Origin of the sequence: Arthrobacter sp. 4R501, from assembly GCF_002929755.1 — a bacterium.
Classification (GTDB): domain Bacteria; phylum Actinomycetota; class Actinomycetes; order Actinomycetales; family Micrococcaceae; genus Arthrobacter.
Genome location: NZ_PJIW01000019.1, coordinates 1 through 56,895, shown reverse-complemented (window position 1 = coordinate 56,895; position 56,895 = coordinate 1). Strand labels below are relative to the sequence as shown.

Sequence of the window (56,895 nt, the reverse complement as noted above, 5' to 3'; positions counted from 1 at the left end):
ACGCCGGACTGGATGTAGCCCTCGATCCGTTCCTTGGCACTGGCTGCCACCACGGGCCCGAAGTCCGAGTCCTTGTCCAGGCTGTGGCCCACCCGCAGGTGCTTCACGCGCTCCGTCAGCTTGGATACCAGTGCGTCCGCGGTTTTCTCCCCCACCGGGACGGCCACGGAAATGGCCATGCAGCGCTCGCCCGCGGAACCGAATCCGGCGCCGATCAGGGCATCGGCGGCCATGTCCAGATCCGCGTCCGGCATGATCACCATGTGGTTCTTGGCCCCGCCAAAGCACTGGGCGCGCTTTCCGTGGGCGGCCGCGGTGGCGTAGATGTACTGGGCGATGGGCGTTGAACCCACAAAGCCGATCGCCTTCACGCGGGGATCTTCCAGCAGCGCGTCAACGGCTTCCTTGTCCCCGTTGACCACGTTGAAAACGCCGTCCGGCAGCCCGGCCTCGGTGAACAGTTCGGCCAGGCGCAGCGGAACCGAGGGGTCCCGTTCGGAGGGCTTGAGGATGAAAGCGTTGCCGGCGGCGAGGGCCGGACCGGACTTCCACAAGGGGATCATGGCCGGGAAGTTGAACGGGGTGATGCCCGCGACCACCCCGAGTGGCTGGCGCAGCGAGTGGACGTCGATGCCTGCACCGGCGTCGTCGGAGAACTCGCCTTTGAGCAGGTGCGGGGCGCCCGCCGCGAACTCCACCACTTCAATGCCGCGCTGGATATCGCCCTTGGAATCGGCGAACGTCTTCCCGTGCTCGGAGGACAACAGCGTGGCAAGTTCGTCCATGTTCTCGTTGACGAGGTCAACAAACTTAAGCAGGATCCGGCCGCGGCGCTGCGGGTTCATGGCGCCCCACTGGACCTGCGCTTTCTCCGCGGCAGCCACCACGTTCCGGACCTCCTCCCCGCTGGCGAGGGGCAGGCGCGCCTGGACCTGGCCGGTGCAGGGGTCAAAAACGTCACTGAAGCGGCCGGAGGTCCCCGTCACCCGCTGGCCGTCTACGTAATGGGATAGTTCGCGCACCATGATGCAATGCTCCTTCGCATGTGATCCAGGTCATCTCTGCAAGCGAATATACTCGGACTTCCTACTAAATTCCAGACTGCCCCAAAACCCTCGTGGCACACGCTGCCGCCGTCGTCGGCATTTGTAGCGGCACACCGTCCGGGGGCACTTTGACGTGGATCTGGGCCCTCAAGACGCGATTCGACGGCGTGTCCGCGCCATAGTGCCCCGTTTCTGCGGGCGCGGGCCAACAGGCTGACCGGAACCGGCCCAGCCGCGGCAACGCCTCCGGGCAACAAGTTCGGTAAGTTAGGGACTGTGAAGATTGCTACCTGGAATGTGAACTCCCTCCGTGCCCGCGCCGACCGTGTGGAGGCTTGGCTGCAGCGCAGCGATTGCGACGTCCTGGCCATCCAGGAGACCAAATGCAAGGACGAAAACTTCCCCTGGGAACTTTTCGAGCGCATGGGCTACGAGGTGGCCCACTTCGGTGTGAACCAGTGGAACGGCGTGGCCATCGCGTCCCGGGTAGGCCTGGAAGACGTTGAGCGCACCTTCCTGGACCAGCCTCCGTTCGGGAAAGAAGGCAAGGACCCCGTCCAGGAAGCCCGCGCCATGGCGGCCACGTGCGGCAGCGTCCGGGTCTGGAGCCTCTACGTGCCCAACGGCCGCTCCCTGGACGACGAACACATGCCGTACAAGATCAAGTGGCTTGAATCCCTGAAGACCCACGCCCAGGGCCTGGTGACCGCCGACCCGACAGCTCAGGTAGCCCTCATGGGCGACTGGAACATTGCGCCGTTCGACGACGACGTCTGGGACATCGACCTTTTCGTCAATAACAAGTACACCCATGTCAGCCCGCCGGAACGCGCTGCGTTCCACGCGTTTGAAGAGGCCGGATTCAAGGACGTGGCACGCGAGTACACCCCCGGTCCCGGCGTGTACACGTACTGGGATTACACCCAGCTGCGCTTCCCCAAAAAGGAGGGGATGCGCATTGACTTTGTCCTTGGCTCCCCCGCGTTGGCGGCCCGCGTCACGGGCGCGTCGATCGACCGCGAGGAACGCAAGGGCAAGGGCGCCTCGGACCACGCCCCCGTTCTGGTGGAACTGGCGGACTGATGGCTGCGGCCGGGGCCCAGGAAGGGAGACTGTAATGACGGGAAACCTCTACCGGGGCCAGGCCGGGCTGCCGTTCTCCTCCACCCTGCGCGTCTACGAACCGCTGGAAGCCTTCCCGGAAGGACAGCGGGAGGCCATCCGCTCCGCCGGTGCCCGCACAGCCTCCCGGGCCGCCGTCGAAAACGCCGAACTGCTCGCCTCGCTGGGCCGGATCACCCGCTCCGGCGGGGACCCCTTCCCCACCGGGCGGACGGACCTGGTCCGCGTCACCAGCATTCCCGGAGTACCGCCCGGGCGGACCCCGCAGCCAGGAACGTCCGACGCCGGTGCTGCCGCCGGCCCGGGTACCGAGGCTGGCTTGGGTACCGAGGCTGGATTGGGTACCGAGACTGGATTGGGTACCGGGAAAGGCGCCGGTTCCGGCCTTGGGCCTGACGCTGGGGGCGACGCTGGGCGGGACACTGGGTCCGGGCGCGTCCTGCTGTACTGCCCCAGCCAGCTGGTCCTGCGCGCCGGCCTCGCCGCCAATGCCCTCATGGAAGGCATCCACGGCCCGCTGGCCGAAATGCTGATTCCGGAAGAGCAGCGAGACAAGCACCAGGAACGCATTGACCAGGTCAAAGCCCGTGACGGCGCCATCCGTGTGCATACCCGCGCCTCCACGTGGGGCATCCCCTTCAGCTGGTTCTCGCTGTTTATGGAAGGCGACCATAAGGACGTGGTGGAATCGGGCGGGCGCATCCTCACCGTCAGGGTGTGGGCTCCCATCACCGAAGCCATAGAGCGGGCACGGTACGCCGTGGCCCACCTGGCGCTGGCGGCCCCGGACCTGGACATGCTGGACGACCTCGCGCAGCTGACCGAATGGCTGGAGCTGTTCCACGTCAATTCCATGGTGGAACTCGACTACGGCGCCGTGGCGGACAAGGTGTACCCGGACGAGTCGCCCATGGACATCCGGCTGGGCATCGAATGCCTGGCAGAGGGCGACATGACGGGCGCCGCGGCGGCCTACCGCAGGCTGGCTTCCCGCTGGATTCCCATCCGGCAGCTCGCCCGCGCGTCCTGACCGCTGTTTCCTAAACACGGCTTCTTCCTAGACACGGCTTCGCGACTGCGGCTTCCTGAACCCGGCGTCCTGGCCGCGGCATCCTGGCCGCATGCCACGCCGCGCCTCCTCAGGAAGGAGGCGGCGCCGTCGTACGCCTGATGATGAGCTGGTGGGGCGCGACGGCGGATCGGACCGCCCCGACCGTGCCGTCCAGTTCGTCGAGGAGCATCTTGGTAGCCAGCTCGGCCTGTTCGTCGGGCCGTTGTCCCACGGTGGTCAGGCCCATTGCGTCGGCGAAATCGTGGTCATCGATCCCCACCACCGAGAGGTCCTCAGGGACCCGTACGCCTACGCGTGCTGCTTCGAAGATGACGCCCATGGCCATTTCGTCTGAGGCGCAAAAGATGGCGGTCGGCTTCGGGCCTGACCGGGCCCAGAGGCGCCGGAATGCCTCTTGGCCGCTGCGGACCGTGAAGTCGCCCCATTCGTCCCACTCGGGGCGGGTGGGCAGCCCCGCTCCTGCCATAACGTCCTTGAAAGCCAGGATCCGCACGCGGGGAACGTCGAAGTTAAGGTCCGTTTCGTCGTCGCCGTGAAGGAGGGCAATGTCCCGGTGGCCGAGGTCGATCAGGTGCCGTACGGCGGTGGACGCTGCGGCGTAGTCGTCGATGCCGATGTACGCGCACTCTTCCACATGGCCGCCCACCACGATCAGCGGGATATCAATCTTTTGGAGATGGTCCAGTTCCTCGTGGTTGAGCGCCATGCAAAGGACAAGCAGGGCGTCAATCTGTTTGTAAACCATGGTCTTGCTGAACAGGCGTTCCCGGTTGCTGCCGTGACCGCCCAGGTTGAAGAGGGAAAGATTGTAGTGGCGGGCGTGAAGTTCGCGGTCCGCGCCCTCGATGGCCTTGGAGAAGAACCAGCGGCTCACGAACGGTGCCAGGACGCCGATGGTCTTGGTGCGGCCGGTGGCCAGTCCTGACGCCGACGACGACGCCACATAACCCAAGGCACCCGCCACCTCGAGGATCTTCTCCCTGGTGGCGGGCGAAACCCTGGGAAGCCCGCGTACGGCCCGGGAAACGGTGGCGGTGGAGACGCCTGCGGCTGCTGCCACGTCCTCAATGCTGACGCCGCTGTGGCCACCCCGTTGAGACCTCTCAGCCATGCGTGCCACCGTTTCCCCTCATGGGCTCAAACCCAATATCCGCTATGCAGTTGCCCCAAGCCATGCTAGGTTGCGGGCCGCCCGACGTCACAGTGTTACCTGCCTGCCTCCCCTTGAGTCCGATCAGCCCTTATGCGGATCAGCCCTGAGCCCGGTCAGCCCTTGAGGCCGCCCGCAAGCAGGCCCCGGACAAAGAAGCGCTGCAGGCCAAGGAACACCGCCAGCGGGACGATGATCGAGACGAACGCAGCGGCAGGGTTCAGGAAGTCCCTATTGCCGCGGGTACCGGAGATCTCAGCGAGCCGTTGGGTGATGGGCGCTACGTCTGCCGTTCCACCCGAGAACACCAATGCCACGAGCAAGTCATTCCAGACCCACAGGAACTGGAAGATGGCCAGGGATGCCAGAGCCGGCACGGACAACGGCAGGATGATCCGCCAGAAAATGGTGGTGTGTCCTGCCCCGTCCACCTTCGCGGCCTCGATAACTTCGCCCGGGATCTCCGAGATGAAGTTGTGCAGCAGGAAGATGCCCAACGGGAGTCCAAACATGGTGTGGGCGATCCACAGCTGCGCATAGGACCCGGGCGGGAGCTTCAGGATCTGGGTGAACAATGACAGCAGCGGGATGAGTGCCATCTGCAGGGGAATGATCTGCAACGCAAAAACGAAGATGAACGAAGCCTCGCGGCCCCTGAAGTTGCCCCAGGCGAAGATGTAGGCCGCCATGGAGGCGAGCACCAGGACAAAGACGGTCACCGGGATGACAATCGCCAGGGAGTTGACGAAGTACTGCGAAAGATTCGCAGACTGCGATCCGGCTGCTGCCGTGACGTCGACGTAGTGCTTGAAAGTAAAATCCCAGTCGGCAAAGAAGTTCCACCAGCCATCCGAGCGCGGGCCCACCTGCTTGGCCGCGGGACGGATGGAGGATACCAGGAGACCGAAGGTGGGCACGGTCCAGATCGTCGCAATGATCACGGCGGCCGCAGTGGCCCACCGTGACGTGAGCTTGGTCTTGACACGCCGCATGATCGGTGCGGAATCCTCCGGCGTCGCGGGACGGCCCCTGTCTTTGCGTGACTGGGTCCGGGAAGTGTTGGCTGCCTCATCCGGCGCTGGCATGACGGTCATCGGATTTCCCTTTGCTGACGAAGTACGCGGGCGTTGTAGACCACTATGGGCAGTACGAGAAGGAACAGGACTAGGGCCAACGCCGCACCCCTGCCCGGTTCGCCGGCGCGGAATGCCTGTGTGTACATCTCGTTGGCGATCACAGACGTGTCATAGTTGCCCGCCGTCATGGTGCGGACAATGTCGAAGACTTTCAGGGTGGCGATAGTGATGGTTGTCAGCACCACCACCAAAGCGCCGCGAATGCCGGGAACCGTCACATTGCGGAACTGCTGCCAGGGGTTGGCACCGTCCAGGCGCGCCGCCTCAACCAGTTCCACCGGCACGCCCTTGATGGCAGCAGAGAGGATCACCATGGCAAAGCCTGTTTGGATCCAAACCATCACGATGATGAGGAAGATGGTGTTTTCCGGGGCATCAAGGAGGAATTGCTTGGGGTCCATGCCCAGGGCAACCCGCACAGCGTTAACCACGCCAGTCTGTTCAATGCCGGGGCCGCGGTAGTCGTACACCAGCTTCCAGATGATGCCGGCGCCCACCATCGAGATGCCCACCGGCATAAAGACCAAAGCTTTGAGGGCGTTTTCGCCGCGCGCCTTGTCAATGAACACTGCATAAGCGAGACCGAAGACCGTGGACAGCAACGGCACCAGAACGGTCCAGATCACCGTGTTGCGGAGGGTGGCCAGCGCCTCGGGCTGCGTAAACATCCAGACGAAGTTGTCGACTCCGTTGGGTTGTCCGGCGGCATTCGTGAATGCCAGGAACGATGTCTGCACGGCTGGATAAACCAGGCCGACCAGCATCAGGATGGCCGCCGGCGCCAGAAAGCCAACGATCGTCAGTTTGTCTTTGACTGATTTGGGAGCCCTGTCCACAATCAGCATGATCAGCCCAATTAGCGCGGCAAAAACCGCTAAGGCGATAAAAACTTGAAGAAACTTTCCTCCAAGAAACTCCATTGCCCAACCTCCGTGGTGTGCGTGGAAAAGTTCGTTCGGGATCGACATCGCGCCCTTGGGACTAGTTGTCCCAAGGGCGCGATGCGAGGGAGGTCAGCTCTTGGGCCAGCTGCCTTCGACGCTGTCAGCAACCTGCTGGGCGGGAGTGCCGTTGATCCATGCAACGATGCCCTTCCAGAAGGAGTTGGAGCCTACGGCGCCGGGCATCAGGTCAGAGCCGTCGAAGCGGAAGACTGTGTCCGGGTCCTGGAGCAGGGCGATGGACTGCTTGTCGAGTTCCGTCTGGGCACTCGCCGGGTCCAGTCCCTTGTTGGCGCTGATAACGCCGCCCAGCTTGACGCGGTTGTTGGCGAACTCGGCGCTGGCCAAGTAAGCCAGGAAGGCCTGCGCCTCCGGGGTGTCCTTGTATGCGCCCACCATCTCGCCGCCGCCGGTGATTGCCTGGCCCTTGCTGGGGTCGATCGGAGGCGTCATGAAGGCCCAGACGTCGCCATCGGGAGCCACGGCTGTCCCTTCCGGCCAGTTGGCTGCCTGGAAGTTGGCCTGGTGGTGCATGGCGCACTGGCCATCGAGGACGGGCTGACCTGCCTGCGCGAAGCCGGTGGTCAGGATTGAACGAACGTCGCCGAATCCGCCGTTGACATAGTCGGAGTTCAGGAGGATCTCGCCGGTCTGGTTCAGCGCATCCACAATCTTGGGGTCGTTGAAGGGAATCCCGTGCGTGACCCACTGGTCGTAGACCTCGGGGCCCTGGGCACGAAGGACGACATCCTCGACCCAGTCGGTGCCCGGCCAGCCGGTCGCTTCGCCGGATTCGAAGCCGGCACACCATGGCTTCATGGCGCCGTCATCGGCGATCTTAGAAGACAGCGTCATCATTTCGTCCCAGGTCTTGGGAACTTCCCAGCCCTTGTCCTTGAACGTCTTCGGGGCGTACCAGACGTAACCCTTGACGTTCGCAAGCATCGGTGCCGCATAGAAGGTCCCGTCCACCGTGCCGTACTTCTTCCAGTCAGCGGACCAGTTCTTGTCCACAAGATCCGAGACTGCCTTCGGAGCCGGCTTCAGGCCGCCTGCCTTGGCCTGATCGGCCAGGAGGCCTGGCTGCGGGAAGATGGCGACGTCCGGGGCGTTTCCAGCCTTGGCCCGGACACCGATCTGGGTCTCGAATTCCTTGCTGCCCTCGTACTTGATGGTTGCGCCGGTGCATTCCTCAAACGTTGCCCAGGCGGTTTCCAGGTTGGTAGCTTCGATGTCCACGATGGTGGAGTAGACGGAGACGGTCTTGCCGTCGTGCTTGCCGTAACTCTCGTACGGAGAGCAGTCACTGCCGGTGGTGCCGCCACCGCCCCCGCCGGGACTACAGGCCGTCAGGGACAGTGCCAGAATTCCGGTGGCAGCAACCGGAAGCAGGTATTTGCGGTTTTTCATGCTGAGGACTCCTCGGTGAGTTACAGAACTTCAACAGGTGCGATTGAGGTCACGAGCGTTATTGACGTGGTGTGAATCACACACTAATCGAGTCCAAGCCAGAAATGCAAGCGCTTACACACGTCGTGTCCGAAAGGAGATCTAGGACGGAGAACTGCGGAAGGGGGGCACCTCAAGTTGTCCCCAGCGCAGAGATATGCCCCTCCAGGAAGGACTTCCTGAGGGGCATATCGGTACGACAATCGGTAACGCTCGCGGAACATGAAGCCCGCGGTTCTACTCTGGGCCTATTTGCCGCCCTTGAACAGACCGGCGATCTTCGCGCCAAAGCCCTTCACGTTCTCGGTTACGCTGCCGGCCAGTTCCTTCACGTTCTCAGTCACATTGCCGGCCAGTTCCTTGGCGTTTTCGGCCACGTCACCGTCGAAGAACTCCTTGACGTTTTCTGCAGCTTCGCCCGCGAACTCCTTCACGTTCTCTGCAGCCTCGCCCGCGAACTCCTTGGCCTTTTCTGCCCCGCCTTCGACGCCTTCGCTTGCCGCTCCGCTGCCAGTTACTTGCTCGCTCATGGTGTTCTCCTTGATTCCCCGGTTATTCCATCCGGACAGTGGTGGTGGCCCGTTGCTGGCGATGTTCGCCGGCATCGGCACGAACCGATGTCCCCCGGATCACACTAACGGACGCGCTCAGCGCGGCTGAACCGTGTCCTGGCCCCGGCACCAATGTGAATCAGGACGGGTGTCTGTTTTCCCACCACTTGGTCCAAGGCGTCCACCAAGGCAGAGACCTCGGCCGCAAGGAGATGCGGCGCCACACCTTGGCGCGGCTGGAGCCGGATTTTCAAGGCAGGGCTGCCCTGGACATCGTATGTTGCCACCGTGGCACCCGCCAGATCGGGTCGTTCAGCCAAGGCGTGCTTCAACGCCTGCTCCGCTACTCCACCGCTGATCCGGACATCCCCGGCTACTGTCCCGGGATCGTACTCGGCCACCAGCAGGTTGCTCCTGCCTTTGCCCTGCTGCGCGATCCAGGCAACCATCAGCCCGATCAGCACGAGCAGTGCCAGGGCCATCACAATCCAGAGCCAGCTTTCCGGCCGTCCCGGAAAGCGGGTGTCGTCGAAGGCCTGGTTGACGCTGCGCCAGGCCGATCCGGACCAGGCATGCCACCAGGTTGCCACAGGTGGAACGGTGGCCAGCAGGACGAGCAGGATGCCCACGGCGAGCAGCTTGAGTCCGAGGATGCCCAGCAGGATCCTGTTGAGGAGCGTGGGTGTGGCGGTCATGCCCCAATCACTCCTACGGTGGAAATGTTCACGCGGACGTCAGGTACCGGGACCAGTGACATCCCGCTGAGTTCGTCCTGGACTGCGGCCAGCACCGCCGCTTCCGCTACTGGAACCCCTGAGGTGGGGCGCACGTTGACGATAATCTGCCGCCGGGACACCACCACCATGACCTGCTCCGGGGTGACATTGGCAGCGAGCCGTGCGCTGCGTGCCAGGGCGGAGGCGATGACCTCGTCATCGACCACCACGGCGGACGAATTTCCGGTGCCGTTCAGCGTGGTGCCGTTCAGCGTGGTGCCGTTCAGCACGTGCCGGGCTCGTCTTCCCGGCAGGACTGCGTTGAGCAGGAAAAACAGCCCCACCATGGCTACTACGGCGCCGCTGGCACCGAGCAGCAACGGCGGGATCCCCGCCGGAAGTGCAACGATGCGCTCCGCCGCCAGCTGCGGTTCGATCAGCCAGGCCGGCTGACCAATGGCGTGAACGGCGGATTCGAGCAGACCGTAGCCTGCCAGCCCCATTACCAGGACCGCGGCCACTGTTGCCACCGCCGCCCGCGAGGAATGGGTCTCCCGGTAGACGACCCTGCGCATATCAGGTTGCCGCTGGGCTCGGGCGCGGTTTGGTTGCCTCGAATCCAGGTCCCCGTCCACTGATCCTCCCCTCACTGGACCCGGCCTCCCTCGATCGGCTTAACGCCGCTGATGCGGATATCCACCCTGCTCAGACTGGCGCCGCTGAGGGCCGTGACCGTCGAAAGAATCCTGGATTTGGCATCGACCGTCCGGTCCCAAATGGATCCGCCGAATGCGGCCACCCGGCCTGCGTCCCTGAGCACGGTGGCCAGGGGTGGGATCCTGATAGGCGACACCAGCGACAACGCCAGCAGGCCGTCGTCGTCCGTCCAGTCCGCCCGGACATCATGGGGATCCACACCGAGGGCTTCCGCGGCCGCTGTCCTGGCCAGGCTGGTCAGGGCCTGCGTGCTGATGCGGTTGTGTCCGCTCAGGACCCGGCCGGGGACGGAACGTGCCACTGACGTCATGACGAGGAGCGCCGGCCGATGATGGCATCCAGGACGCCGCGCAGGTCCAGTTTCCCTTCCGCTGCGCGGCCCAGGAGGGCGCCGACGGCCATAAAGAGGAGCGAGACCAGGAAGCCCCACAGCCCGAACTGGAAGGACATAAACGCTACGAAGGCGCCCATGGCGATCCCCACAACGGTCAGACTCACAGCAGTGCCTCCCTCTCGGCGACGGCGACGGCAGGGGCTCCGGCCTTCACCGGCGGCGCCACATAGACATCGGTTATTTCGACGTTCACTTCAATGACCTGCAGGCCGACGAGTTCCTCGACCGCGCGGTAAACGGCTGCCCTGACCTGATCGGCCAGGGAATGCAGGGGCGATCCGTAGGAGGCCACCAGGCTGATATCCACCGCCACTTGCGTCTCACCGACCTCGGCACGGACGCCTGCAGCGTGGTCCGAACTGCCGACGGCGTCCCGGATGGCTCCCAGCGCACGCGACGGAGCCGAGCCCAAAGAATAGACGCCGGGCACGGCACGGGCAGCGATGCCGGCAACTTTTGCCACGGCGGTCTCAGCGATCACGGTGCGGCCATGACCGGGCACGGGCGCCTGGCTGGCGGCGTGGTGGCTGGTAGCAGGCTGGCTGGTAGCATGCTGGCGCTCGACGCCCGCATCGGGTTGTGGGTTCTGGTATTCCATCAGACACTTCCCCTTCTGTTGTTCCCAACCCTATCCCCTGCGTGTGGGAACGTCCGGGAATCCGTGGCGAGTCAGGCCAGCTTCCGGCCGGTCAGCGTAAATCCGGTCTTTCCGCCTTCGCTGAACACCGACGTGTCAGTGTTGGACCAGTCGGGCAGGAAGAGATCTGTGACAACAGTGCCGCTTCCGGGGGCGAACACTTCCACCGAGGAGGTATCGAGCAGGATCCGCAGCTTCAGTTTTCCGTCCACCAGCGGGACGCTCACCTGGTGGTAGGGGCTGAACTTGTCCGAAAAGTTTGAGGTCCCTGCCGCGGACCGGTCAACCGTCAGCGTGCCTGACTGCGCCTGGTAACGGATCTTGAGCCCGCGCAGTTCGATTCCGGCCTCCGCAGCACCGTCCGGCGTCAGTTCAACATCCAGGAGTTGGGACCTGGAGGAGAAGTCCTCCCCCAGCGGCTTGCTTTCATTGGCAACTGTCAGTTGCCGCTCGGAGGCAGCTCCGCTGGACAAAACTCCAGCGGGGGCAGCGGCGATGGACGAGCGCAAGGCGGGCCTGCCGCCGTCGTCGTTACCGTTGCCGCTGCCACCGGAGAGCGTCAGCTCACGGGGAATTGCCATGGCGCCGCGCCACGGGGTGGTGGGCATCTTCTGGGCGTAGTCCCAGTTCCCCATCCAGCCGAAGAGGACGGGCTTGCCGCCGGGGGCTCCGGAAATGGTGGTGGCCGCGTAGAAATCCGCGCCGTAATCCACCCACTGGTGGTCCTCCAGCGGAGCGTCCGGACTTGCGGCGCCCTCGGCGCGGAACGTCACGCCGTCGAACTCTCCCGTGAAGTACTGCATACCTGAACCGCCGGCTATGCCGCCCGGGTTGATACTGAGGAGCATGACCCAGCGCCGCTCGTCCGTCCCTTCCACGGGAACCTCCAGGAGTTCAGGCATTTCCCACAGTCCGCCCTGTGCGCCGACCCCGGAGAAGTCGCTGAGGAAGTCCCAGTGCAGCAGGTCCTTGGATTTATAGATCTTCACCACGTGGTCGTCGGCCACGACGGTGGTCATGACCCAATATTGTCCCGGCTCGTACCAGGTGACCTTGGGATCGCGGAAGTTCTGCGAAGAGGGCTGCAGATCCACGACGGGATTGTCCTGGTACTTCTTCCAGGTGTGGCCGTGGTCGAGGCTGTACGCGACGGACTGGGCCTGGGAGCCTTTGGGCAGCGGGGCATTGTCCTTATAGGCACTCGTATATAGGGCCACCATGGCCGGCTGGTCCTTGCTGCCCAGCCCCGAGGTGTTGTCGGTGTCCACCACGATGGAGCCGGAGAAGATTTCCTCGGTCTCCGTGGCCTCCATGGCCACCGGCTCTTCCACCCAGTGCACCAGATCTGTGCTGGTGGAATGGCCCCAGGACATGTTGCCCCAGTCGTTGCCCTTCGGGTTGTACTGGTAGAACGCGTGGTAGGTGCCGTCTTCGTACACCAGGCCGTTGGGATCATTCATCCAGTTCTTGGACGGCGTCAGGTGCGCCTCAGGACGCCAGGGATCGCCGGCCGACGGCGTTGCGGCACCTTGGGAGGAACCCTCAGGAGGGTGGCTCCCGGCGTCGGGATTCACGTTCCGCGAATCAGGGGTGCAGCCGGCGGCTGTCACCGCCAGGAGCAGGGCGACGACGGCGGAAAGGGCCGGTCTGCTGGACCTGCGTCTGTCCAGGCTGCTCAGGTGCGGCCGGGAAGCGGTGAAGAAGAACATGGGGATCCTAAAATTTGAGGCGGGGACGCCCGTGGATGTCACGGACGTCCCCGTTTACTGACTTTGCCCCGATCAGGGGCTGGCTAGCGATGGTGCCGACTAGCGATGGTGCCGGTCACTTGTAGTGGCCGGCACCGCCGACGTTGAGGTTGGTGGGCAGGTAGCCGAACGGGCCAAGGCCGTTCTGGCCGAATGTGCGGTCAACCTGTGAAATTCCGTCGCGGAAGTTAATCTTCACGGTGGGTGACAGGGATCCGCCGCGGACACCGTTCACGTTGTCGATGAAGGACTGCACCAGGCCGCCCGGCTGCACATAGTGCGAATAGGCCTGGAACTGGCGGCCATTCTGGCTGGGGGTTGGCCGCTCCGGGGATTCGGAGGGCAGGTTCAGGTCCGTCGGTGAGGCCAGGGCCAGGCCGCTGTTGTTCATCGGCTGGTAGTCGGAGCGCACACCGTCGCCCACGAAGCCGTAGACGCCGTCGGGGCCGCGCATTCCAGCCGCGTAGGTGAACTGGTGGCTGATGGTGAACAGGTAGTACTTGTTCTTGCCACCTTCGTTCTGGATGAAGATCTGCGGGCGTTCCGTCTGGTCGTTCACGCAGTTGGCCGAAAGGATCGGCGGCAGGAAGGACCACTTGGTGAGGTCCTTGTTGTCCGCCACTGCCAGGCCAACATTGGCCGTCTGGTAGTAGGCCCCGATGCTGTTGACCTCGTTGAGGTTCTCGGCGTTGGGGTCTCCCGGCTGGTAGCCGAGGTCCTCGGCCTTGCACTCGTATTCTCCACGGGTGCCGCCGGTGTTGCCTTCGAAGACCATGTAGGTCTTGCCGGGGTGTGCCGGGTCCTCAAACGTGTACGGATCACGGAAGGCGAAGCCGGGGTTCTGGGCCTTGTTCTGGTACATCTCGCCGTCGGGCTCAAGGAGCTTGGTGTGCGTGAAGCCATCGAAGGTGACGCCGTTTTGGTCGGCGTGGATGTTGCCGAGCGCCTTGGCGATGGCAGCGTCAGGGGCGATGCCGCCGCCGCCGGCGTTCCGCTCGGCAACGTCGTAGAACGTGGTGGCCGTGTAGAACACGTTGACGTGGTTGCCCTGCATCAGGCGGGTAGAACCGGACCATTCGGTGTTGCCGATGGATGCGCCGTCAGCGAAGACGTGTCCGCCGTAGTTCCACTTGTCCGTGGCTGGGTCAGCGTTAGTCTTGCGGAAGAAATAGCCGATCCGGGCGTTCCAGTGCCGCTGGTCGAAGCCGTAGCCAGCGTCGCGGTCGGCGACGAGGGAGAAGATGACGTCCCAGCCCTTGTAGCTGATCTGGTTCGCGTTTTCGTCCGTGAGGGACCAGGTATCCCAAACCCAGACGTCGTCATTCATGGCGGGGAAGTCTTCGGGGATCTCCGGCATGGTGACGTCCGGGCTCATGGAGTTCACGCCGGGAGCCACTGTGGAGTCGCTTTGGGCCATGATCTGCTTAGCGTCCGCGCGGGTCCACTTCGAGGTGAAATCCGACGCCGGGTCATAGGCCTGCTGGCTGTGCGTGCTGGGCAGGGGGAAGCCCGGGGTGGGGGCCGGCATCTGCTGCGCGGCCGGCGGATCCGCCGGCTCGTTGGCCTGGGCTGAGGGAACGGCCAGGAAGACCGATGCCACTACAGCTGCAGCCAGCGCCGCGGCGGCCTGGCGCCACCGCGGCATCCGGACAGGTTGGGGGTGCTTGTGCATGTTTGCTCTTCTCGCGGAGTTGTAACTATTCGTGGAAGACGGGCTGGTGCCCTGTTCCCCGAAACTCCGGCAGCCCCGACGACACAAACAGGCGTCATCGACAACGCCGTTGTATCGAGGGGATACGGGGCTTGGGTAGGGCCCCGTGCGTGGCCAGGAACGATATCTCTTCCCTGGCCCGCCTCTACGGTAGGCAGCTGGCGGGGGCCTGCCAAACCGTGTTTCACGACCGAAATGCCACATGTCAGACATTTGATGCAAGCGCTTACATTTCTGATTGCGCGCGCGTGACACATCGGTTTGGCAGCGTCAAATGTTTCAATTCGAATCTCTTTTAGTGAGAAGATTCACCTGCCGTTTGCCTGCTTTTACTCATCCATTGCTCCGTAACGGCCGTTCTGAAGCCTCAAAAGAGCCGGGGGGCCGCGGGCCGGGTTCCCTGGCGGAACTTGTGAGGCGAGGGAACCTGTGGGGAGCAAGCGATGGGGTGCCGGGCGGCAGTGGGTGGCTAGGGGAACAGCGGGCGCGGCCCCCGAAAAACGTCGTCCATCCGCCAGGCGTCGAGCCGCCGCAGGCGCACGGTCCCGTCGGCGGACAGCCGCACGGCCGTCCCGCCAAGGGTGGGATAGACCCGGGCGGTCAGGGGCTTGCCGTTGGCGAATATCTCGACGGCGGAGCGGTCCACGAGGACCCGAAGGTGGAGTTTGCCGCCGGGAAGCTTTACCGGTCCTGACCGCTCCTCCGCATCCACAGAATGGTCCAGGCTGCTGCCCGAGCGGTCCAGCCGCAGCCAGGACTCCCCGGTGCTTCCGGCGGCGCGGCCCACCTCGATGACCGTCTCCTCGGCGGGGCTTTGGGTTCCGGCCGGAGTAGCGCCGGAAGCCAGGATCCCGAGCCGGAAGACGCTCCCGGGCTCCAGTTCAACGTCCAGTTCGAGGTCCAACTGGTTGCCGGACACGCCGGCAAGAACGCTGCTGCCGGCCAGTTCCCGCGGCCCGATCCTGACGTGGTCCCGGCGGAGCGACTCGACCTCCGGCACGGGCGCAAAGGCCAGTTCCCCGCCTGCATCCAGCGTCGACACGCGCGGCAGGCTCATCACTCCGGACCAGCCGGCCTCCACCATGGCCTCGTCCGTCCGGCCCTCCTGCAGCCACCCGAACATCACACGGCGGCCGGCGTCGTCGGAGAACGATTGGGGCGCGTAGAAATACCGTCCACCGTAGTCGAGGCGGCGCAGGGCGGCGGGCTCGAAGGAGTCTCCGGAATACCGGCCGGTCCAGTACAGCGGATGCCGGGTGTCGCCGTCGTCCCACGCGGAGAAGACCAGGACATCGTCAGCCTGTACGGCGCCGCCCAGTGGCTCCGCAGCATCCCCCAGCACCCCGGAGCCGGCGCGGAACAGGTCCACGCACTCCCACATGGTGCCTTCCCAGTCCGTCGCCGCGGGATCGCCGGCGGATGCGTCGCCGATGAACAGCGGCCCGATGTAGTCCCAGGTCCGGAGGTCGGCCGACTCATAGAGGTACGCCGTGCCGCCGCGGCCCCGGATGCCCGAGCCCACCAGCTGGCGCCACCGGGAGCCCTCGCGCCACACGCAGTGGTCCCGGTAGGCGGTGACGTCCACTCCTGCCGGCGGGGCCGCGATCACCGGGTTTTCCGGGACCTTGGTCCAGGTGAGCAGGTCCGGCGAGCCGACGGCCACACACGGAAGTTCGTGTTCGCCGTTCCGGCCTGAATACACCAGGGTGGGCGTGCCGCCGTCGTTCACCAGCACCCCGGACCAGCAGCCGTCGGCGTCCGGAGAGTCCGGCCCCTCCGTGGGTTCCAGCGCGACCGGCTGATCCGTCCAGGTGACCAGGTCCGTGCTGGTGGCGTGGCCCCACAGGATGCGGTGGTGGAAGGCGCCCTCCGGGTTGAACTGGTAGAAGAGGTGGTAGGTGCCGTTCCACTGGCTGACTCCGTTGGGATCGTTGAGCCAGCCCGCGGGCGAGACGAAGTGGAAGCGCGGCCGGTGCGGATCCGCCTCGGCGCGGATCACGAGTTCGTCCTGCGGCACCGTGGCCAGCGGGTGGGTCAAGCCGGTCATGCGGAAACCACTTTTTCCAGGGGGTCGGTGGCCAACGCGTGGCTGGATGCAGCAGCGGGCGGCCGGTACAGATGGCAGCGGACCCAGTGCCGATGGGCGGGATCGCCCACCTGGTGCCGCACGGGTTCGGCGGCGGAGCACCGCTGCTGCGGGTCGCCGTCGTAAGCGCACGACGTCGGTTCCATCACCGCCGCCCGCAGCTCGGCCCGCTCGGCGGGATCGTAGGATCCGGTGCGGGCGGGGTCCGGAACGGCCGATACCAACAGCCGTGTGTAGGGGTGGGCCGGATTCGCCAGGAGGTCCAGGGATTCACCCTCCTCCACGAGTTCGCCGGCGAACATCACGGCGATGCGGTCCGCGAGGTAGCGCGCCGAGGCGAGGTCGTGGGTGATGTAGAGCATGGAGATGCCCTTCCCGTCCCGGAGCCCGCGCAGCAGGTTGAGGATGCCGATCCGGACCGAGACATCCAGCATGGAGGTGGGCTCATCGGCCAGGATCACCTCGGGTTCCACGGCCAGGGCCCGGGCGATGGCCACGCGCTGGCGCTGGCCGCCGGAGAGCTCATGCGGGTAGGAATTGAGCATGTCCGGGGTGAGTCCCACGGTGGCCATCAATTCATCCAGCCGGGTCCGCAGCTGGTCCTGGGTCCCGGCTTTTCCATGCAGGGTGAGGGAACGCGTCAGGAAGTGTTCGATCCGGCGAACCGGGTTCAGGGAGCCGAAGGGGTCCTGGAACACCATCTGCACCTGTGCCCGGTATTCCTTGGATGCCTGGAACCGGTCCCGTTTCAGGACGTCGGTTCCGTCCAGCAGGATCTGGCCGGCGGTGGGCCGTTCCAGCCGCGCAATGCAGCGGGCGAGGGTGCTCTTGCCGGAGCCCGACTCGCCGACGAGGGCCACGATTTCACCCCGGCCGATGCTCAGGTCCACCCCGCCAAGGGCTCGCACTGCCGCACGGGAGAACAGGCCGCCGCTGTGGAAATCCTTGACCAGGCCCCGTACTTCAAGGGCGGGGGCTTCAAGGGCCGCTGTTTCGCTGTGCTTGCTCATGAGTGAGCTCCTTCCAGGGCAGGCTGGTTCTCGGCAATCTGATCCGGGGCAACCGGTGCCACGAAATGGCCCGGCGCCGCTTCCCGGAGGTCTGCGATGTTGGTGAACTTCACGCCGTCAGCCAGGCCGGTGAGCGGCACCCGCGGCCCAGTCAGGGGCGGGAACGCTCCCATCAGCGCCTGCGTGTACGGGTGGCGCGGGGCGGTATGGATGTCCCGGGACTTGGCCGTCTCCACGACCCGGCCGCCGTACATCACCGCCATCCGGTGCGAGAGTTCCACCATGAGGGACATGTCGTGCGTGATGAAGAGGACCGAGAAGCCCAGCTGGTGCTGCAGGTCCTTGATCTGGGCCATGATCTCCTGCTGCACCACCACGTCCAGGGCGGTGGTGGGCTCGTCGAGGATCAGCAGCGAGGGCTTCAGCGCCACAGCCATGGCAATGACGGCCCGCTGGCGCATGCCGCCGGACAGTTGGTGCGGGTATGACTTCAACCGGGCGGGGTCGATCCGGACCAGTTCCAGGAGCTCGGCGGCCCTCCGCAGGGACTCCTTGCGGGAGTAGCCGGCATGCGTGGTGAAGATGTCGACGATCTGGTCGCCGATGGTCATCACCGGGTTGAGTGAGTTCATGGCCGACTGGAAAACCATGGCCACGTCCTGCCAGCGGAAGCGTCGGAGCTCCTCCTTGCCCAGCGCCAGGACGTCCCTGCCGCCGAAGCGGATGCTGCCGCCGGCGATCTCCGCGGGGTCGCGCAGCAGCCGCATGATGGCGTTCGCGATGGTTGATTTGCCGCAGCCGGATTCGCCGGCCAGGCCGAAGATCTCGCCGGCGCCGATGCTGAAGGAGACGCGGTCGACGGCGGTGGTGGACCGGGTGTCGCCGCGGTACTTCACGGTGAGGTCCTTGATCTCCAGGACGGGCTGGTGCGAGCCGAGGGAAGTCTGGGAGACGGTCATGCCGCTGCTCGCTTTCCGGTGGGGACGGGCTTGGGTTGGTCGGCCTGGGTGGGCTGGGGTTTGTCGGACTTGGGCTTGCGGATTTTCCGCAGGCGGGGATTGGTGACCTCGTCCACGGCGTAATTGATCAGCGCCAGCGAGAACGCCACCAGCGCGATGCACACGCCGGACGGGACAAAGACCCACCAGCTGCCGGTCAGCAGCGCACCTTCGTTGCCGGCCCAGTAGAGGTTGTTGCCCCACGAGACCGTGCTGACATCCCCCAGGCCCAGGAACTCCAGGCCGGCCTGGGCGCCGATGCCGTAGATGATGCAGGCCAGCAGCGTGCCCATCACGATGGAGGCCATGTTGGGCAGGATCTCGCCGAACATGATCCGCAGCGGCCGTTCGCCGGTGACCACGGCGGCGGCCACAAAGTCCTTGGACCGGATGGACAGCGCCTGTGAGCGCAGCACCCGGGCGGAGCCGGCCCAGCCGGTGACCACCAGGACCAGGATGACGGTGCCAAGGCCGGGCGGCAGGAATGCGGCCAGGATCACCAGGAGCGGCAGGCCCGGCAGCAGCAGGAACACGTTGGTGGTGAGGGACAGGGCCTCGTCGATGAACTTGCCGAAGTACGCCGAGGCGAGGCCCACCAGGATGCCGATGAACGTGGAGGCGAACCCCACGGTCAGGCCCACAAACAGGGAACTGCGGGAACCGTGGATGGTCAGGGCCAGGACGTCCTGGCCCTTGGCCGTGGTGCCCAGCCAGTATTCGGCGTCGGGCTCCTGTGATGCCATGCCGGTGATCTTGGACGGGTTGTCCGGGAACAGCACCGGGGCCAGAAGCGCCAGCGCGATGAAAACGAACAGGATGGCCGCGCCGGTCATGGCCTTCTTGTTGGTCAGCAGCCCGTGCAGGAGGCTCCGGTTGGATTGCCGGACGGAAACCGCGGGCGGAAGCCCGGTACCGCCGTCGGGCGTTTTGCCGGTGAGCGGATCTGCGAGGGTCTCGCCGGGCAGGCTGGAAGCGGTGTTTGCGATGGAAGTGGTCATGATCAGTCCTAGTTGCTGCGCACGCGCGGGTCGAGGCGGACGTAGAGGATGTCCACCAGGAAGTTGGCCAGCAGCACGGCGGCCGTGATGGTCAGGAACAGGCCCTGCATGAGCGGATAATCGAGTCCTTGCACGGCGGCCAGCAGCTGGTAGCCCACGCCCGGGTAGGCGAACACCACCTCGGTCAGGAGGGCACCGCCCACCACAAAGCCCAGGCTCATGCCGAAGGCGGTCACGGACGGCAGCATCGCGTTGCGGGCGGCGTAGCGGAACATGATCCGTCCGGGGCGCAGGCCCTTCGCCTCGGCCATGGTGATGTAGTCCTCGGCGTTGGTGGCGATCATCGTGTTGCGCATTCCCAGCATCCAGCCGCCGATCGAGACCAGCACGATGGTGAGGGCCGGCAGCACCAGGTGCATGCCGACGTCGGACACGAACTCCCAGCTGAAGCCGGGCTCGATGGTGTCGCTGAAGGCGTGCCGGATGGGGAACCAGCCCAGCGTGACGCCGAACAGGTAGAGGGCGCCCATGGCAAGCCAGAAGTAGGGAAAGGAACCGATGAAGATCAGCAGCGGCGGGAGCGCCGAGTCAACGGCTCCCCCGCGCCGCCACGCGGCCAGGATCCCCAGCAGGTTACCCACGACGGCGGCGATCACCAGCGCGGTCCCGCCGAGCAGGAGCGTCCAGCCCACCTGTGAGCCGATCACTTCCGTGACGGGAGCGGGGAAACGGGACATGGAAACGCCCATCTGGCCGGTCAGCATGTTGTGGAGGTAGCCGAAGTACTGCTCCCAGAGCGGCCGGTCGTCCACGCCGAGCAGTTTGCGCAGCTGCTCGATCTGCTCGGGCTGCATCCGGTCCTGGTTCCGGGCGAACATCCGGGAAACGGGGTCGCCGGGCATAAAGCGCGGGAGCAGGAAATTCAGGGTGATGGACACCCAGAAGGCAATCAGGTAGAAACCCAGGCGGCGCAGGATAAAGCGCACGGTTTCCCTCCATTCGGGAATTGCGGAAAGTTTTGGGAGCACACCCGGCGCCGGAAACAGCGCCGGGTGTGCGGGTCAGGGTGGCGGTGGGTGGGCCCACGCCGCCAGGGTTCCCTGGCCGAAGCGAAGCGAGGTCAGGGTGGCGGTGGGACTACTTGCGTGGTTCCAGCGACGTCAGGACCAGGACGGTGGTCGGCGACTTCACCGAGAGCGTCGCGTAGGGATTGTCCTCCGTGGGCCAGCCGGTGAACCGGGTGTCGTTGAAGGCGCCCCATTCCGGGCCGGAGAACAGCGGCACCACGGGCGCGACGTCGTTGTATTCTTCCTGGAGTTTGTCGGCGATGTCCTGCTGCTTGGACTCGTCGGCCTCCGCGGCGAACTCGGCGAGCAGCGCGTCTGCCTTGGCGTCCCCGAAGCGGTGGTAGTTGTCGAAGGTCTTGGTGCCTACCGGCTTGACCGTTGCGGTGCCCATGGAGGTGTTGAAGTACTTGTACGGGCTGGGGTCGTTGGCGCTCCAGACGATGCCCGAATCGAAGTCGCCCGTCTCGTAGCCGGCTACAACCGCGGCCCAGTCCGGGGAGTCGACCTTGGCAGTCACGCCGACCTCGGCGAGGTTCTGGGAAATCACGTTGGCCACGGAAAGCCAGTCGGATGAAGAAGCGCCGACGGAGATTTTGAACTCAAAAGGCGTGCCGTCCTTCAGCGTGCGCTTGCCGTCGGCTCCCTTGGCGTAACCGGCCTTGTCCAGCAGCTGGTTCGCAGCGTCCAGATCCAGTTTGGTCCACGTGCAGTTGTCCTTGACGCTGGCGTTCTTCCACTTTTCATAGTTGCCGGACAGGCCCGTGCAGTCAGCCGGCTTCGCGTAGCCGCTCATGCCGATCTTGGTCACCTGGTCGCGGTCCACGGCCATGCTGAGTGCCTTGCGGACGTCAACGTCGTTGAAGGGTGCCTTGGCGGTGTTGAGTTGCCAGTTGATCGTCGCGCCCGTGGCCGGGAACCAGTACTGGCGGTGTTCCTTGTCCTTGGAGACGAAGGTCTTTTCAATGTTGGGAATGTACTGCGGCGCCCAGTCGACGTCGCCGTTCGCGGCGGCGAGGTTGGCGCCGTCGTTCCCGGCGAAGGCAAGCATCTTGATGCCGGCGATCTTCTGCTTTTCCGGCTGCCAGTAGTTGGGGTTCTTCTTCAGCACGAAGGACTGGGCCTGGAAGCTGTCCACCTCGGTGTACGGGCCGGTGCCCACCGGCTGGGCGTTGGCATCCTTGCCAGGGTCGGCAAGCGCGGACCAGATGTGCTTGGGCAGGATGGTGAGCTGGCCCAGGTCGTAAAGGGCGGGCGACCAGGGCTTGCTGAAGTTGAAGGTGACCTTGTTGGTGCCCTCGGGGGTCACCGTTTCGAGGTACTCAAAGCCTCCCTTGATCTTCTTCTGCAGTTCGAAAGTGTAAGCGACGTCTTCTGCGACGAACGGCTTTCCGTCCGACCACTTCACTCCATCGCGGAGGGTGAAGGTGATGGACTTGCCGTCGGCAGCCGCCTGCCACTCAGTGGCGAGCCACGGCGTTGTGTCCCCCTTTGCCGGGTTGAAGATCAGAAGGGACTCGTAGATCGACTGCTGCACCATGGGGTTCACCGTGGGTGCGAAGGGGTTGAAGTTCTGGACAAACGTGCCCATGTCCTCGCGGGGAATGGTCAGGAATGCGCTCTCGGCTGAGGCGCCGGTGGCACCTGTTGTGCCCTGGTTGGCCGAGCAGCCCGTGAGCAGGAGGGCACCTATTGCCAGGCTGGCCGCCGTGATTCGGGCAGACCGGAGGAATCGCTGTTGTGTCATGATGGAGTTCTCTTTCCTCACTTCATCGCTGAAGGTGAAGGTGTGGTTGGGGTTTGCTTTTCAGGTAATGATTTGCCGTCAGACTGAAAAGCGTTCTAGCAGCGGACAGTCGACCATTTGCTGATGGGCGGTGATCGGCTGTCCTGCTGTAAGGCTTGCGAGTGTCTGGACACCCAGCGCACCCATCTCCTCGAAGGGCAACGCAACCGTGGTCAGTTTTGGCCTGAGGTAGGCCGCAATGAGTTCCTGGTTGTCGAAGCCGATCACGGCGATGTCTTGGGGGATGGCGAGCCCGCGCTCCTTGATGGCGTCGTAGGCGCCCATGGCCATCCGGTCGTTGAGGCAGAACAAGGCAGTTGGCCTGCCTTCCCCAGCGGGATATCTATCAAGAATTCGGCAGGCTGCCTCGTAGCCGCCGTCCGCCGTCGCGTATCCCGAGACTAGAAGATCAGGGTCCAGTTCCAGCCCTGCTTCGGCGAGTGCTTCACGGCACCCCTCCAGCCGTCCGACGGCGGCGGGGATGTTCGGATCCAGGTTGATGACACCGATTCTGGAGTGGCCTGCCTGGAGCAAACGCTCGACGGCGACGCGCCCACCTGCGCGTTCGTCCGGGACGATCGAGGGCAGCTTCCCGTCCGCGTCGAAGCAGTTGATCAGGACAGTGGGCACCTCATTGGCGCTTTTCGGAACGTGCACGGCCCGGTGGAAGGTGGCCGCGTACAGAAGTCCTTCCACCCTCTGCTCCAGCAGCTTTTCAAAGGCTGCATCCTCCATGCCCTGGTTGGGTCCTACGGCATCGGCCTGGTCGGAGGGCGCGATGAGCAGGAACCGGCGGGACAGCCAGGCCTGGTCCTGCGCGCCCTTGATGATGTCCACGGCAAACGGTGCCGTGACAATCTCCGTGACGATGCCGTACCAGTCGCTTCGCTGGGACGCCAGTGCCCGGGCACCGGCGTTGGGACGGTAGCCGAGTGTTTGGACGGCCTCAAGGATGCGGTGCTTGGTGTCCTGCGAGACGTTGGCATGCTCCCGGTTGCTGAGTACGAAGGACACGGCGGTGCGGGACACTCCGGCGTACTTGGCCACATCCGCCATGGTGACGCCACGCTGCGCGGGGGCCGCCGTCGTACCTGCGCGTGTCTTCGCTACAGGTGCGGGTGGGGTGCTGTTCGCCATTGAATGCTCCAGGACTTCTGCGTGGGGCCCGTCTGGTGACCGGCCGGATTCTTATAGTTACGCGCGTTACATACGACGTGTGATTTAGGTTACGCGCGTTACATGGAGACTGTCAACGGCTGGCGTGAAGAACTTTCAGAACACCGCGTGCTCGGCCTCGTCGGGTCCGGCGCCCGGTGCGGGCTTCCTTTACGACGCGCAAATTCGCCACGGACACGGAAAAGACCTGGCGGCGCCCGAATACGCGCGTCGAAGGAGCATTTGCGCGTCGAAGGGGCGGGGGCGCGTCGAAGGGGAGAGTAAACGGGCCACCAAGGAGCAATCGATGATGCGGTTAAAGAAGAAAAGCACCAGTTCCGAAGAACTGATGCTTCCCAGTGGTGGCTCCGACCGGCGTCGATCCGGTGACCTTTCGATTTTCAGTCGAACGCTCTACCAACTGAGCTACAGAGCCTAGGTGACATGTCACCTTGACCGCTGGAATTTCTTCCGGCAATCAGAGCGACCCTGACGGGACTTGAACCCGCGACCTCCGCCGTGACAGGGCGGCGCGCTAACCAACTGCGCTACAGGGCCTTGATTTTCTTGCTTCGCGGCATCGCTACCGCTTTTTTCAAGGCTTCCAGCTTACCAGACGTTTTCAGCCTGCCAGACCAGTTCCTTGCGTACCCCCAACGGGATTCGAACCCGTGCCGCCGCCGTGAAAGGGCGGTGTCCTAGGCCGCTAGACGATGGGGGCCAGAACCCGTTCGGCACAAAATAAAAGGCTTCGAGCCGAGGCTCTCAGTCTTGTCTTTTGCAGTTGCTCCGAACTGGACTCTAAAACTATAGGGCCTCGGCGGGAATAACTCAAAATCGGCCCGCAGGCACCTGACTGACGCGGCCGGAACAGGCGAAGATGGACAGATGGATGCCGTCGCCGCACTCAATGAAATTGCTTTCTGGTTGGAACGGGAACGCGCTGCCACGTTCAAGGTCCAGGCCTTCCGGAAGGCGGCGGGGATCATCGCCGGGCTTGATCCTTCCGAGGTGGCTGCCCGGGCCCGGGACGGCAGGCTCAAGAGCATGAAGGGCATCGGCGACAGGACCTACCAGGTGGTCCGGCAGGCAGTGGACGGCGACGTGCCCGAGTACCTTGAGGACCTGCGCCAGCGCAGCAGGGCGCCTCTGGCGGACGGCGGGGCCGAGCTCCACGCAGCACTCCGCGGCGACCTCCACAGCCACAGCGACTGGTCCGACGGCGGCTCCCCCATCGAGCTCATGGCAGACGCCGCGCGCCTGCTGGGCCGCGAGTACCTGGCCCTGACGGACCACTCCCCCAACCTGACCATCGCCAACGGGCTCACCGCGGAGCGCCTGACCGAACAGCTCGACGTTGTGGCTACCATCAACGCTGCCGCAGTTGACGGCAAAAAGGACGGATTCCGGCTCCTGACCGGCATCGAAGTGGACATCCTGGAATCCGGCGAACTGGACCAGTCACCGGACATGCTGGCGCGGTTGGATATTGTGGTGGCCAGTGTCCATTCCAAACTTCGGGCAGACCGCGACACCATGACGCTGCGGATGCTCCAGGGCATCCAGAACCCCCGGACCAACGTGCTGGGCCACTGCACCGGACGCCTGGTGGAAGGCTCCCGCGGCACGCGTCCGCAATCGGACTTCGACGCCCGGGAGGTCTTCGCGGCGTGCGCGGAATACAACGTGGCGGTAGAGATCAACTCCCGCCCCGAGCGGCAGGACCCGCCGGATAACCTGATCCAGCTTGCCCTCGACGCCGGCTGCCTGTTCTCGATCGACAGCGACGCCCACGCTCCGGGCCAGCTCGACTTCCTCCAGTACGGGGCTGCCCGCGCCGCGCACAACAACATTCCCGCGGAGCGCATTGTGACCACCTGGCCCTTGGGACGGCTGCTGGAGTGGTCGGCCCGGGATTGGCAGAAACTCGACTAGACGTGACCGATTCCCGCCAGCTGCCGGCGTCGCCGCGGGGATAGATTGGCAGCATGGCTTCAAGCACCCCTCCCAGCGCCGCAACAACAACGCCGCTTCGCCCACCACCTGGCCGCACTAACGCGCTCGGCGTCGCCGCCGTGGTGGTCACCGTGGTGCTCTGGGCTTCGGCGTTCGTGGGGATCCGGGCTATCGGCCCCACCTTCTCCCCGGGATCCCTGACCCTGGGCAGGCTGGCGGTTGCCGCCGTCGTGCTCGGTGCACTGGTGCTGCCGCAGCTGGCCAAGAGCAGAGTGCTGCCGCAAGGCCGCGAATGGTGGCCCATCCTGGGGTACGGCGTGATGTGGTTCGGCGGCTACAACGTGGCCCTGAACGCGGCGGAACACCTGCTGGACGCCGGGACCGCCGCGCTGTTGATCAACGTCAACCCCATCCTCGTTGCCATCATGGCCGGTTTCTTCCTGAAGGAGGGCTTCCCGCGCTGGCTGATAATCGGCAGCCTGGTGGCATTCGGCGGGGTGGCGCTGATCGCGCTCGGATCCGGCTCAGGTTCCGGGGAACGTTCGACGGCGGATGTGGCGGGCGTGCTGCTCTGCCTCCTTGCCGCCGTGCTCGCAGCCGTCAGCGTCATCATCCAGAAGCCGGTGTTGCGGAAGTTCCCGGCGGGCCAGGCCACCTGGTTCGGCATCATGGTGGGGGCCGTCTGCTGCCTGCCCTTCAGCGGCCAGCTGGTGTCCGAACTGCAGTCGGCCCCGCTGCCGGCAACACTGGGCCTGGTGTATCTGGGCATCTTCCCCACCGCCATAGCCTTTACCACCTGGGCGTACGCGCTGTCCCTGATTGACGCCGGAAAACTGGCGGCCACCACCTATCTGGTGCCGGGCACCACCATCCTGATCTCCTGGCTGATCCTCAGCGAAGTCCCCGCCGTGCTGGGCCTCGTGGGCGGCGTGGTCTGCCTGGTAGGCGTGGGCCTGACGCGCCGCAGGTCCCGGTAGGGGCTGCATTCACCGTGGCACTGCCGTGCCCGCGATGATGGGTGTGGCCAGGGCAATCGCCGGGGCCTCCAACCTGCTGACTTCCGTGAATTCGAACCCGGCCTCGCCAATGGATGCCACCGTGTTCCGGTTGAGGTGGCACCCGGGCGCCACGCAACGGCCCCAAAGACCGTCCAGCCTGTCCTGCCAGCGGGCCGCACGGCCCTGTCCGCGGACATGCTCCAGCACCGCGAGGGTCCCGCCGGGTTTGAGGACCCTGCGGGCCTCCAACAAGGCAAGCCGCTGATCCGGTACCGAGCACAGCACCAGGGTGAAAACGACGGCGTCAGCTGTGCCGTCCGGCAGCGGCAGGTGCTCCGCATCGGCGTCGGAAACCTCCACCGGAACGGGCGACTCCCCCAGACGTGCCCGCAATCTGGCCCGCATGTAGGGGTCCGGTTCCACGAGGATTACCCGGTCAGCGTGGCGGAAGTGCCGCAGGTTGGCCCCGGTGCCTGCGCCGACGTCCACCACGGTTCCCGCCAGCGGGGAGAGCAGCCGCGCCCGGCGCGGAGACAGCTCCCTGCGCTCTACAGAGGCCGACAACGTGTCGTACATGGCGGCAAAAAGGCGATGGCGGACGGACATCCGGCTCCTCACAGGCGGTCAGGGATGGGATTCAGTATGCGCGCCAACCCGGCTGCAGACTAGAGTCTGCATATGCCCGTCAACCTGCCGCCCGGCCTGCCCATCATCCCGGATGGCCCGCAAGAGTCCGGTCCGTTTGAGATGTCCGCTGACGATTTCGAAGCCGCCGTCACGGATGCCCTGGGCCTGATTCCCGCCAAGCTTGCGGCCGCCATGGACAATGTAGCGGTGTTTGTCGAGGACGACTACGTGCCCGGCCCGGGCGAGGACCCGGACACCGTTCTGCTGGGCCTCTATGAGGGTGTTCCCTTGACGGAGCGGGATTCATGGTGGGACGCCGGTTCACTGCCGGACCGGATCACCATCTTCCGCCAACCCATCCTGGACATCTGCGGGTCACGCGACGAGGTGATCCAGGAAGTGGCCGTGACGGTGGTCCACGAGATCGCCCACCACTTCGGCATCGATGACCGGCGGCTGCACGAGCTCGGCTGGGACTAGCCTTGTAGGCATGGGACACGACCACAGCCACACACACGGGATCACGGCAACAGGCCGGCACCGCAAACGGCTCATCGCCGTCCTGGCCATCACCCTGGCGGTGGTGGTGGTCCAGGTGATCGGCGCGGCACTGTCCGGATCATTGGCCCTGCTGGCTGATGCCGGCCACATGCTCTCCGACGCGGCAGGCGTGACCATCGCGCTCCTGGCTGCCTGGATCGCCGGACGCCCGGCGAGTGACCAGCGGACCTACGGCTACCAGCGTGCCGAGGTCCTGGCCGCCCTGGCCAACGCCCTGATCCTGGTTGTCATCTCGGTTGTCATCTTCACCGAGGCCATCCGGCGGATCGGCTCCGCGCCCGAGGTCCACACCGACATCATGCTGTTCGCCGCCATCCTGGGCGCGGTGGCCAACCTGGTCTCGCTGCTGATCCTGCGCGGCGCGCACCAGGACAGCCTGAACGTCCGGGGCGCCTACCTTGAGGTGCTGGGCGACCTGCTGGGCTCAGTCGCCGTCATCGTTGCTGCCCTGGTCATCATGTTCACCGGCTACCAGGCCGCCGACACGATCGCCTCCGTGCTCATCGCCATCATGATCCTGCCGCGGGCCTGGAGCCTGCTGCGGGATGTGGTGGACGTCCTCCTGGAGGCAACCCCCAAAGGCGTGGAAGTGCAGATGATCCGCGAACACATCCTCAGCGTTGACGGAGTGGTTGACGTCCATGACATCCACATCTGGACCATCACGTCCGGCGTGCCGGTGTTTTCGGCCCACGTGGTGGTGGAGGACGGGGTCCTGAATGCCCGCGGCGCCGACCAGCTCCTGGACAAGCTCACCACATGCCTGGGCTCCCACTTTGACACCGAGCACTGCACATTCCAGCTGGAACCCGCCAGCCACTCGGAGCACGAATCGCGCCAGCACGCGTAGCAGGACTCCCAGCAGGACGACGACGGCGGCGTGGCAGCCGCGTGGGCGGCGCGGCCCCTGTGTGCACGTTATGTGGAAAACTCCGGGCCGGGGCAGCGGCACCCTTGCGTCACGCCGAGCACTCTTTTGGCCACCGGCGAAGTCACGAACCCCGGAAATCCGCGGCCAGCAGACGCCCGGGCACGCAAAAGGCTGCCTCCCGTGACGTCAGCGAGGAACCGCTGAGCCAGACCCAGCGGTGGCTTCCGGCCGCCCACCACCGGTCCCCGCCCACGCGGAGCCCGCGTACCCGGCGGAGCCCGCCATGTTGCCGGGAGAGATCTGTCCTGCGGAGCGGGAGCCGATTTGCGACACGCCGGATACAGATGCGCCGGAATTGCACTCTTGTTGATTATGTTATTGATGTGACCAGTGTTGCCAAAGTGCACACGCTCACGTAGCCTCGGACTGCTGGGAGATCAGCAGAGGGGCTCCTTGTGCCGCCACCAGACCTCGCTCCCCCAGCCTTACTGCGTGCGAGGTTCTGCGAATGGGTTTGACCGGATCCGGCCTGAAGGCCGCCGTACTGTGCACCGCCGTCGTACTTTTCGGCACCATGACCCTCCCCGCCCAGGCAGCACCGCTACCGCAGGCTTCAACAGTCCAGCGTCCGGCGTCGCCGGAACTTCCCACCCCGGAGGACATCGCCACAGCTAAGGCGAGTGAACGCGCGACGGCGGATCAGGTCGCCATCATCGAACGCCTCCTGGCCGACGCCACCAGCGCCCAGCAAGCCACGTTTGCCTTGTCGCTGAAAGCCAACAACGCCTACGGCGAAGCCCTGGTGGAACTGCAGGACCGCAGGATGACGGCGGAAGCGGCCACGGCCAAGGCCACCTCTGCGACCAACGAGCAGGACAGGACCCGGAAACAGGTCGGCCAGCTCGCCGGTGACCTCTACCGCAACGGCGGGCTGAACCCGACGCTGGGCACCTTCGTCAGCGGCAATGCCGAAGCCCTGCACCAGGCCGCGACGCTGGAAGCCATTTCGGCCAGCCGGAGCCGCGCCTTCGAAGCGGCCGCATCCGCAGCGTCCGCGGCTCAGTCCCTGACGGCCGCCGCCGACGACGCCAACCGGGCCGCCGATGACGCCGCCCAGAAAGCCCAAGCCCGCAAGGAAGAGGCCGAACAGGCCAACGCCACCCAGGCCAAGGCCGTAGCCGAAGCCGCGGCGCAACGGACAATCCTGGTGGATCAGCTGGCCCAGCTGCGGAACACCACTGTTGCCCTCGAATCGGCTCGCATTGACGCCTTGGACCGGCAGCGCGAGGAGGCCAGGCTCGCCGAACTGACTGCGGCTGCTGATCGGGCTGCGGCCCAAGCAGCGCCAGACCGGCCCACAGCCGGACCGGCCGCTGGCGGGAACCTGCCGGCCGCACCGGCCCCCGCTCCGGTTCCAGCACCGGCGCCAGCTCCCGCCCCTTCACCGGCACCCGCGCCAGCTCCCGCGCCTGCACCCGCGCCTGCTCCAGCCCCAGCCCCGGCCCCAGCCCCGGCTCCAGCACCCGCGCCTGCTCCAGCCCCATCGCCGGGCGGTTCCAATGAGACTGCCATCTCCGTGGCGATGTCCAAGGTGGGGGCGCCGTACTTCTACCAGTACGGCGGCACGGGCCCCAACGGCTTTGACTGCTCCGGCCTCGTGCAAACAGCCTTCGCCGCCGGCAAGTACTTGCCGCGCACCGCTGCGCAGCAGTACGCGGCAGCTCCCGTTCACGTGCCGATCTCCCAGGCGCGGCGTGGAGACCTGCTGGTCTGGGGCTCAGCGCCGGGCTTCTATCACGTGGCGATCTACCTGGGGAACGGCCAGGTAGTGCAAGCGCTGAATCCGGACCAGGGCATCGGCGTGACCCAGCTGAGCTGGATGGCGGGGATGCAACTCCACCCTTACGCAGCCCGCTACTGACCGGGCCAGGGCTCCGGCCCGGGATTCCAGGCGCAGGGCATCCAGGCGCAGGGCATCCAGCCTCAGGACAGAACGTCCTTGGTGACGAACCGGCCATAGGCGAGCGCCCCGAAGACAGCGATGTAGCCCGCCTGCAGCAGCGCGTTGCTGGCAAAAGAGTCCCACAGCACCGGTTGGCGCAGGACGTCCGCGAAGCCGAACCAGTAATGCGTAAACAGCCAAGGGTGCAGCCATTCCAACTGCGGCAATTGGTCCAGGACCTGCGAGACCACTGACAGCACCACAGTGGCGGCCATGGCGCCCACCGGGACTACCGTCAAGGTGGACAGGAACAGGCCGATCGCCGAGAGTCCTGCCAGGGACACCGCAAGGTAGGCAGCAATCAGGACCAGCCGCAGCGCGGCCTCGGGTGGCTGGACGACGTCGCCGGACAAGAGGGTCACAGGCCCAATGGGAAAGAGCGAAGCTCCGATCGCTGCCCCGGCCAGCGCAACGGTGACGGGAGCGGCCAGGCAGAACGCCAGCGCTCCCGCGTACTTCACCAGCAGCAGGCGCACGCGCCCGGCGGGCGCCACCAACAGGTACCGCAGCGTGCCCAGGCTGGCCTCGCCGGCGATGGTATCGCCCGCCACGACGCCAATGGTTAGGGGCAGGAACAGCGGCACCGAGACCAGCATCGCCGTGACCGCGACAAACAGCCCGTTCTGGCTGATCCGGTCCAGGAAGGCAGGTCCCCTTCCGGGCGGAACGGATGATGAGAGCCGGACGGCGACGGCGATCAGCACCGGTATCGCGGCAAGGGCCGCCAGCATGGCCGCGGTCCGGCGACGCCGGAACAGCGTCTTCAGCTCAGACGCCAGCAGGGACAGGCTCGACGGCGCACCTGGAGCGCTCATGGACCCGGAACCACTGCTGGTTTCGGAACCACTGCGGGCATCAGGAATGCTGCTGGCTGAAGGGAAACCACCGGCGTCGGAAGCACTATTGGGCAATGTCGAACCCCTCCCCCGTCAGCGCCACAAAGCGCTCCTCCAGGCTCTCCCGCTCAACGGAAAAGCCCCGCACGCGCACCCCGGCTGCCACGAGCTCCGCCACAATATCCTCCGGGGCCGCCAGCCGGGATGCAGCCGCGGCGGCGGTCAGCACGTCCCCGTCCGGTTCAGGCGTCCTGGCCTCAGGGCTTCTCTCCGGGGACATACCCAACCGCAGCAGGACCTCACTGGCCGTCCCGGCGTCGGGCGTTAACAGGCGGATCCGGGTTTCGCCGGCCTTGCGGAGCTCCGCCAGCGGCCCCTGGGCCACCAGCCGCCCGGCGCTCATGATGGCCGCGTGTGTGCAGATCTGTTCCACTTCTGCCAGGAGGTGGCTGGAGACGAAGACGGTGGCGCCGTCGGCGGCCAGCGACCGGACCAGGCTCCGCACTTCCCGTGTTCCTTGCGGGTCCAGCCCGTTGGTGGGCTCATCGAGCACCAGCAGTTCCCGCGGCGACAGCAATGCGTTCGCGATCCCCAGCCGCTGCTTCATGCCCAGGGAGTAGGCGTGGACCCGCTTGCCGGCGGCGTGTGAAAGGCCCACCCGCTCAAGCGCGGCAGCAACGCGGGCGGTCCGGGTAGCGGGCGCCGCATGCCGGCTGGCAGCATCCAGGCGGTGCAGGTTGGCGGTGCCGGAAAGGAACGGATAAAACGCCGGCCCCTCCACCAGCGCACCCACGCGCGGCAGGACCTCGTGCAGGCGCTGCGGCATCTGCAGGCCTAGGACGCTGACGGTTCCGGCCGACGCCGCGGCAAGGCCCAGCAGCATCCGTATGGTGGTGGTTTTGCCCGAGCCGTTGGGGCCCAGGAACCCGAACACGGCGCCGTGGGGAACGGCGAGGTCCACGTTGTCGACCGCCAGCTGGTGGCCGAAACGCTTGGTCAGGCCTCGGGTCTCGATGGTCAGCCCGGCTGTCCCGTTCCCTGCGGAAAGGGTCCGGGCCGCGGCTATCCCGGCGGCAGCCGTCCCCCCGGCCGCGGTCACGCCGCGCCGGCGGCGGCCTGCAGCCGCTCCGCCGGGACCATCCCCACAAAGACCCTGCCGTCGTCCGTCAGGAGGACGTTGACCAGTGCCGTGGACAGGAGCCGTCCGCCGGGAACGACGACGGCGGCCTGGGACAGGAGCGGATCCTTCAGCAAGGATTCAGTCCAGGCAGCCCCTTGCCCGCCGGGTGCCGCGGGGAACCCGATCACCGTTTCCCAGCCCTTGCCGGTCACCGTGGGCCGCGGTGCATCGCGGTGCCGCAGGCTGGCGTCGCTGCCGGGAACCTTGTCCGGGGCGGGGACCTGCTTCGGCGGGGCGGCGGGCTGGTCCAGGGGAACCGCGTCCGGAGGAACCTGGTCCGGGGCCGTGGGCTGGTCCGGGCCGCTGTCCGGAACCACGCCGGGCGTAATCCCACCGGGAGCGGGCGGGAGGGCAGGCCTGCCGGGCATATACGGGACCGGCGGCACTGGCAGCTCTTTGACCGTCGCGCCCGGCGGGGCAACAAACGTAAACACGGAGTCGTCCGGAGCCGCCAGGGACAGGCTGGTGAAGCCGGCCTCAAAGGCCGGTTCCGCCTGGCCGCGTGCCATAACAGTTACGCGCAACGGCATTCCTGTCTCGCCGTCGACGGCGATGGCAACTTTCTCAAGCAGCGTCCCCTGCGTCCTTGGCGCCAGTGCCAGGCTGTAGGCGGACCGGCCAGCGACTTCGACGTCCGGACCCACCGTCACCTCGGTGGAACTGTCCACGACGGCGAGGAATTTCCGGGCCAGGTCCTCGGGCGTCGGCATTACGGGGGGCACTGGCGGGCCGGGCAGGATCTCGCCGGGCAGGATGGGCAAGGGCAGGTCGGGCTTCGGAAGGTCCGGACCCGGCAGGTCCTGGCCCGGCAGGTCGCCGGGCGGTGCGGGAGGTCCTGGCGGTGCCGGAGGTTCAGGCAGGGCGGGGGTTTCGGGCACAGGCAGCGGCAGGTCGCTGGCGAACGCCGGCAGGGCCAGGTGGGCGGCGCTGTTGTCCTTGGAGTTGTAGAACCACACGTCGTTGTCCCGCCGGATGACGTCGCGTTCAGCCAGCCGGTCCATCACTTGGACCCGCATCTTGGTTGGCCCGTCCATAAAGATCCGGGCGGTGTGTTCGCCGGTCAGGAACTCCAGGACCGACGCGGCCCCGCCGGCCGACACCGGTCCGGAGCTGGGACCGGCGGCCGGCAGTTCGGGCAGGCCCAGCTCGGCGGACTGCTGGACTGTTCCGGAGAATGACCTGGTGTTGTGCTGGCCCAGGAGGGTCAGGACCTCAGCCGGAGTCTTTTGTGGCAGCGGGTCGCCGGCCCGCGCCGGAATGGATCCCACCAGCACGCCGGCGGCGATCACTGCAGGTACAGCTGCGGCAGGCACCCAGCGCAGCCATGCGCGGTTCATGCCAGCCCCGCTTCATCCTTGGAGCCCATACTTCAGGTTACGCCTGGGGACCGCCGCGCACACGTCCCTTCTGGAAGTCATGCCGAGGGGCACTCCGGCTACGACGGCACCACGGTTCCGGCGCCGCCGTCGACCGTTATTTCCTGCCCGGTGAAGAGCCGGAGCGTGGCGTCCGGGACGCCCACCACCGCCGGGATGCCGTACTCCCGCGCCACCACGGCCCCGTGCGAATTTGGTCCGCCCATCTCCATCACCAGTCCGCCCGCGGTGAGGAACAACGGCGTCCAGCCGGGGTCCGTGGACGGCGCCACCAGGATTTCTCCCGGTTCCAGATGCGCACCCACCGGGTCCAGGATCACACGGGCGGCCGCTGTGACAACACCGGCCGACGCCGGGCTCCCGCTCAGTGCCCCCGGCACCTTGGATGCCGTCACAGCGTCGCCGGATGGAATGGCTTCCGGCTCCGTGCCGTCCGACAGCAGCACCCGGGGTATGTGGCGCCGTTCAAGTTCCACGGCGTAGTCCGCGCGCCGCTGCGACACCAGGTCCCGGAGGTCAGCCGCTCCCGAATCGAGGCCGGTCCGGGCTTCATCCAGGTCCAGGAAGAAGACATCATCAGCGTCGGCTACCACCCCTGCCGCAGCCAGCGCCGCGCCGGCCAGGGCCAGTTGTTTCCGCACTTCGGCGAGGCCCACCACCAGCTGGTACTTGGGCAGTTCGCGCAATCCGGCGAAGAGCCTGGCCCGACGCAGCGCGGCCCGGACCACCGTTCCGCGCAGCCGGCCGCGGCTCCGCGCCTCCGCGACGAGACGGCCAACGCAGGCGTCCGCTTCCTCGGCGGCGTTGCTGAACTGGACATCCGGCGCCAGCGCTGAATCCTCGAGCCGGAGATAGTTGGCCAGGACTCCCAGGATGTGGGTGGGGTCGTCCGACCAGCGGGGCATACCGACGTCGATCTCGGCCACGGCGCGGTGCCCGTACTGGCCCATGAACCGCGCCAGCCCGGATTGCAGCACCGCGGGCAGCTGGCCCGCGCGGAACTCTTCCGCCAGCTCGGCGGGTTTCCGTTCCGTCACAGCAGCACGGGAACCGCCGTCGTTCTTAATCACCTGGGCGAGGCGCCACAACTCCAGGTCCATCTCGGTGGTGACGTTGTTGGGCAGCCCGCGGAGCACAACCTGCAGGTCATCCCACCGGCCGCCGCCCAGCAGTTTTCCGGCGAGCGCCAGGGCGGCGAACCCGAGAGCCGGGAGCGGCAGGATGGCCGGCACCACCGAGAAAATCCGGGTGCCGAGCACGTGTTCGACGTGGTCCAGGCGCTGCAGCGGGGTGAGGCCGGCGGGCGGTTCGAGGGAGTCGGCGAACTCGCGCGCCCGTCGGCTGGTCCTGCGGAGGGCCGCGTCCGGGCGGAAAACGGCCCGAAGCAGCGTTTCCGGCACCCGGGCATGCACCGCCGCCGGGACCACGTGCCGCAGCAAACCCAGCGGCGTCCTGCGCGTCACGGAAAACCGCGGGTCCTCGAAAACCCGGCGCAGCACCGTGGCCGACCGGGCTTCCATCACGTCAAAGACGCGCGGGATGATCCGCCGACCGGTGGTGCTGCGGGCTACGGCGGTCAGGTCAAGGTAGATCCGCTGGGCCGCCACTGCGTAAGGGGACGGACCCTTGCGCGGCTCGGGCACATCGAATTGCGCCGCGCGGGCCACGGAAGAGGCAATAAGCCGGAAGGCTGCCAGGCCCATGGGCGTGATGGGGCGGGTCAGGCCTTGCGCCAGGCTGAAGCAAAGGTAAACGCGCGTGCCCTCCCCGCCGGCGGCCCGCTGCGGTACTGGGAACAGCGTGGTGATGGGCCGCGACTGGGTCAGCCAGAAATGACCATCGCCGGCAATGGCCCATTCAATGTCCTGCGGCGAGCCAAAGTGACCCTCCACCCGGTGGCCTAAGGCTGCAAGTTCGGCGGCCTGCTTGTCCGTCAGGCATGCCGCGGCCCCGCCGTTGCTGATGGCCAGAGTCCGTGTGCCGCCGCCGGGGATGGGCCGGACCGCGATCCGTTTGTCCCCAAGCCGGCGTTCCAGCACGCGCCCGGTGAGCGGGTCCACGACGAAATGGTCCGGGTTCACGGCTCCGGACACCACCGCTTCCCCCAAGCCCGGGCTGGCATCGATCACGGCCTGCTTCCGGCGGCCCGTCAGCGGGTTCGCGGTGAAAAGCACGCCGGCGGCGGTGGCATCCACCATCCGCTGGACCACCACGGCCAGCGCCACCGCGGCCGGGTCTATCCCCCGGCTTGCCCTGTAGCTGACCGCCCGGTCCGTCCAGAGCGAGGCCCAGCAGTTGCGCACGGCTTCCACGACGGCGGCAGCGCCCACCACGTTCAGATAAGTGTCCTGCTGGCCGGCGAAACTCGCCGACGGAAGGTCCTCCGCAGTGGCCGAGGACCGGACGGCCACCGGAACGTTGTCGCCCAGGGCTGTGTAGGCCTGTTCGACGGCGGCGGCCACCTCGGGAGGTACCGGGGCGTTCTGGATAATACCCCGGGCCCGGGACGCCAGCGCAGCCAGGGCGGGGAGGTCGCCGTCGGGCGTTGCCTGAAGAGCAGTGTGGACGTCGGCGAGCATGCCGTCCGTTCGATGCGCGTGGCCCGCGATCGCTTGGCGGTAGGCCTCCGTAGTGAGGCAGAATCCGTCAGGCACGGGCAGGCCAGCGGCGAGCAACTCCCCCAGGTTGGCCGCTTTGCCACCCACCAGGGGAACCATTGCTGCGGTGACCGCCTCCAATCCGAGGATGGGAGATGAACTGCCGGTGTCAGGCATTTTCATGCCTCCTGCTGCGAAGGTGATGGGTCAGGCTGCGCCGGGGATCGGTCCGAACTGCGCCCGGTCCGCCAGCCGCGGATCGTCGCGGTCCGGAACCACCAGGACCGGGCTCTTGGCGTGGTGGAGCACGCCGCCGGACGTGGAGCCCAGGAGCATGCCGGTGAACCCGCCACGGCCCCGGGTGCCCACAACCACCAGTTCTACGTGCCGGCTGGCCTCAACGAGAACATCCACGGCCGAACCGTCCAGCAGTTCCGACTCCACGGAAAGGTTGGGGTAGTGGCTTTTGAGCCAGGCCATCCCGGCGTTGAGTTGGACCCGGATGTCATCGAAGAGGGCTTTGCGGTCCATAGGGGCCGGAACCCAGGCCAGGGAGCCGCTGAACTGCGGCACCGCACAGATCACGCGCAGGGTTGCCCCGAGCCGTTCAGCCTGGTCCGCAGCCTCCAGCACGGCGATGCGTGCCTGTTCGGACCCGTCCACGCCCACCACCACAACGTTCTCGACCTGCTTGTGTCCCGGCTTGGCCTGCTCGGCCCTGATGCGCTTGTCTTCGGTGGTTTCGCCCAGCCGGTCCGAACACACCAGCGGCACCGTGACCGTGGGGCACTTAGCGTGAGCTGGCAGGGCGCTGCTCACTGAGCCCAGCAGGCGTCCTACAAATCCGCCGCGGCCGCGGGTGCCGAACACCAGCAGATCGGCTGTCTCGGACATTTCCAGGAGCACGCCTGAAGCGTCGCCGTTCTCCACGGAGCCGTCAACTTCGATGTTGTAGCCCGAAACCTTGTCCAGCGCCTGCTTGACGATCGCTTCAGCACCCTCGCGGATCACCGAATCATCCACGGTGGCGTACCCGCCGTCCAGCCCGGACGCCGCAAAGATCGGCACTGAATACGCGGTGACAATATGCAACGGCCGACGGCGGCGCTCGGCTTCCCGGGCAGCCCACACCAAAGCGCACTGGCCGTGGTCGGAACCATCCACCCCCACAACAATTCCCACCGGAGCAGCCGAATTTCCGGCCCGGTCCTGTTCCGGATCCGGATGCATCTCTTGTGCGCCCATCGGGCCGCCTCCTCGCGATACTGCCTTATGTTGCGGCTATTCTGCCAGAAGCGGCGCCCTCCGCCCGCACCGGCCGCGATGTGCGCCCCGACGGGCTGGAGAACCCTGCTTCCGCTTCTCACTATTCTCGGTCCGCAGACACTTAGCAAGCGGCTGCGGACCGCTGGATGGCGGGTTATCCACAGCCCGTGGCAAACGGAGTGGCAACCGAATTCAACGATAAGAAGAATGTTTGTGTTTGGGCTATCCACGGCCCTGAATGTTCTGTAGTCTTCGAGGCACTGCCGGTCCGCCGACGCCCAATTCAGGAGCGTCCCGGGCCGGTGCTGCGGCCGGACTTTGGGGGTAACGGAACGCATGCGGGGCAACGCTGCCTGCATCCGAAAGCCTTTGAAGGAGGAAAACTGTAGTGTCAAGCATGCCTCTGAATGGCGGGACCGAACGGACCACCACGGTGATCATCGGCACGGGGCTCTCAGGCCTGGCTGTTGGCGCAGAACTGCGCCGCCGCGGCGTGGACGCGATTGTGGTGGACGGGCTCGACATCCTCGGCGCCGGACAACCGGCCAACACCGCTTCACTGCAGCGCTGCGACGCAGCCGACTCCGACTCCCTCCGGGAGCGCAACGAGATCCTCCGCCACCTGCGCAACTACGCCGCCAGCCACCACATGGATGTCCGCAACACCACCCGGGCGGTTCAGCTGACCATGGTGGGCGGCGCACCAGGCGGAAATACTGCGGGAACAGCCGCGGGCTCCCCGTCCGGCAAATGGGAAGTCCATACGCCCAACGGAATCCTGCTGGCTGACAACATTGTGCTGACCCGGTGCGCGCACAGCCAGCTGCGTCGCATGCTCAGCGACTTCGGCATCACAGTTGGCCGCAACCTGGTGGCAGCCATGCGGCAGATCGGCATCTACCTGGTGGGAGTGGGCGAGCTCATCACGCCCTCACCCAAGGAAGTCCTGCGTCAGGCGAAGACCGTGGGCCAGGCCATTTCAGCAACGGTCCAGGCCACGGTCCACCCGGAAAGTGCCGCCGCCGTCTAGGCCTGTTCGGTTTCGTCGTCGTCGCTGTCTGCGGTGAGGCGGCGCTTCGCGAGGATACCGATCGCCACCAGCAGCCCCACGGCCACTGCGGCAAAGATCACCAGGCTCAAGGGGAACGGTTCGGACGCGCCTTCGGCCGGGACCGGAGCCGCCACGGTTCCCGGCTGGGCGGTTCCCATCGTGGGAACCGCGGCCGACGGCGATGCTCCCGCCGCCGATGTTCCCGAGGGCGCGGCTCCCGCCGCAGCGGCGGTCGCCGTGAAGCCGAACGTCCCCTCGATCGGGTGGGAATCCGAGCTGACGACGCGCCAGGCCACCGTGTATTCGCCCGCCGGAGCGCCGGCTTTGAGCTTTTGCGTGGCAGTGCTGTCCACGATCTCCACAGCCCCGTCCGCCCACTCAGCCCCGGCGGAATCCTTAACGGAGAACTGTGCGCCGATGCCCAGCGGGTTCTTGTTGAAGGTGACGGAGACCTGTTCCGGCGCCGTGGCCACCGTGGCGCCCTGCCCGGGACTGCTGGACTCGGCGGCATCGTGCGCCGAAGCCGGGGTAGAAAATCCCAGCAGCGCGGCGGCGAGAACGAAGGTTCCGAGCACAACGCTCAGCAACTGGCGGCGGATGGATCGCATGGGTGTACTGCTCCCTTGGGGTGGCGTCCTTCAAGCCTAGGCGAACTTCCGTGGGCAGCGGCAGCACACGCTTCCCGGGCACGTTTCCCGGGCACTCTTCCCGGGCACCGGCATTCAGCCGGCGACGTAGGCCGCGAGGTGCTTGCCGGTGAGCGTGGACTTGGCGGCCACGAGCTCGGCGGGCGTCCCCTCGAAAACGACCTTGCCGCCGTCGTGCCCTGCACCCGGGCCGAGGTCGATGATCCAGTCGGCGTGCGCCATGACCGCCTGGTGGTGCTCGATGACGATGACGGATTTACCGGACTCGACCAAGCGGTCCAGGAGGCCGAGGAGGTTTTCGACGTCGGCGAGGTGGAGGCCGGTGGTGGGTTCGTCGAGGACGTAGATGTCGCCCTTCTCGGCCATCTGGGTGGCCAGCTTGACGCGCTGCCGCTCGCCGCCGGACAACGTGGTGAGCGGCTGGCCGAGGGTCAGGTATCCGAGCCCGACGTCAACGAGCCGGTCCAGGATCTTGTGGGCCGCGGGCGTGCGGGCCTCCCCTTCGCTGAAGAAGACCTCAGCCTCTGTCATGGACATGGCCAGCACCTCGGAGATGTTCCGGCCGCCCAGCGTGTACTCCAGCACTGACGCCTGGAACCGGCGGCCCTCGCAGTCCTCGCACGTGGACTCGACCGTGGCCATCACGCCCAGTTCGGTGAAGATGACGCCCGCGCCGTTGCAGGTAGGGCAGGCACCTTCGGAGTTGGAGCTGAACAGCGCCGGCTTCACGTTGTTGGCCTTCGCAAAAGCCTTGCGGATCGGCTCGAGCAGGCCTGTGTACGTGGCGGGGTTGCTGCGGCGGGAGCCCTTGATGGCGCCCTGGTCGACTACCACCACGCCGTCACGTCCTGCCACCGACCCGTGGATCAGCGAGCTCTTGCCCGAACCGGCCACACCAGTAACAACGCAGAGCACGCCGAGTGGAACGTCGACGTCGACATCCTGGAGGTTGTGTGTGGAGGCGCCACGCACCTCGAGGACGCGGGTCGAGGCACGCACGGATCCTCTGACCTTCGCCCGGTCATCGAGATGGCGGCCGGTGATGGTGTCGCTCCGCCGCAGCCCCTCCACACTGCCTTCGAAACAGACGTTGCCGCCCGCGGTGCCGGCGCCGGGTCCGAGGTCGACGACGTGGTCGGCAATGGCGATGGTCTCGGGCTTGTGCTCCACGACGAGCACGGTGTTGCCCTTGTCGCGCAGCTGCAGCAGGAGCTGGTTCATCCGTTCGATGTCGTGCGGATGCAGGCCGATTGTGGGTTCGTCGAAGACGTAGGTGACGTCTGTGAGGGACGAGCCCAGGTGCCGGATCATCTTGGTCCGCTGCGCCTCTCCGCCGGAGAGGGTGCCGGCCGGGCGGTCCAGTGAGAGGTAGCCCAGCCCGATTTCGGCGAAGGAGTCGAGGAGGTGCCGCAGGCCCTTGAGGAGCGGCGCGACCGACGGCTCGTCGAATTCGCGGACCCACTCGGCCAGGTCGCTGATCTGCATCTCGCAGAGGTCGGCGATGTTCTTGCCCTGGATCCTCGAGGACCTGGCCTCGGGGCTGAGCCGTGTGCCCTCGCACTCGGGGCAGGCCTGGAAAGTAATGGCGCTCTCCACGAAGCGCCGCACGTGCGGCTGCATCGCCTCGACGTCCTTGGACAGCATGGACTTCTGGATCTTGGGGATGATGCCCTCGAACGTGAGGTTGATGCCCTCAACCTTGATCTTGGTGGGCTCGGCGTACAGCATCGTCTCGAGTTGCTTCTTCGTGAACGTGCCAATCGGCTTGTCCATCGGGAGGCCCATTCCCTCGAACAGCCGGCCGTACCAACCGTCCATGCTGTAGCCCGGGACCGTCAGGGCGCCTTCGCCAAGCGACTTGCTGTCGTCGTACAAAGCGGTGAGGTCAAAGTCGGAGACCGAGCCCATGCCCTCGCAGCGCGCACACATGCCGCCCAGGTAGACGGCATTCTGCACCACGGCCTTCTCGACCCGGCCGCCGGCCTTCTCGGTGCTCATCACACCGCTGGCCTTCCGCGTCGGAACGTTGAAGGAAAACGCCGTGGGCGGCCCGACGTACGGGGTGCCCAGCCGGCTGAAGAGGATCCGGAGCATGGCGTTGGCGTCCGTGGCAGTGCCCACCGTGGAGCGGGGGTTCGCGCCCATCCGCTCCTGGTCAACGATGATCGCCGTGGTCAGCCCGTCGAGGTGGTCCACGTCGGGCCGCGCCAGGTTGGGCATGAACCCCTGCACAAAGGCGCTGTAGGTCTCGTTGATCATGCGCTGGGACTCCGCGGCAATCGTCCCGAACACCAGTGAGCTCTTGCCCGATCCGGACACCCCGGTGAACACCGTCAGGCGCCGCTTGGGGATCTCGATGCTGATGTCTTTAAGGTTGTTCTCCCGGGCGCCCTGCACACTGATCAGATCGTGGCTGTCGGCAACGTGGGTCGCGGGGAGCTGCTGGACTGTCGATGTGTCAGTAGTCATGGTGTCTCCAACATTGCTCGGCATTGTGAGGTTCCTGACAGACATTCTAGGCGCGCACACTGGCGCGGTCCCTGCCCTCTAGGATCAAGTAACCCCAACAACACATCCCGGAGGACTAATGCTTAAGCAGGGCTCTGCCTTGGACCGGTACTTCAAGATCTCCGAGCGGGGGTCCAACCTCTCCCGCGAGATCCGCGGCGGCTTTGCCACGTTCTTCGCCATGAGCTACATCGTGGTGCTTAACCCCCTGATCCTCTCCGGCCCGGATTCCAGCGGCAACACTCTTGGTTTTGCCGCAGTGGCCGCTGTGACGGCTTTTGTGGCAGGCATCCTCACTATCCTGATGGGCGCCTGGGGCAGGCACCCCTTCGCGCTGGCCGCGGGGCTGGGCGTGAACGCGTTTGTGGCCGTCACGGTCGCCACGAACCCGGGCCTGACGTGGCCGGACATGATGGGCCTGGTGGTTCTGTCCGGCGTGACCATGATGATCCTGGTCCTCACCGGCTTCCGGACCGCCGTCTTCAAGGCCGTCCCGGACGGGCTCAAGACCGCGATCGTGGTGGGAATCGGCCTGTTCATCGCCCTGATCGGGCTGGTGAATGCCGGCTTTGTGCGCCGGATCCCGGACGCTGCCGGCACCACCGTTCCCGTGGGCCTGGGCTTCGACGGCAAGCTGCTGGGCTGGCCCACGGCCGTCTTTGTGTTCGGCCTGATCCTCACCATCGCCCTGGTGGTCCGCAAGGTCAAGGGCGCCATCCTGATCGGCATCATCGCCTCCACCATCATTTCCGTGATCCTGGAAATGACCCTCCACATCGGCCCCAGCTTTGACGGCACTACCGCCAACCCGCAGGGCTGGTCCCTCGTGGCACCGTCCTTTACGGGGTGGAGCGCCCCGGACCTGTCGCTGATCGGCAAGGCCAACCCGTTCGGCGCTTTTGAACACCTGGGCTTCGTGGCCGCCACCCTGCTGGCGTTCGTGATCCTGCTAAGCATCTTCTTCGATGCCATGGGCACCATGGTGGGCCTGGCCAACGAGGCCGGCACGGTGGACAAGGACGGCAACATCCCGGACGTGGACCGCGTGCTCCAGGTGGACGCGCTCGGCGCGATCGTGGGTGGCGGCGCGTCCGTCTCCTCGAACCAGATCTATGTTGAGGCCGGCGCCGGGATCGGCGAGGGTGCTCGGACGGGCGTGGCGTCCATCGTCACCGGCCTGCTGTTCCTGGTGGCCATGTTCTTCACCCCGCTGATCAACCTCGTTCCGTTCGAGGCGGTGGCCCCGGCCCTGGTAGTGGTGGGCTTCATGATGGTCTCCCAGGTGGGCAAGATCGACTGGCAGGACTGGGGAATCGCCCTCCCGGCTTTCCTGACCATGACCCTGATGCCGTTCACGTACTCCATCGCCAACGGTCTCGGCGCAGGCTTCATCGCCTATGTCCTGATCCGGGCGTTCCAGGGCCGCATCAAGGACGTCCACCCACTGATGTGGGCGGTAGCCGGCGCGTTCCTGCTGTTCTTCGCCGTCGGTCCCATCGAGGCCGCACTGGGCATGCCCTAGCCCTTCAGCACATACCGCCGCTCGGGCCTGCCCACGCCGTACTTGAGCCGGACCTCCAGCACGCCTTCGTCGTGGAGGTACTCCAGATACCGGCGCGCACTGACCCGGGACGTGCCCAACTGGACGGCCACTTCGGCGGCGGAGAGGTCGCCGTCGGCCTCCTTCAGGGCAGCTTCCACGAGCTTCAGCGTTTCGATGCTGCAGCCCTTCGGCAGCGGCCGATCGGTCCGGTCCAGCCCGAACACCCGGTTCACGTCCGACTGCTCCGCCACATCCTTGGCCGAGTCGAGGCCCTGGTAGGCGCTGCGGTAGTGCTCCAGCCGTTCCTGCAGGTCAGTCTGCGAGAAGGGCTTGATGAGGTAGTGCACAATCCCGCCGCGGAGGGCCTTGCGCACCGTGTCCACCTCACGGGCGGCGCTGATCACCAGGACATCCAGTTCCGGGGCCGCTTCGCGCAGTTTGTGCATCAGGTCCAGGCCGTTGATGTCCGGCAGGTGGATATCGAGCAGCACCAAATCCGGTTGCAGCCGCCCCGTTTCGATGACCGCCTGGGCACCGGTATGGGCCACCCCGACGACGGCGAACCCGGGAGTGCGCTGGATGAACCCTGCATGGACCTTGGCCACCATAAAGTCGTCATCGACGATCAGCACTTTGATCATTGCTGCATTCTCCGTGTTCGTTCCAGCCGGGTTCGTTCCAGCCGGGCGGTAAAGACCGCCCCGTCGTCGTTGGTTACCGTGAGATCGCCGCCGCTGCGCCGGCAGACCACCCGGGAAAGCGCCAGGCCGAAGCCCCTGCTGCCGCCGGGGCCCGGGTCCTTGGTGGTGAAACCCTGCTGGAAGATCTCCCCCGGATCCCCGGCGACGCCGGGGCCGGAATCGCTTACGGTGACCGTGACGCCGTCGGCTGTGTCCTCCACGAGCACCCTGACCACTGCCTCCGGAAGCCCGGTGACGGCGTCGAATGCGTTGTCCACCAGGTTCCCGACGACCGTGGTCAGGTCGCGGGACAGCTCATCATCAACGCGCTTCAGCCCGGATTCCGGGTCCAGCTGCAAGGTGACCCCGCGTTCGGTGGCGAGGCTCGACTTGGCGATCAGGAGCGCGGCGAGCGCCGGGTCCTGGATACGGCTGGTGACCTCGTCGTTGAGCCGGGTCCTGTCCAGCGTGGCACCGTTGACGAACTGGACCACGGAATCGTATTCCCCGATCTGGATGAGGCCGGAAATCACGTGCAGCTGGTTGGCGAATTCGTGGGCCTGGGCGCGGAGGGTGTCGGTGGCCGTCCGGGTGGCTCCGAGTTCCCGCTCGAGCGCGGACAGTTCCGTGCGGTCGCGCAGTGTGGTGACGGAGCCGATGTCGCGGCCGCGAGAACGGATGGGCACGCGGTTCAGCACCACGAGTCGATCGCCAACGAGCACCAGCTGGTCCGGCTCCGGCTGCTCGCGGGTGAGGACTTCCTTGAGCGCTGGCTCCACGGACAGGCCGGCCAGGCTCTTGCCCACACAGTCAGAGGGGAGGCCAAGCAGCGCGCGGGCACTGTCGTTGGCCACGGTGATGCGCTCATGCGGGTCCAGCGCCACGACGCCTTCCTTCAGGCCATGCAGCATGGCCTCGCGGTTTTCCACCAGGCCGGTGATTTCGCTTGGTTCCATGCCCAGGGTCTGCCGCTTGACCCGGCGGGAGAGCAGCAGCGAGCCGGCAACACCCAGCACACTGGCCACACCGAGATAGGTGAGGAGGTTGGGCACGGCATCCCCCAGCCGCTCCAGCGTGGAGGGGTAGTTCCGGCTGATGGACGCGATGCCGATCATTTTTCCGCCGTCGTCAAGGACCGGAACGTGCGCGGACAGCTCCTCCGTGCCGGATCCGTCCACCACGCCGGTCCACGCGCGGCCTTCGAGCACGCGGCTGGCGCCGAGTTCCAAGGGCTGCCCCAACAGGCTGGGATTGGAGGAGGCGACCACCGTGCGGTCGAGCTTCGCGAGCGCCACGTGCGAGGATCCCGACACCGTCCGCACCGACTCGGCCACGGCGGGAAGGGCTGAGCCGCCGCGGGGTTCGGCCTCGGGCAGCAGCGCCCGGACGGTGGGATTGGCACCCAGGGCTTCGGCAGCGGACAGCGCCCGGCGGCCCTCAACCCGTTCGAACGCCGCAGCGGACTGGGCGAGGGAGATGGCCACTACGGCCACCAGGACGGCGAAAACGATGAGCAACTGCAGAACCAGGTACTGCCCCGCCAGGGACATGCCTCTTCGTCGAGTCACTGTGGTTCTTTCCTCTGGTTGCGTGGTCTTTGATTGTCGGGCCTCTGGTGGTCAGGCTACCTGAACTATGGGCGCTGCATGGCGCCGGTGGGCCACCGGAAACGTGAACGCAATGAACTTAACTTTCTCTGCGTACACAAGAGTGATGCCCGTCACTTAGGGGCCTAGCATCGGATCACCAGTCAGTTTCTTGCTGATCAGATTTAGAGAAGAGGAACACCATGCGCCAGATCCGCGCATTGCGAATTGCCGCCGTCGCCGCCGGCATCGCCCTGATGGCCACCGGCTGCGGTGCCACCGGGAAGAGCTCTACCGACGGAGCCAGCTCCGGCGCCCCCGCCGGCCCGCTGACCGGGCTCCAGATCATGGTCCCCAACACTGCAGGCGGCGGCTACGACACCACCGCCCGCGTGGCGGCCAAAGTCCTCGAAGACGAGAAAATCGCCACGAACCCCGAAGTCTTCAATCTCGCCGGCGCCGGCGGAACCGTGGGCTTGGCCCGCATCGTCAACGAAAAGGGCAACGGCGACCTCACCATGCTCATGGGCCTGGGCGTGGTGGGCGCGAGCTACACCAACAAGTCCGAGTCCAAGCTGACGGCCACCACCCCCCTGGCCCGGCTCATCGAAGAACCCGGCGCCATCATGGTCAACAAGGATTCGCCCTACAAAACCATCGATGACCTGGTCAGGGCCTGGAAGGCTGACCCGGGTTCCATCAGCGTTGGCGGCGGTTCCTCCCCCGGCGGCCCTGACCACCTGCTGCCTATGCAGTTGGCCGGAGCCCTAGGCATCGACGCCACCAAGGTGAACTTCGTGTCCTACGACGGCGGTGGAGACCTCCTCCCGGCCATCCTGGGCAACAAGGTGGGCTTCGCGGCCTCCGGTGCAGGCGAATACCTCAAGCAGATCGAATCCGGTGCGGTCCGTGTCCTGGCCACCAGCGGCGAGAAGCGGCTCGACGGCGTGGACGCTCCCACGCTCAAGGAATCCAACATCGACCTGGTGTTCACCAACTGGCGCGGCATTGTGGCCCCTCCCGGCATCACCGACGCTGACAAGGCCAAGCTGATCGCGGCACTCGAAAAGATGCACGGCACGGCCGCCTGGAAGGAAGCCCTGAAGACCAACAGCTGGAGCGACGCCTTCATCACCGGCGCCGAGTTCGAAACCTTCCTGACCGAGCAGGACAAGCGGGTGGCGGACGTCCTCACGAAGCTTGGCCTGGCGTGAGCTCCTCACCAACATTGGCCTCACGGCTCAAAGGCCGCTCCGAGCTGGGGGTCGCCCTCCTGCTCGGGGCGGCCGGAGCCTTGGTCATCTGGGACGCAACCCGGATCAGCACCACCTACTCCCAGTCTGATCCCGTAGGACCGAAGACCCTGCCCTTCATTGTGGGAGGCCTGCTGCTGGTCTGCGCTGTCATGCTCGCCGTCAACGTGCTCCGCGGCGGCAAGGGCGAAGCGGAAAGCGGCGAGGACGTGGACCTTTCCCACCCCGCCGACTGGAAGACTGTCGTCCCGCTTGCAGGCGCCTTCATCGCGAACATCCTGCTGATCGACTGGGCCGGGTGGGTCATCTCCGGCACCATCCTGTTCTGGGGAAGCGTCTGGGCATTGGGTGGCCGGAATTACATCCGTGACGGACTCATTTCCGTGGCGATGTCCCTCCTGACCTTTTACGGCTTCTACCTTGGCCTCGGCATTAACCTGCCCGCCGGTCTCCTGGAAGGGATTCTCTGATGGATGTCTTTTCCTCCCTGATGGACGGCTTTGCCACCGCCCTGACCCCCATGAATTTCCTCTACGCCGTGATCGGCGTCGTCCTGGGTACCGCCGTCGGCGTCCTCCCGGGCCTCGGCCCGGCCATGACTGTTGCGCTCCTGCTTCCGGTCACGTACGCCCTGGAACCCACCAGCGCCTTCATCATGTTCGCCGGCATCTACTACGGCGGCATGTACGGCGGCTCCACCACCTCCATCCTGCTGAATACGCCGGGTGAATCGTCGTCCGTGGTCACGGCCATCGAAGGCAACAAGATGGCGAAAGCCGGCAGGGCCGCGCAGGCGCTGGCGACGGCGGCTATCGGCTCGTTCGTGGCCGGCACCATCGGTACCGCCCTGTTGGCAGTCTGCGCGCCGGTGGTGGTGCAGTTCGCCGTCAGCCTGGGATCGCCCAGCTATTTTGCCATCATGGTCCTGGCCCTGCTTGCGGTCACCGCTGTCCTGGGCTCCTCGCGGCTTCGGGGCTTCGCATCCCTGGGCCTTGGCCTCGCCATCGGCCTGGTAGGCCTGGACGTGGTCACTGGCCAGGCCCGGCTCACGTTCGGCGTGCCGCTCCTGGCGGACGGTCTGGACATTGTGGTGGTTGCGGTGGCCATCTTCGCCGTGGGCGAGGCACTGTGGGTTGCCGCGCACCTCCGCCGCAACCCCCTGCAGGTCATCCCCGTGGGGCGTCCCTGGATGGGCAAACAGGACTGGAAGCGGTCCTGGAAGCCCTGGCTCCGCGGCACCGCCTTCGGCTTCCCGTTCGGCGCACTTCCGGCCGGCGGCGCCGAGATCCCCACGTTCCTCTCCTATGTCACCGAGAAGAAGCTCAGCAAGCACCCCGAAGAGTTCGGTAAAGGCGCCATCGAGGGTGTGGCCGGTCCGGAAGCAGCCAACAACGCTGCCGCTGCCGGCACCCTGACGCCCATGCTGGCCCTGGGCCTGCCCACCAACGCCACGGCCGCCGTGATGCTGGCAGCGTTCACGCAGTACGGCATCCAGCCCGGGCCGCAGCTGTTCGAAAGCGAGGGACCGCTGGTATGGGCCCTCATCGCGAGCCTCTTCATCGGCAACTTCCTGCTTCTGATCATCAACCTGCCGCTGGCACCGATGTGGGCGAAGCTCCTGCAGATCCCGCGGCCCTACCTGTACGCCGGCATCCTGTTCTTCGCCACGCTGGGCGCCTACTCGGTGAACCTGCAGGCGTTCGACCTGGTGCTCCTGCTGGCGCTCGGCGCGCTGGGCTTCATGATGCGGCGCTTCGGACTTCCTGTCCTGCCGCTCATCCTCGGAGTCATCCTCGGACCGCGCATCGAAAAGCAGCTCCGCCAGACGCTGCAGCTCAGTGCCGGCGACCCTGCCGGCCTTTGGAGTGAGCCGATCGCCGTCGGCATTTACATCATCATCGCCCTGATCCTCCTGTGGCCGCTGCTGTTCAAGCTGATCCGCCGGAACCGGCCGGCAGCAGTGCCGGCAGGGGTGCCCGCCACCCGCTCCGGCGCATCCGAACCGACGGATGCCTCGGGTGGCAGCGCCAGCCAGGGCAGCCACCGTGCCACCACTGGCGGCGACGGGGACGGCGACGGCTAACCAGCCGGCTACCCGCTCCTGGGCATCAGCCCCGCATCGGCCCGCCCCCCGCATCCGCCCCACAGCAGAAGATCAACTGACAGAAAAGAGGTACAGCCATGACGATTGTGGTGGGATACGTCCCTACCCCGGAGGGCGAAGCGGCCCTGACCCAGGCCATCGCCGAGGCCAGGAAGAGCAACAGCACCCTGCTGGTCATCAACTCCTCCAAGGGCGATGCCCTGGTGGACAGCAGGTACGCCCAGGAAGACGAAGTGCAAAGCATCGACCAACGCCTCGCCGCCCACGGGATCGACCACGTGATCAAGCAGCCGGTCCGTGGGCATGACGCGGCAGCGGAGGTACTCGATGCCGCGGAGGAGCACAACGCCGAGCTTATCGTGATCGGTCTGCGCCGCCGCACCCCGGTGGGCAAACTGATCATGGGCAGCACGTCGCAGCGGATCCTGCTCGAGGCGGACTGTCCCGTTCTGGCCGTCAAAGCGGGCATGGCGGGCTAACCCGGTCGAATCCGGGCGCCACCTACTATCCGAAGTTTGTTCGTGAGACCCAGCCTCGACGGTGCGGTCCGGCGAACAAGCTTCGGATTCGGCGTCTGTGCGCACGAGACAGCAGTCATCTGACATCCTAGGTCCTGTATCCGGTACAGTGGATCGAGCCGTTTGGCACGAGACACAGAAAGTTCGGCACATGACTACAGCATTTTTGGAACGCCCCCTGGCCGCCGTGGCGGCCGTCGAAGCCGCGGCTTCCCTGTCCATCGACCTGCAGTTTTCCACAGCGCACGAGATGCACGAAGGACTGGACAACGCTGTTGCCACGCTGATCGAGCCGGCAAAAGAAGCCGTCTGCGGCATCCTTGTGACGCGCCTGCGCCCGGGACGCTTCATCGTGGCCCTGGACGAGTCGGTCCCCTTCGGTGAAACGTACGAAAGCATTGCAGCCTGAGCTGATTCGGCCCTGGATCCGGGCTTCGATCGATGCTTCGATCCCGCCACGCGATCCACGCAAAGAGTCCCCGACTTCCGTTACCGGAAGTCGGGGACTCTTTGCTATTTGGTCTTGTGTTCCTAACTCCTGCGGACTTCTACACCGTCGGATTTAAGGAAAAGTTCCTTTTCTGACGGAGTGGCCGGCACGAGCCACAGCACGTTCCCGCTCTGCGATACTTCTTCCACTTCGCCCGCCGCAATGACATGCGCGTGTTTGATGATTTCCACCCGATCCCCGGCTTTGAGCGTTCCCCACTCAGAGATGGTGGCCGAGTGGACATTGCGCCTCGACAGGACAGCCCCACGTGCTTTCATTTGAACTACTACCCCTTTGTATACGTCCTGCGCCACAGCCTCTTTGATGTGACTTTCACTACACCTTCAGTTCTACTACACTTCCCGGCGTCGAATTGTTCGTGTTGCACCATATTTCGACATTGGCCGAATTTCTCGGCAGGACCGAAGGATATTCCCGCTCAGGCAAGATTTCCGACGGCGGATTCGGCGGCCTCCCGGACCCTGCCGGAGGCAACCAAACGGTCAGCCGCCTCCAGCTCAGGTGACAGGAACCGGTCGGTTCCGGGGCCTTCGACGACGGACCGCAACACCCCGATCACTGCAGCGCCTGCCGGGCCGGGGAGGAGCTCGCCGTCGGACAGCTGCGTCCGCATGTCGATGGCTCGGGCGCTCGTCACCAGTTCGATGGCCAGGACACGGCGGAGGTTCTCCACGGCCTTGCGCAGCTTACGGGCAGCGTGCCAGCCCATGGACACGTGGTCCTCCTGCATGGCGGAGCTGGGGATGGAATCCACCGACGCCGGGACGGCAAGTCGCTTGTTGTCCGAAACCAGCCCTGCCTGCGTGTACTGGGCGATCATCAGGCCCGAGTCGACACCCGGATCCGCGGCCAGGAACGCCGGCAGCCCGTGCGAACGCGCCGGGTCCAGCATCCGGTCCGTCCGGCGCTCAGCGATGGAGCTGAGGTCCGCAACGGCAATGGCCAGGAAGTCCAGGACGTAGGCCACTGGTGCGCCGTGGAAGTTGCCGTTGGAGCTGACGCGCCCGTCCGGCAGGACCACCGGGTTGTCGATGGCCGCGGCCAGTTCACGGGATGCCACCAGGGCGGCGTACTCCACCGTGTCCCGTGCAGCCCCTGCCACCTGGGGCGCGCAGCGCAGCGAGTAGGCGTCCTGGACTTTGGAATCCCCCACGCGGTGCGAGGCCACGATCGGCGAGTTCGACAGCACACGCAGCATGTTGTCCGCGCTGGCGGCCTGGCCGGGGTGCGGACGCAAGGCCGCATGCAGCTCCGGCACAAAAACCTGGTCCGTACCCAGCAGCGCCTCGACGCTGAGCGCGGCGGTGATATCCGCCGTCGTCAACAGTTGGCGAAGGTCCGCGATGGCCATCAGGAGCATGCCCAGCATTCCCTCGGTGCCGTTGACCAGCGCCAGGCCCTCCTTCTCGGCGAGGGTGACCGGCTCGATGCCGTGCCCGGCGAGCAGCTCGGCGACAGGCGCCTCACCCCGCCCGCCGTACGTCACGCCGTCGGGCCCTTCCGCTTCACCCTCGCCCATCAGCACCAGGGCGCAGTGGGACAGCGGGGCGAGGTCGCCGGAGCAGCCAAGCGAGCCAAATTCGCGGACCACCGGGGTGATGCCGGCGTTGAGTACGTCCACCATGGTCTGCAGGACGACGGGGCGGACGCCCGTGCGGCCGGAGGCCAGTGTCTTGGCCCGCAGGAACATAATGCCGCGGACCACCTCGCGTTCCACAGCCGGGCCCATGCCGGCGGCGTGGCTTCGGATCAGCGATTTCTGCAGCTGGGTGCGCAGCTCGCTGGGGATGTGCCGGTTGGCCAGCGCGCCGAAGCCGGTGGAGATGCCGTAGGCGGGGGTCTCACTGTGCGCGAGTTCGTCGATGTGCGCGCGGACCTTCGCCACTGTGTCCAGCGCCTCCTGGGCGATGGTCACCTGGGCGTTGTGGCGGGCGACGGCGACAACGTCCTCGGGCGTGACGCCGCTGGAGCCGAGGGTGACGGTGAGCGGTGCTTGCGTAGGGGCCACGCGGACAGGGTTCCCTGGCCGAGCCTGCGAGGTTAGGGAGTTCGTGGGGATGGTCACTTTGTGATTCCTTCTTGCATGGGAATGCGGACGCCGCGTTCTTTGGCGACGTCGGTGGCGCGGTCGTAGCCGGCGTCGGCGTGGCGGATGACGCCCATGCCGGGGTCGTTGGTGAGGAGGCGTTCGAGTTTCTGGGCGGCGAGGTCGGTGCCGTCGGCGACGGAGACCTGGCCGGCGTGGATGGAGCGGCCGATGCCGACGCCGCCGCCGTGGTGGATCGAGACCCAGGTGGCGCCGGAGGCGGTGTTGAGCAGGGCGTTGAGCAGCGGCCAGTCCGCGATCGCGTCGGAGCCGTCGGCCATGGCCTCGGTCTCGCGGTACGGGGAGGCGACGGAGCCGGAGTCGAGGTGGTCGCGGCCGATCACGATGGGCGCTTTGACCTTGCCGTCCTTGACGAGTTGGTTGAACAGTAGGCCGGCCTTGGCGCGGTCGCCGTAGCCGAGCCAGCAGATCCGGGCCGGCAGGCCTTCGAACTCGACACGGTCCTGGGCCGCGTCGATCCAGCGGTGCAGGTGCTTGTTCTCGGGGAAGAGTTCCTTGATGGCCGCATCGGTGACCGCGATGTCTTCGGGGTCACCGGAGAGCGCGACCCAGCGGAACGGGCCGAGACCTTCGCAGAAGAGCGGGCGGATGTAGGCCGGGACGAAGCCGGGGAATTCGAAGGCGCGGGTGTAACCGCCCTTGCGGGCCTCGTCGCGGATGGAGTTTCCGTAGTCGAAGACCTCGGCGCCGGCGTCCTGGAACTCCACCATGGCCTGGACGTGCCGGGCCATGGAGGCCTGGGCCTTCTTGGTGAAGCCCTCCGGGTCGGCGGCGGCCTCGGTGTGCCACTCGGCGACCGTGATGCCTTCGGGCAGGTAGGACAGCGGATCGTGGGCGGAGGTCTGGTCCGTGACGATATCGACCGTGAGCTCGCCCGCACGGTGGCGGCGCAGGATCTCGGGGAAGACCTCCGCGGCGTTGCCGACGTAGCCCACGGACCAGCCGCGGCGCTCTTCCTTGGCTTTGAGGACCTTCGCGATCGCGGTGTCGAGGTCGGTCTCGACCTCGTCGAGGTAGCGTTTGCCGGCGCGGCGGCGCAGGTGGCTTTCGTCAACGTCGACGATCAGGCAGGCGCCGTCGTTCAGGGTGACCGCGAGCGGCTGGGCACCGCCCATGCCGCCGCAGCCGCCGGTCAGGGTCAGGGTCCCGGCGAGGGTGCCGTCCTCGTCCCCGGTGAGTTTCCGGGCGATCGCGGCGAAGGTCTCGAAGGTGCCCTGCAGGATGCCCTGGGTGCCGATGTAGATCCAGGACCCGGCGGTCATCTGGCCGTACATCATCAGGCCCTCGGCCTCGAGGCGGCGGAATTCGGGCCAGTTCGCCCAGTCGCCCACGAGGTTGGAGTTCGCCAGGAGCACCCGCGGCGCCCATTCGTTGGTCCGGAACACACCGACCGGCTTGCCGGACTGGACCAGGAGGGTCTCGTCCTTTTCCATCGTTTCGAGGGTGCGGGTGATCGCATCGAACGCCGCCCAGGACCGGACGGCGCGGCCGGTCCCGCCGTAAACCACCAGATCATCCGGGCGCTCCGCGACCTCGGGGTCCAGGTTGTTCATCAGCATCCGCAGCGGGGCTTCTGTCTGCCAGCTCTTGGCGGTGAGCTCGGTGCCGCGGGCAGCTTTGACCGGGCGGGCACCGGTAGTGAAATCGGCGGGTGCCATGAGGGGCTCCTTTGTGTTCTGGGCGAGTACGAGGTTCGCGGTGTTGGGAAGAGGTTCTGTATCAACTAAAGCCGTTCCGGGCGGGGCCGGACAGGGCTTTCGGAGGGGTGGTGTCCGGGATTCCAGACTGCTGCGGGTTCCTGTCGGACCGTCGGGGGAGGCAGAGCCAGCCGACGGCTGGCAGCACTACTTGGCAGGGCGGCCGTGGATGCGGACGGAGAGTTCGTCCGCTACTTTCTGGACCCGCGCGGCGAGCGCCGGCCATTGGTCCGCCGGCAGTTTGTCCTCGAGGAACGTGACGGCGACTGCCGCCGTCGGCCATCCCACGTGGTCCGTGACAGCGGCGGCGATCGAACCGAAGCCGGGCGTCACCTCGCCATGTTCGGTGGCGTAGCCGCGCTGCCTCACTTGGTCCAGGTGCGAGGACAGCGCGGAGTACTTCATGATGGCGCCCTCCACCTCATGCCGGGCGGTGAAGGCCTCGGCATTCGGGTAAAGCGCCCGGACCTGCGACTTGGGCAGTGCGGCGAGAATGGCGCGGCCGCTGGCTGTGAGGTGGCTGGGAAGCCGGACGCCGACGTCGGTCACCAGGGAGGGGCGGTTCTTGGCCCGTTCCTCCACGATGTAGAGCACGTCGCGGCCGTGGAGCACGGCCAGGTGCGCGCTCTCACCGATGACGTCCACCAGCGACGCCAGCAGCGGCCGGCCCAGGCGGGACAGCGGTTCCTGCCGCGAATACGCCGAGCTCAGCTCGAAGGCACTGATGCCCAGCCCGTAGCGCTGCTCCTCGTGCAGATGGAGGACAAAGCCGTTCGCCTCCATCACCCCCAGGAGGTGGTAGACGCTTGAGCGCGGCAATCCCAAGGATGTTGCAATGCTCGACGCCGCCATCGGCCCCCGTTTGGAGGCCAGCAGCTTGAGGATACGCAGGGTGTTCTCGGCGGCGGGGACTTTGGACGCCACCCTTGGTTCAGTGCCCGCCTCTGGCCTGGCTTCCGTGCTAGGCAACACTGCACTCGACTCCACTGTGCCCTCCGTCATTTCTCGTGGGGCTTCCGGCCATGTCCGGGATCCCGTACTTAACCTTGCGCCCACGGCCCGTCCCCTCACTGCCATCAAAACACGGCCGGTGTCCGGGATACCAGACACTTGCCTTCGATGCGGGTCAGTCCGGAGTTGTTTGGGCGTAGGCTGGCTTCCCGGCCGCTCGGGCCCGCCCTGGCCCGCCGGGGCAGCTGGATCGGGTCCGGCTGCGTGGGCCGGAGACGCTGGTCGTAGGCTGAAGCGTATGGCCTCAACCAGCGATATCCTTGCCGCGTACGATTCCCAGCTCCGCCGGTTGGTTCCGCCAGCGGTTCCGGCAGGCCACGAGTATCAACTGCTAGGCCCCCTGCTTCGCGTGACCGGACAGCGGCGGGGCTTCATCGAGTCGGCTCGTGATGCCGGCGTGGAGGGCGGAATGCTCGACACACTGATCGTCGAGCAGCGTGACTACTTTGCCGGCCGCGGGGAAGCCGTCGAGTGGAAGATACGGGCGCATGACCTCCCGGTTGATATTGAGTCCCGGCTTCTGGCCGCGGGCTTCGCACCGGAAGACCGCGAGACCGTCCTGGTGGGTGAGACGGCAGCGATGGCCGGTGATCCGGCGGTCCCCGAAGGCATCCGTGTGAGGCCAGTCTCAGAACGTGGCGACCTGGAGCGGATTGCGCGCATGAAGTCCGTGGTGTGGGGCGCTGACTACAGCTGGGTGGCCGCGGACCTGTCTGAGCGGCTGGCCTCGGACCCGGAAAACCTGGTGGTCTTCGTAGCGGAGGCCGCGGGCGAAGTGGTGTCGGCGGCCTGGCTGGAGATCAATCCGGGCACGGACTTCGCCGGTTTGTGGGGCGGCTCAACTTTGCCTGCATGGCGCGGGCGCGGGATCTATAAGGCTCTGGTTTCCGCACGCGCCCAGGTGGCGGCCGCCCGTGGAGTGAAGTACCTGCACGTGGACGCGTCCGCTGACAGCGAGCCGATCCTGCGAAGGTTGGGGTTCAGGGCCATCACCACCACCACTCCGTTTGTGTGGACTCCTCCTGTGAGGGGCGATAGCCCTGGAGCAGCTGGATAGAGCCCGCCCCCGCGAGGACGAAATGTCATGCTGCACCACCAACTGCGCTCCCGTGACTCAAACCAGCGCCCAATCTGGGAAGGTACCTTCTTTCAGTGATGATCCTGCAGCTGGCCATTGGGCAGGGATGAGTGGTCGGGCAGGCCCGGAGAATCCGCGCCAACGTGTTGAAGTATGAGCTCTTCGAGAAGCTCCGGCGGCCAGTGGGGTGGTTCCCAGTCGGGGTCTTCGCTGGCGTAGTGCCGTCCGGTGGGTGATATCCAGCCGGGTGGTTCATTCTTGGTGGCGGTGGTGGGTTTCCAACCGCTGGTGTGTCTGAGTCGGTGGTGCTTGCGACATGGCTGACCGAGGTTACTGATCCCGGTACGGCCGCCGTGGGCCCAGGCGAGGAGGTGGTCTGCTTCGTTGTCGAGGGAGTGGTTGCTGCAGCCGGGTAACGGGCATCTCCCGTCCCGTAGTCGTAGCCATTGGCGCTGGGCTTTGGTGAGCCGGTAGCTGGTCCGCCCGATCTCGAGCGGTGCGCCGTCGCGGGGATCGATCAGGACGCGGTGGAAGGACTCGGCGCCGCCGGCGATGAGCCGGCGGGCCATAGACGGCGGGATCGGGCCGTATCCGTCGCGCATGGCGGGCTCATCCGTGACACCCAGCAGCGAGAGGACAGGGACCGTAACAAGAACCTGCGCCCTCGGCGATGGAACAACAGGCGACGGAACACGATTAGCAAAACCGCTGCTCATTTCCCGGCTCCCATCACCGGTGCCGCCGAGAAGCCAGTCGGCGACGGTGTCAGCGCGGAGCTGGCTGAGGTTCCGGTCCTCATGAGGCCCCTGCAACGCCCTGGCCGCAGAGGTGGTCCGGTTCCAGA

General features: G+C 66.2%; 50 protein-coding genes and 3 tRNA genes (1 of these 53 only partly in view). 15 read left to right on the top strand and 38 right to left on the bottom strand.

Annotated elements, in window-relative coordinates; all coding sequences use genetic code 11:
• Positions 1-1,025, bottom strand: the 5' portion of a protein-coding gene (locus CXR02_RS17685) for a CoA-acylating methylmalonate-semialdehyde dehydrogenase (protein WP_104063176.1). Its footprint begins 475 nt before the window's first position; only the first 1,025 of its 1,500 coding nucleotides appear in the window; the start codon lies at positions 1,023-1,025; its stop codon lies beyond the left edge, outside the window.
• A 297-nt stretch (positions 1,026-1,322) separates the two neighbouring features.
• On the opposite strand from CXR02_RS17685, the gene CXR02_RS17680 reads away from it, so the two are divergent.
• A complete protein-coding gene (locus CXR02_RS17680; RefSeq protein ID WP_104063175.1) occupies positions 1,323-2,129 on the top strand; it encodes an exodeoxyribonuclease III in 807 nt (268 codons plus the stop codon).
• Positions 2,130-2,163: 34 nt separating this feature from the next.
• Complete coding sequence (locus tag CXR02_RS17675) at positions 2,164-3,198, top strand: hypothetical protein (protein ID WP_104063174.1); 1,035 nt, start codon at positions 2,164-2,166, stop codon at positions 3,196-3,198.
• Positions 3,199-3,307: 109 nt separating this feature from the next.
• Here the strand turns inward: CXR02_RS17675 and CXR02_RS17670 are convergent, their stop codons facing one another.
• The 22 genes from CXR02_RS17670 to CXR02_RS17565 form a co-directional block, all read right to left on the bottom strand.
• Complete coding sequence (locus tag CXR02_RS17670; protein ID WP_104063173.1) at positions 3,308-4,360, bottom strand: LacI family DNA-binding transcriptional regulator; 1,053 nt, start codon at positions 4,358-4,360, stop codon at positions 3,308-3,310.
• A gap of 146 nt (positions 4,361-4,506) precedes the next feature.
• Positions 4,507-5,484 carry a carbohydrate ABC transporter permease gene (locus tag CXR02_RS17665; RefSeq protein ID WP_104063172.1) on the bottom strand — a complete coding sequence of 326 codons (978 nt, stop codon included), beginning with the start codon at positions 5,482-5,484 and terminating at the stop codon, positions 4,507-4,509.
• Complete coding sequence (locus tag CXR02_RS17660; protein WP_104063171.1) at positions 5,481-6,446, bottom strand: carbohydrate ABC transporter permease; 966 nt, start codon at positions 6,444-6,446, stop codon at positions 5,481-5,483. The genes CXR02_RS17665 and CXR02_RS17660 overlap by 4 nt, the downstream gene beginning before the upstream one ends.
• Before the next feature lie 93 nt (positions 6,447-6,539).
• Positions 6,540-7,877, bottom strand: coding sequence for an ABC transporter substrate-binding protein (locus CXR02_RS17655; protein WP_104063170.1), 1,338 nt, complete (start codon positions 7,875-7,877; stop codon positions 6,540-6,542).
• A gap of 287 nt (positions 7,878-8,164) precedes the next feature.
• Positions 8,165-8,446, bottom strand: a complete 282-nt coding sequence (locus CXR02_RS17650; protein ID WP_104063169.1) for a hypothetical protein — start codon at positions 8,444-8,446, stop codon at positions 8,165-8,167.
• 104 nt (positions 8,447-8,550) lie between these two features.
• Positions 8,551-9,162 (bottom strand): hypothetical protein, encoded by a 612-nt coding sequence (locus tag CXR02_RS17645; RefSeq protein WP_104063168.1) that lies wholly within the window; start codon positions 9,160-9,162, stop codon positions 8,551-8,553.
• On the bottom strand, positions 9,159-9,758 hold the full coding sequence (locus tag CXR02_RS17640) for a DUF6286 domain-containing protein (protein WP_219816444.1): 600 nt from the start codon (positions 9,756-9,758) through the stop codon (positions 9,159-9,161). Before CXR02_RS17640 ends, CXR02_RS17645 begins: the two co-directional genes overlap by 4 nt.
• Before the next feature lie 71 nt (positions 9,759-9,829).
• A complete protein-coding gene (locus CXR02_RS17635) occupies positions 9,830-10,210 on the bottom strand; it encodes a hypothetical protein (RefSeq protein ID WP_104063166.1) in 381 nt (126 codons plus the stop codon).
• Positions 10,207-10,398 carry a hypothetical protein gene (locus CXR02_RS17630; RefSeq protein WP_104063165.1) on the bottom strand — a complete coding sequence of 64 codons (192 nt, stop codon included), beginning with the start codon at positions 10,396-10,398 and terminating at the stop codon, positions 10,207-10,209. The genes CXR02_RS17635 and CXR02_RS17630 overlap by 4 nt, the downstream gene beginning before the upstream one ends.
• A complete protein-coding gene (locus CXR02_RS17625) occupies positions 10,395-10,892 on the bottom strand; it encodes an Asp23/Gls24 family envelope stress response protein (protein ID WP_104063164.1) in 498 nt (165 codons plus the stop codon). The genes CXR02_RS17630 and CXR02_RS17625 overlap by 4 nt, the downstream gene beginning before the upstream one ends.
• 71 nt (positions 10,893-10,963) lie before the next feature.
• A complete protein-coding gene (locus tag CXR02_RS17620; RefSeq protein WP_104063163.1) occupies positions 10,964-12,640 on the bottom strand; it encodes a glycoside hydrolase family 32 protein in 1,677 nt (558 codons plus the stop codon).
• Between the two features lie 115 nt (positions 12,641-12,755).
• Complete coding sequence (locus tag CXR02_RS17615; RefSeq protein ID WP_104063162.1) at positions 12,756-14,351, bottom strand: glycoside hydrolase family 68 protein; 1,596 nt, start codon at positions 14,349-14,351, stop codon at positions 12,756-12,758.
• A gap of 508 nt (positions 14,352-14,859) precedes the next feature.
• A complete protein-coding gene (locus tag CXR02_RS17610) occupies positions 14,860-16,437 on the bottom strand; it encodes a glycoside hydrolase family 32 protein (protein ID WP_104063161.1) in 1,578 nt (525 codons plus the stop codon).
• Complete coding sequence (locus CXR02_RS17605; RefSeq protein WP_104063160.1) at positions 16,434-17,486, bottom strand: ABC transporter ATP-binding protein; 1,053 nt, start codon at positions 17,484-17,486, stop codon at positions 16,434-16,436. Before CXR02_RS17605 ends, CXR02_RS17610 begins: the two co-directional genes overlap by 4 nt.
• Positions 17,483-18,445, bottom strand: a complete 963-nt coding sequence (locus tag CXR02_RS17600) for an ABC transporter ATP-binding protein (RefSeq protein ID WP_104063159.1) — start codon at positions 18,443-18,445, stop codon at positions 17,483-17,485. Before CXR02_RS17600 ends, CXR02_RS17605 begins: the two co-directional genes overlap by 4 nt.
• Positions 18,442-19,482 (bottom strand): ABC transporter permease, encoded by a 1,041-nt coding sequence (locus CXR02_RS17595; RefSeq protein ID WP_104063158.1) that lies wholly within the window; start codon positions 19,480-19,482, stop codon positions 18,442-18,444. The genes CXR02_RS17600 and CXR02_RS17595 overlap by 4 nt, the downstream gene beginning before the upstream one ends.
• Positions 19,483-19,490: 8 nt before the next feature.
• Positions 19,491-20,468, bottom strand: a complete 978-nt coding sequence (locus CXR02_RS17590) for an ABC transporter permease (protein ID WP_104063157.1) — start codon at positions 20,466-20,468, stop codon at positions 19,491-19,493.
• A gap of 151 nt (positions 20,469-20,619) precedes the next feature.
• Positions 20,620-22,293: an ABC transporter substrate-binding protein gene (locus CXR02_RS17585; protein WP_104063156.1), complete on the bottom strand. Its 1,674-nt coding sequence runs from the start codon at positions 22,291-22,293 to the stop codon at positions 20,620-20,622.
• 78 nt (positions 22,294-22,371) lie between these two features.
• The gene (locus CXR02_RS17580; protein ID WP_104063155.1) at positions 22,372-23,388 is read right to left on the bottom strand and encodes a LacI family DNA-binding transcriptional regulator; all 1,017 of its coding nucleotides are present in this window, start codon (positions 23,386-23,388) and stop codon (positions 22,372-22,374) included.
• Between the two features lie 459 nt (positions 23,389-23,847).
• A tRNA-Phe gene (locus CXR02_RS17575) sits at positions 23,848-23,923 on the bottom strand.
• 48 nt (positions 23,924-23,971) lie between these two features.
• Positions 23,972-24,045, bottom strand: a tRNA-Asp gene (locus CXR02_RS17570).
• A gap of 90 nt (positions 24,046-24,135) precedes the next feature.
• Positions 24,136-24,208, bottom strand: a tRNA-Glu gene (locus CXR02_RS17565).
• 167 nt (positions 24,209-24,375) lie between these two features.
• Here CXR02_RS17565 and CXR02_RS17560 point away from each other — a divergent pair.
• Positions 24,376-25,422 (top strand): PHP domain-containing protein, encoded by a 1,047-nt coding sequence (locus CXR02_RS17560; protein ID WP_104063154.1) that lies wholly within the window; start codon positions 24,376-24,378, stop codon positions 25,420-25,422.
• Between the two features lie 53 nt (positions 25,423-25,475).
• On the top strand, positions 25,476-26,420 hold the full coding sequence (locus CXR02_RS17555) for a DMT family transporter (protein ID WP_104063153.1): 945 nt from the start codon (positions 25,476-25,478) through the stop codon (positions 26,418-26,420).
• Between the two features lie 9 nt (positions 26,421-26,429).
• Here CXR02_RS17555 and CXR02_RS17550 read toward each other — a convergent pair whose 3' ends face one another.
• Complete coding sequence (locus CXR02_RS17550; RefSeq protein WP_104063152.1) at positions 26,430-27,047, bottom strand: class I SAM-dependent methyltransferase; 618 nt, start codon at positions 27,045-27,047, stop codon at positions 26,430-26,432.
• Positions 27,048-27,119: 72 nt separating this feature from the next.
• Between CXR02_RS17550 and CXR02_RS17545 the strand changes: the two genes are divergently transcribed.
• From CXR02_RS17545 to CXR02_RS17535, 3 genes are all read left to right on the top strand, one after another.
• Positions 27,120-27,548, top strand: coding sequence for a metallopeptidase family protein (locus CXR02_RS17545; protein ID WP_056348808.1), 429 nt, complete (start codon positions 27,120-27,122; stop codon positions 27,546-27,548).
• Positions 27,549-27,558: 10 nt separating this feature from the next.
• The gene (locus CXR02_RS17540; protein WP_104063151.1) at positions 27,559-28,479 is read left to right on the top strand and encodes a cation diffusion facilitator family transporter; all 921 of its coding nucleotides are present in this window, start codon (positions 27,559-27,561) and stop codon (positions 28,477-28,479) included.
• Positions 28,480-29,008: 529 nt separating this feature from the next.
• Positions 29,009-30,421 (top strand): C40 family peptidase, encoded by a 1,413-nt coding sequence (locus CXR02_RS17535; protein ID WP_104063150.1) that lies wholly within the window; start codon positions 29,009-29,011, stop codon positions 30,419-30,421.
• A 62-nt stretch (positions 30,422-30,483) separates the two neighbouring features.
• Here CXR02_RS17535 and CXR02_RS17530 read toward each other — a convergent pair whose 3' ends face one another.
• The 5 genes from CXR02_RS17530 to CXR02_RS17500 all read right to left on the bottom strand — a co-directional run bounded on the left by CXR02_RS17530 (position 30,484) and on the right by CXR02_RS17500 (position 37,736).
• Positions 30,484-31,317 (bottom strand): ABC transporter permease, encoded by an 834-nt coding sequence (locus tag CXR02_RS17530; protein WP_104063149.1) that lies wholly within the window; start codon positions 31,315-31,317, stop codon positions 30,484-30,486.
• Positions 31,318-31,402: 85 nt separating this feature from the next.
• Positions 31,403-32,359, bottom strand: a complete 957-nt coding sequence (locus tag CXR02_RS17525) for an ABC transporter ATP-binding protein (protein WP_104063203.1) — start codon at positions 32,357-32,359, stop codon at positions 31,403-31,405.
• A gap of 74 nt (positions 32,360-32,433) precedes the next feature.
• The gene (locus tag CXR02_RS23040; protein WP_258061074.1) at positions 32,434-33,855 is read right to left on the bottom strand and encodes a hypothetical protein; all 1,422 of its coding nucleotides are present in this window, start codon (positions 33,853-33,855) and stop codon (positions 32,434-32,436) included.
• Between the two features lie 98 nt (positions 33,856-33,953).
• A complete protein-coding gene (locus CXR02_RS17505; protein ID WP_104063148.1) occupies positions 33,954-36,674 on the bottom strand; it encodes a PEP/pyruvate-binding domain-containing protein in 2,721 nt (906 codons plus the stop codon).
• 24 nt (positions 36,675-36,698) lie between these two features.
• A complete protein-coding gene (locus tag CXR02_RS17500) occupies positions 36,699-37,736 on the bottom strand; it encodes a universal stress protein (protein ID WP_104063147.1) in 1,038 nt (345 codons plus the stop codon).
• Positions 37,737-38,154: 418 nt separating this feature from the next.
• Here CXR02_RS17500 and CXR02_RS17495 point away from each other — a divergent pair, with 418 nt between their 5' ends.
• Positions 38,155-38,787, top strand: coding sequence for an FAD-dependent oxidoreductase (locus CXR02_RS17495; RefSeq protein ID WP_104063146.1), 633 nt, complete (start codon positions 38,155-38,157; stop codon positions 38,785-38,787).
• Here CXR02_RS17495 and CXR02_RS17490 read toward each other — a convergent pair.
• Both CXR02_RS17490 and CXR02_RS17485 read right to left on the bottom strand, forming a co-directional pair.
• The gene (locus CXR02_RS17490) at positions 38,784-39,416 is read right to left on the bottom strand and encodes a copper resistance CopC family protein (RefSeq protein WP_104063145.1); all 633 of its coding nucleotides are present in this window, start codon (positions 39,414-39,416) and stop codon (positions 38,784-38,786) included. The two genes, CXR02_RS17495 and CXR02_RS17490, sit on opposite strands and share 4 nt — an antisense overlap.
• Before the next feature lie 114 nt (positions 39,417-39,530).
• Positions 39,531-41,924: an excinuclease ABC subunit UvrA gene (locus CXR02_RS17485; RefSeq protein WP_104063144.1), complete on the bottom strand. Its 2,394-nt coding sequence runs from the start codon at positions 41,922-41,924 to the stop codon at positions 39,531-39,533.
• A 118-nt stretch (positions 41,925-42,042) separates the two neighbouring features.
• On the opposite strand from CXR02_RS17485, the gene CXR02_RS17480 reads away from it, so the two are divergent.
• Entirely contained in the window at positions 42,043-43,485 is a 1,443-nt protein-coding gene (locus tag CXR02_RS17480) for an NCS2 family permease (RefSeq protein WP_104063143.1), read from the top strand.
• On the opposite strand, the gene CXR02_RS17475 is transcribed toward CXR02_RS17480, so the two are convergent.
• Positions 43,482-44,147 (bottom strand): response regulator, encoded by a 666-nt coding sequence (locus tag CXR02_RS17475; RefSeq protein ID WP_104063142.1) that lies wholly within the window; start codon positions 44,145-44,147, stop codon positions 43,482-43,484. The two genes, CXR02_RS17480 and CXR02_RS17475, sit on opposite strands and share 4 nt — an antisense overlap.
• Positions 44,144-45,736, bottom strand: coding sequence for a sensor histidine kinase (locus tag CXR02_RS17470; RefSeq protein ID WP_104063141.1), 1,593 nt, complete (start codon positions 45,734-45,736; stop codon positions 44,144-44,146). Before CXR02_RS17470 ends, CXR02_RS17475 begins: the two co-directional genes overlap by 4 nt.
• Before the next feature lie 239 nt (positions 45,737-45,975).
• Here CXR02_RS17470 and CXR02_RS17465 point away from each other — a divergent pair, with 239 nt between their 5' ends.
• The 5 genes from CXR02_RS17465 to CXR02_RS17445 all read left to right on the top strand — a co-directional run bounded on the left by CXR02_RS17465 (position 45,976) and on the right by CXR02_RS17445 (position 50,056).
• Positions 45,976-46,986, top strand: a complete 1,011-nt coding sequence (locus tag CXR02_RS17465; RefSeq protein ID WP_104063140.1) for a tripartite tricarboxylate transporter substrate binding protein — start codon at positions 45,976-45,978, stop codon at positions 46,984-46,986.
• Positions 46,983-47,495: a tripartite tricarboxylate transporter TctB family protein gene (locus CXR02_RS17460; protein WP_104063139.1), complete on the top strand. Its 513-nt coding sequence runs from the start codon at positions 46,983-46,985 to the stop codon at positions 47,493-47,495. The genes CXR02_RS17465 and CXR02_RS17460 overlap by 4 nt, the downstream gene beginning before the upstream one ends.
• A complete protein-coding gene (locus tag CXR02_RS17455) occupies positions 47,495-49,108 on the top strand; it encodes a tripartite tricarboxylate transporter permease (protein WP_104063138.1) in 1,614 nt (537 codons plus the stop codon). The genes CXR02_RS17460 and CXR02_RS17455 overlap by 1 nt, the downstream gene beginning before the upstream one ends.
• Positions 49,109-49,206: 98 nt before the next feature.
• Complete coding sequence (locus tag CXR02_RS17450; protein ID WP_104063137.1) at positions 49,207-49,608, top strand: universal stress protein; 402 nt, start codon at positions 49,207-49,209, stop codon at positions 49,606-49,608.
• Positions 49,609-49,798: 190 nt separating this feature from the next.
• Entirely contained in the window at positions 49,799-50,056 is a 258-nt protein-coding gene (locus CXR02_RS17445) for a hypothetical protein (protein WP_104063136.1), read from the top strand.
• Between the two features lie 122 nt (positions 50,057-50,178).
• On the opposite strand, the gene CXR02_RS17440 is transcribed toward CXR02_RS17445, so the two are convergent.
• The 4 genes from CXR02_RS17440 to CXR02_RS17425 form a co-directional block, all read right to left on the bottom strand.
• Positions 50,179-50,415 (bottom strand): hypothetical protein, encoded by a 237-nt coding sequence (locus tag CXR02_RS17440; RefSeq protein ID WP_056348863.1) that lies wholly within the window; start codon positions 50,413-50,415, stop codon positions 50,179-50,181.
• A 161-nt stretch (positions 50,416-50,576) separates the two neighbouring features.
• Complete coding sequence (hutH, locus tag CXR02_RS17435) at positions 50,577-52,166, bottom strand: histidine ammonia-lyase (protein ID WP_104063202.1); 1,590 nt, start codon at positions 52,164-52,166, stop codon at positions 50,577-50,579.
• A gap of 53 nt (positions 52,167-52,219) precedes the next feature.
• Positions 52,220-53,923, bottom strand: coding sequence for a urocanate hydratase (locus CXR02_RS17430; RefSeq protein ID WP_104063135.1), 1,704 nt, complete (start codon positions 53,921-53,923; stop codon positions 52,220-52,222).
• Positions 53,924-54,109: 186 nt separating this feature from the next.
• On the bottom strand, positions 54,110-54,931 hold the full coding sequence (locus CXR02_RS17425) for an IclR family transcriptional regulator (RefSeq protein WP_181037282.1): 822 nt from the start codon (positions 54,929-54,931) through the stop codon (positions 54,110-54,112).
• Positions 54,932-55,211: 280 nt separating this feature from the next.
• Here CXR02_RS17425 and CXR02_RS17420 point away from each other — a divergent pair, with 280 nt between their 5' ends.
• On the top strand, positions 55,212-56,030 hold the full coding sequence (locus tag CXR02_RS17420; RefSeq protein ID WP_104063133.1) for a GNAT family N-acetyltransferase: 819 nt from the start codon (positions 55,212-55,214) through the stop codon (positions 56,028-56,030).
• A gap of 92 nt (positions 56,031-56,122) precedes the next feature.
• Here CXR02_RS17420 and CXR02_RS17415 read toward each other — a convergent pair.
• On the bottom strand, positions 56,123-56,895 hold a 773-nt coding region (locus tag CXR02_RS17415; RefSeq protein ID WP_146072563.1), incomplete at its 5' end, for an HNH endonuclease signature motif containing protein.

Bases quoted from the DNA above. Each gene is read 5' to 3' on its own strand.
- CXR02_RS17675 (WP_104063174.1), top strand. From the start codon at position 2,164: ATGACGGGAAACCTCTACCGGGGCCAGGCCGGGCTGCCGTTCTCCTCC.
- CXR02_RS17665 (WP_104063172.1), bottom strand. From the start codon at position 5,484: ATGACCGTCATGCCAGCGCCGGATGAGGCAGCCAACACTTCCCGGACC.
- CXR02_RS17660 (WP_104063171.1), bottom strand. From the start codon at position 6,446: ATGGAGTTTCTTGGAGGAAAGTTTCTTCAAGTTTTTATCGCCTTAGCG.
- CXR02_RS17655 (WP_104063170.1), bottom strand. From the start codon at position 7,877: ATGAAAAACCGCAAATACCTGCTTCCGGTTGCTGCCACCGGAATTCTG.
- CXR02_RS17650 (WP_104063169.1), bottom strand. From the start codon at position 8,446: ATGAGCGAGCAAGTAACTGGCAGCGGAGCGGCAAGCGAAGGCGTCGAA.
- CXR02_RS17645 (WP_104063168.1), bottom strand. From the start codon at position 9,162: ATGACCGCCACACCCACGCTCCTCAACAGGATCCTGCTGGGCATCCTC.
- CXR02_RS17640 (WP_219816444.1), bottom strand. From the start codon at position 9,758: ATGCGCAGGGTCGTCTACCGGGAGACCCATTCCTCGCGGGCGGCGGTG.
- CXR02_RS17635 (WP_104063166.1), bottom strand. From the start codon at position 10,210: ATGACGTCAGTGGCACGTTCCGTCCCCGGCCGGGTCCTGAGCGGACAC.
- CXR02_RS17625 (WP_104063164.1), bottom strand. From the start codon at position 10,892: ATGGAATACCAGAACCCACAACCCGATGCGGGCGTCGAGCGCCAGCAT.
- CXR02_RS17620 (WP_104063163.1), bottom strand. From the start codon at position 12,640: ATGTTCTTCTTCACCGCTTCCCGGCCGCACCTGAGCAGCCTGGACAGA.
- CXR02_RS17615 (WP_104063162.1), bottom strand. From the start codon at position 14,351: ATGCACAAGCACCCCCAACCTGTCCGGATGCCGCGGTGGCGCCAGGCC.
- CXR02_RS17610 (WP_104063161.1), bottom strand. From the start codon at position 16,437: ATGACCGGCTTGACCCACCCGCTGGCCACGGTGCCGCAGGACGAACTC.
- CXR02_RS17605 (WP_104063160.1), bottom strand. From the start codon at position 17,486: ATGAGCAAGCACAGCGAAACAGCGGCCCTTGAAGCCCCCGCCCTTGAA.
- CXR02_RS17600 (WP_104063159.1), bottom strand. From the start codon at position 18,445: ATGACCGTCTCCCAGACTTCCCTCGGCTCGCACCAGCCCGTCCTGGAG.
- CXR02_RS17595 (WP_104063158.1), bottom strand. From the start codon at position 19,482: ATGACCACTTCCATCGCAAACACCGCTTCCAGCCTGCCCGGCGAGACC.
- CXR02_RS17585 (WP_104063156.1), bottom strand. From the start codon at position 22,293: ATGACACAACAGCGATTCCTCCGGTCTGCCCGAATCACGGCGGCCAGC.
- CXR02_RS17580 (WP_104063155.1), bottom strand. From the start codon at position 23,388: ATGGCGGATGTGGCCAAGTACGCCGGAGTGTCCCGCACCGCCGTGTCC.
- CXR02_RS17560 (WP_104063154.1), top strand. From the start codon at position 24,376: ATGGATGCCGTCGCCGCACTCAATGAAATTGCTTTCTGGTTGGAACGG.
- CXR02_RS17555 (WP_104063153.1), top strand. From the start codon at position 25,476: ATGGCTTCAAGCACCCCTCCCAGCGCCGCAACAACAACGCCGCTTCGC.
- CXR02_RS17550 (WP_104063152.1), bottom strand. From the start codon at position 27,047: ATGTCCGTCCGCCATCGCCTTTTTGCCGCCATGTACGACACGTTGTCG.
- CXR02_RS17545 (WP_056348808.1), top strand. From the start codon at position 27,120: ATGCCCGTCAACCTGCCGCCCGGCCTGCCCATCATCCCGGATGGCCCG.
- CXR02_RS17540 (WP_104063151.1), top strand. From the start codon at position 27,559: ATGGGACACGACCACAGCCACACACACGGGATCACGGCAACAGGCCGG.
- CXR02_RS17535 (WP_104063150.1), top strand. From the start codon at position 29,009: ATGGGTTTGACCGGATCCGGCCTGAAGGCCGCCGTACTGTGCACCGCC.
- CXR02_RS17530 (WP_104063149.1), bottom strand. From the start codon at position 31,317: ATGAGCGCTCCAGGTGCGCCGTCGAGCCTGTCCCTGCTGGCGTCTGAG.
- CXR02_RS23040 (WP_258061074.1), bottom strand. From the start codon at position 33,855: ATGAACCGCGCATGGCTGCGCTGGGTGCCTGCCGCAGCTGTACCTGCA.
- CXR02_RS17505 (WP_104063148.1), bottom strand. From the start codon at position 36,674: ATGAAAATGCCTGACACCGGCAGTTCATCTCCCATCCTCGGATTGGAG.
- CXR02_RS17500 (WP_104063147.1), bottom strand. From the start codon at position 37,736: ATGGGCGCACAAGAGATGCATCCGGATCCGGAACAGGACCGGGCCGGA.
- CXR02_RS17495 (WP_104063146.1), top strand. From the start codon at position 38,155: ATGCCTCTGAATGGCGGGACCGAACGGACCACCACGGTGATCATCGGC.
- CXR02_RS17490 (WP_104063145.1), bottom strand. From the start codon at position 39,416: ATGCGATCCATCCGCCGCCAGTTGCTGAGCGTTGTGCTCGGAACCTTC.
- CXR02_RS17485 (WP_104063144.1), bottom strand. From the start codon at position 41,924: ATGACTACTGACACATCGACAGTCCAGCAGCTCCCCGCGACCCACGTT.
- CXR02_RS17480 (WP_104063143.1), top strand. From the start codon at position 42,043: ATGCTTAAGCAGGGCTCTGCCTTGGACCGGTACTTCAAGATCTCCGAG.
- CXR02_RS17475 (WP_104063142.1), bottom strand. From the start codon at position 44,147: ATGATCAAAGTGCTGATCGTCGATGACGACTTTATGGTGGCCAAGGTC.
- CXR02_RS17470 (WP_104063141.1), bottom strand. From the start codon at position 45,736: ATGTCCCTGGCGGGGCAGTACCTGGTTCTGCAGTTGCTCATCGTTTTC.
- CXR02_RS17465 (WP_104063140.1), top strand. From the start codon at position 45,976: ATGCGCCAGATCCGCGCATTGCGAATTGCCGCCGTCGCCGCCGGCATC.
- CXR02_RS17455 (WP_104063138.1), top strand. From the start codon at position 47,495: ATGGATGTCTTTTCCTCCCTGATGGACGGCTTTGCCACCGCCCTGACC.
- CXR02_RS17450 (WP_104063137.1), top strand. From the start codon at position 49,207: ATGACGATTGTGGTGGGATACGTCCCTACCCCGGAGGGCGAAGCGGCC.
- CXR02_RS17445 (WP_104063136.1), top strand. From the start codon at position 49,799: ATGACTACAGCATTTTTGGAACGCCCCCTGGCCGCCGTGGCGGCCGTC.
- CXR02_RS17440 (WP_056348863.1), bottom strand. From the start codon at position 50,415: ATGAAAGCACGTGGGGCTGTCCTGTCGAGGCGCAATGTCCACTCGGCC.
- CXR02_RS17430 (WP_104063135.1), bottom strand. From the start codon at position 53,923: ATGGCACCCGCCGATTTCACTACCGGTGCCCGCCCGGTCAAAGCTGCC.
- CXR02_RS17420 (WP_104063133.1), top strand. From the start codon at position 55,212: ATGGCCTCAACCAGCGATATCCTTGCCGCGTACGATTCCCAGCTCCGC.